Source organism: Lacticaseibacillus daqingensis (assembly GCF_003946115.1).
GTDB lineage: Bacteria > Bacillota > Bacilli > Lactobacillales > Lactobacillaceae > Lacticaseibacillus > Lacticaseibacillus daqingensis.
This window is the reverse complement of the sequence record NZ_RHOH01000006.1, coordinates 1-54286: the sequence shown is the minus strand read 5'-3', so window position 1 is coordinate 54286 and position 54286 is coordinate 1. Positions and strand designations below refer to the sequence as shown.

Annotated in this window: 62 protein-coding genes and 2 pseudogenes (1 of these 64 cut by a window edge); 23 read left to right on the top strand and 41 right to left on the bottom strand. The window is 59.6% G+C overall.

Annotated features, from left to right (window positions below):
- From EKM88_RS08550 to rplK, 5 genes are all read right to left on the bottom strand, one after another.
- Positions 1 to 687, bottom strand: partial view of an osmoprotectant ABC transporter substrate-binding protein gene (locus EKM88_RS08550; protein ID WP_125705199.1) — the 5' portion only. Its footprint begins 246 nt before the window's first position; the window shows 687 of its 933 coding nt (coding positions 1-687); it begins with the start codon at positions 685 to 687; its stop codon lies off the left edge, out of view.
- Entirely contained in the window at positions 684 to 1328 is a 645-nt protein-coding gene (locus tag EKM88_RS08545) for an ABC transporter permease (RefSeq protein WP_125705197.1), read from the bottom strand. The genes EKM88_RS08550 and EKM88_RS08545 overlap by 4 nt, the downstream gene beginning before the upstream one ends.
- Before the next feature lie 3 nt (positions 1329 to 1331).
- Positions 1332 to 2537, bottom strand: a complete 1206-nt coding sequence (locus EKM88_RS08540) for a betaine/proline/choline family ABC transporter ATP-binding protein (RefSeq protein WP_125705195.1) — start codon at positions 2535 to 2537, stop codon at positions 1332 to 1334.
- A gap of 814 nt (positions 2538 to 3351) precedes the next feature.
- A complete protein-coding gene (gene rplA, locus EKM88_RS08535) occupies positions 3352 to 4041 on the bottom strand; it encodes a 50S ribosomal protein L1 (protein ID WP_125705193.1) in 690 nt (229 codons plus the stop codon).
- 90 nt (positions 4042 to 4131) lie between these two features.
- Positions 4132 to 4557 carry a 50S ribosomal protein L11 gene (gene rplK, locus EKM88_RS08530; RefSeq protein ID WP_125705191.1) on the bottom strand — a complete coding sequence of 142 codons (426 nt, stop codon included), beginning with the start codon at positions 4555 to 4557 and terminating at the stop codon, positions 4132 to 4134.
- A 177-nt stretch (positions 4558 to 4734) separates the two neighbouring features.
- Here rplK and EKM88_RS08525 point away from each other — a divergent pair, with 177 nt between their 5' ends.
- Complete coding sequence (locus EKM88_RS08525; protein WP_125705188.1) at positions 4735 to 5985, top strand: MFS transporter; 1251 nt, start codon at positions 4735 to 4737, stop codon at positions 5983 to 5985.
- Positions 5986 to 6086: 101 nt separating this feature from the next.
- Here the strand turns inward: EKM88_RS08525 and nusG are convergent, their stop codons facing one another.
- The 7 genes from nusG to pplA form a co-directional block, all read right to left on the bottom strand.
- Positions 6087 to 6635, bottom strand: coding sequence for a transcription termination/antitermination protein NusG (gene nusG, locus EKM88_RS08520; RefSeq protein WP_125705180.1), 549 nt, complete (start codon positions 6633 to 6635; stop codon positions 6087 to 6089).
- Between the two features lie 106 nt (positions 6636 to 6741).
- Complete coding sequence (secE, locus tag EKM88_RS08515; RefSeq protein ID WP_125705177.1) at positions 6742 to 6912, bottom strand: preprotein translocase subunit SecE; 171 nt, start codon at positions 6910 to 6912, stop codon at positions 6742 to 6744.
- A 12-nt stretch (positions 6913 to 6924) separates the two neighbouring features.
- On the bottom strand, positions 6925 to 7074 hold the full coding sequence (gene rpmG, locus EKM88_RS08510; RefSeq protein WP_125705175.1) for a 50S ribosomal protein L33: 150 nt from the start codon (positions 7072 to 7074) through the stop codon (positions 6925 to 6927).
- Between the two features lie 41 nt (positions 7075 to 7115).
- Complete coding sequence (locus tag EKM88_RS08505; protein ID WP_125705173.1) at positions 7116 to 8087, bottom strand: UbiA family prenyltransferase; 972 nt, start codon at positions 8085 to 8087, stop codon at positions 7116 to 7118.
- Positions 8088 to 8098: 11 nt separating this feature from the next.
- Positions 8099 to 9043, bottom strand: a complete 945-nt coding sequence (gene menA / locus EKM88_RS08500) for a 1,4-dihydroxy-2-naphthoate polyprenyltransferase (RefSeq protein ID WP_125705171.1) — start codon at positions 9041 to 9043, stop codon at positions 8099 to 8101.
- A gap of 8 nt (positions 9044 to 9051) precedes the next feature.
- Positions 9052 to 10137 carry an FAD:protein FMN transferase gene (locus EKM88_RS08495; protein ID WP_125705169.1) on the bottom strand — a complete coding sequence of 362 codons (1086 nt, stop codon included), beginning with the start codon at positions 10135 to 10137 and terminating at the stop codon, positions 9052 to 9054.
- 205 nt (positions 10138 to 10342) lie between these two features.
- The gene (gene pplA, locus EKM88_RS08490) at positions 10343 to 11278 is read right to left on the bottom strand and encodes an extracellular electron transfer flavoprotein PplA (RefSeq protein ID WP_125705168.1); all 936 of its coding nucleotides are present in this window, start codon (positions 11276 to 11278) and stop codon (positions 10343 to 10345) included.
- A 299-nt stretch (positions 11279 to 11577) separates the two neighbouring features.
- Between pplA and EKM88_RS08485 the strand changes: the two genes are divergently transcribed.
- The 6 genes from EKM88_RS08485 (at position 11578) to EKM88_RS08460 (ending at position 16889) form a co-directional block, all read left to right on the top strand.
- Complete coding sequence (locus EKM88_RS08485) at positions 11578 to 13476, top strand: NAD(P)/FAD-dependent oxidoreductase (RefSeq protein ID WP_125705166.1); 1899 nt, start codon at positions 11578 to 11580, stop codon at positions 13474 to 13476.
- Positions 13477 to 14139: 663 nt separating this feature from the next.
- Entirely contained in the window at positions 14140 to 14559 is a 420-nt protein-coding gene (locus tag EKM88_RS08480) for a NusG domain II-containing protein (protein ID WP_125705164.1), read from the top strand.
- Positions 14556 to 15104 carry a Gx transporter family protein gene (locus EKM88_RS08475; protein WP_125705162.1) on the top strand — a complete coding sequence of 183 codons (549 nt, stop codon included), beginning with the start codon at positions 14556 to 14558 and terminating at the stop codon, positions 15102 to 15104. The genes EKM88_RS08480 and EKM88_RS08475 overlap by 4 nt, the downstream gene beginning before the upstream one ends.
- Before the next feature lie 23 nt (positions 15105 to 15127).
- Positions 15128 to 16105 (top strand): polyprenyl synthetase family protein, encoded by a 978-nt coding sequence (locus tag EKM88_RS08470; protein WP_125705160.1) that lies wholly within the window; start codon positions 15128 to 15130, stop codon positions 16103 to 16105.
- 126 nt (positions 16106 to 16231) lie between these two features.
- Positions 16232 to 16435, top strand: a complete 204-nt coding sequence (locus tag EKM88_RS08465; protein ID WP_125705158.1) for a helix-turn-helix transcriptional regulator — start codon at positions 16232 to 16234, stop codon at positions 16433 to 16435.
- Between the two features lie 4 nt (positions 16436 to 16439).
- Positions 16440 to 16889: a hypothetical protein gene (locus EKM88_RS08460; protein ID WP_125705156.1), complete on the top strand. Its 450-nt coding sequence runs from the start codon at positions 16440 to 16442 to the stop codon at positions 16887 to 16889.
- Positions 16890 to 16964: 75 nt separating this feature from the next.
- Here EKM88_RS08460 and EKM88_RS08455 read toward each other — a convergent pair whose 3' ends face one another.
- On the bottom strand, positions 16965 to 17510 hold the full coding sequence (locus EKM88_RS08455; RefSeq protein ID WP_125705154.1) for a sigma factor: 546 nt from the start codon (positions 17508 to 17510) through the stop codon (positions 16965 to 16967).
- 217 nt (positions 17511 to 17727) lie between these two features.
- Here EKM88_RS08455 and EKM88_RS08450 point away from each other — a divergent pair, with 217 nt between their 5' ends.
- The 5 genes from EKM88_RS08450 to EKM88_RS08430 are packed head-to-tail and all read left to right on the top strand — an operon-like array spanning position 17728 to position 22912.
- Positions 17728 to 18537, top strand: a complete 810-nt coding sequence (locus tag EKM88_RS08450) for an ABC transporter permease subunit (protein ID WP_125705152.1) — start codon at positions 17728 to 17730, stop codon at positions 18535 to 18537.
- Positions 18537 to 19244, top strand: coding sequence for an ABC transporter ATP-binding protein (locus tag EKM88_RS08445; protein WP_125705150.1), 708 nt, complete (start codon positions 18537 to 18539; stop codon positions 19242 to 19244). Before EKM88_RS08450 ends, EKM88_RS08445 begins: the two co-directional genes overlap by 1 nt.
- Positions 19245 to 19301: 57 nt before the next feature.
- Positions 19302 to 20465, top strand: a complete 1164-nt coding sequence (locus tag EKM88_RS08440; protein WP_404819970.1) for an acyltransferase family protein — start codon at positions 19302 to 19304, stop codon at positions 20463 to 20465.
- Positions 20422 to 21963 carry an AMP-binding protein gene (locus tag EKM88_RS08435; protein WP_125705146.1) on the top strand — a complete coding sequence of 514 codons (1542 nt, stop codon included), beginning with the start codon at positions 20422 to 20424 and terminating at the stop codon, positions 21961 to 21963. The genes EKM88_RS08440 and EKM88_RS08435 overlap by 44 nt, the downstream gene beginning before the upstream one ends.
- Entirely contained in the window at positions 21953 to 22912 is a 960-nt protein-coding gene (locus EKM88_RS08430) for an aliphatic sulfonate ABC transporter substrate-binding protein (RefSeq protein ID WP_125705144.1), read from the top strand. The genes EKM88_RS08435 and EKM88_RS08430 overlap by 11 nt, the downstream gene beginning before the upstream one ends.
- A 45-nt stretch (positions 22913 to 22957) precedes the next feature.
- Here EKM88_RS08430 and EKM88_RS08425 read toward each other — a convergent pair.
- From EKM88_RS08425 to gltX, 7 genes and pseudogenes are all read right to left on the bottom strand, one after another.
- Positions 22958 to 23496 (bottom strand): annotated as a pseudogene (locus EKM88_RS08425) (NYN domain-containing protein); the annotation flags it as partial.
- 1 nt (position 23497) lies between these two features.
- A complete protein-coding gene (gene rlmB, locus EKM88_RS08420; RefSeq protein ID WP_125705140.1) occupies positions 23498 to 24364 on the bottom strand; it encodes a 23S rRNA (guanosine(2251)-2'-O)-methyltransferase RlmB in 867 nt (288 codons plus the stop codon).
- The gene (locus EKM88_RS08415; protein WP_125705138.1) at positions 24351 to 24761 is read right to left on the bottom strand and encodes a Mini-ribonuclease 3; all 411 of its coding nucleotides are present in this window, start codon (positions 24759 to 24761) and stop codon (positions 24351 to 24353) included. Before EKM88_RS08415 ends, rlmB begins: the two co-directional genes overlap by 14 nt.
- Entirely contained in the window at positions 24754 to 26160 is a 1407-nt protein-coding gene (gene cysS / locus EKM88_RS08410) for a cysteine--tRNA ligase (RefSeq protein ID WP_125705136.1), read from the bottom strand. Before cysS ends, EKM88_RS08415 begins: the two co-directional genes overlap by 8 nt.
- Positions 26161 to 26408: 248 nt before the next feature.
- Positions 26409 to 28172, bottom strand: coding sequence for a DNA helicase RecQ (recQ, locus tag EKM88_RS08405; protein WP_125705134.1), 1764 nt, complete (start codon positions 28170 to 28172; stop codon positions 26409 to 26411).
- A 57-nt stretch (positions 28173 to 28229) separates the two neighbouring features.
- A complete protein-coding gene (locus EKM88_RS08400; protein ID WP_125705132.1) occupies positions 28230 to 29513 on the bottom strand; it encodes an APC family permease in 1284 nt (427 codons plus the stop codon).
- Between the two features lie 143 nt (positions 29514 to 29656).
- The gene (gene gltX / locus EKM88_RS08395) at positions 29657 to 31147 is read right to left on the bottom strand and encodes a glutamate--tRNA ligase (RefSeq protein WP_125705130.1); all 1491 of its coding nucleotides are present in this window, start codon (positions 31145 to 31147) and stop codon (positions 29657 to 29659) included.
- A gap of 378 nt (positions 31148 to 31525) precedes the next feature.
- On the opposite strand from gltX, the gene EKM88_RS13330 reads away from it, so the two are divergent.
- The gene (locus EKM88_RS13330; RefSeq protein ID WP_164512056.1) at positions 31526 to 31684 is read left to right on the top strand and encodes a hypothetical protein; all 159 of its coding nucleotides are present in this window, start codon (positions 31526 to 31528) and stop codon (positions 31682 to 31684) included.
- Positions 31685 to 31939: 255 nt separating this feature from the next.
- On the opposite strand, the gene EKM88_RS08390 is transcribed toward EKM88_RS13330, so the two are convergent.
- The 3 genes from EKM88_RS08390 to EKM88_RS08380 form a co-directional block, all read right to left on the bottom strand.
- Complete coding sequence (locus EKM88_RS08390) at positions 31940 to 33097, bottom strand: PIN/TRAM domain-containing protein (RefSeq protein ID WP_125705127.1); 1158 nt, start codon at positions 33095 to 33097, stop codon at positions 31940 to 31942.
- Between the two features lie 268 nt (positions 33098 to 33365).
- Entirely contained in the window at positions 33366 to 34733 is a 1368-nt protein-coding gene (gene radA / locus EKM88_RS08385; protein ID WP_125705125.1) for a DNA repair protein RadA, read from the bottom strand.
- 33 nt (positions 34734 to 34766) lie between these two features.
- The gene (locus EKM88_RS08380; protein ID WP_125705123.1) at positions 34767 to 35306 is read right to left on the bottom strand and encodes a dCTP deaminase/dUTPase family protein; all 540 of its coding nucleotides are present in this window, start codon (positions 35304 to 35306) and stop codon (positions 34767 to 34769) included.
- 146 nt (positions 35307 to 35452) lie between these two features.
- Between EKM88_RS08380 and EKM88_RS08375 the strand changes: the two genes are divergently transcribed.
- Positions 35453 to 35740: a GNAT family N-acetyltransferase gene (locus EKM88_RS08375; RefSeq protein ID WP_125705121.1), complete on the top strand. Its 288-nt coding sequence runs from the start codon at positions 35453 to 35455 to the stop codon at positions 35738 to 35740.
- Positions 35741 to 35842: 102 nt separating this feature from the next.
- Positions 35843 to 37183 (top strand): C1 family peptidase, encoded by a 1341-nt coding sequence (locus EKM88_RS08370; RefSeq protein ID WP_125705119.1) that lies wholly within the window; start codon positions 35843 to 35845, stop codon positions 37181 to 37183.
- A 43-nt stretch (positions 37184 to 37226) separates the two neighbouring features.
- Here the strand turns inward: EKM88_RS08370 and EKM88_RS08365 are convergent, their stop codons facing one another.
- Positions 37227 to 37907 (bottom strand): 2,3-bisphosphoglycerate-dependent phosphoglycerate mutase, encoded by a 681-nt coding sequence (locus EKM88_RS08365; protein WP_125705117.1) that lies wholly within the window; start codon positions 37905 to 37907, stop codon positions 37227 to 37229.
- Positions 37908 to 38031: 124 nt separating this feature from the next.
- Between EKM88_RS08365 and EKM88_RS08360 the strand changes: the two genes are divergently transcribed.
- Complete coding sequence (locus EKM88_RS08360; RefSeq protein ID WP_125705115.1) at positions 38032 to 38817, top strand: homoserine kinase; 786 nt, start codon at positions 38032 to 38034, stop codon at positions 38815 to 38817.
- 43 nt (positions 38818 to 38860) lie between these two features.
- On the opposite strand, the gene EKM88_RS08355 is transcribed toward EKM88_RS08360, so the two are convergent.
- The 13 genes from EKM88_RS08355 to EKM88_RS13580 all read right to left on the bottom strand — a co-directional run bounded on the left by EKM88_RS08355 (position 38861) and on the right by EKM88_RS13580 (position 47202).
- Complete coding sequence (locus tag EKM88_RS08355) at positions 38861 to 39097, bottom strand: CsbD family protein (protein ID WP_125705113.1); 237 nt, start codon at positions 39095 to 39097, stop codon at positions 38861 to 38863.
- Positions 39098 to 39187: 90 nt separating this feature from the next.
- A complete protein-coding gene (locus EKM88_RS08350) occupies positions 39188 to 39430 on the bottom strand; it encodes a hypothetical protein (protein WP_125705111.1) in 243 nt (80 codons plus the stop codon).
- 77 nt (positions 39431 to 39507) lie between these two features.
- Positions 39508 to 39750: a hypothetical protein gene (locus EKM88_RS08345; protein WP_125705109.1), complete on the bottom strand. Its 243-nt coding sequence runs from the start codon at positions 39748 to 39750 to the stop codon at positions 39508 to 39510.
- 214 nt (positions 39751 to 39964) lie between these two features.
- On the bottom strand, positions 39965 to 41206 hold the full coding sequence (locus tag EKM88_RS08340; protein ID WP_125705107.1) for a glutamate-5-semialdehyde dehydrogenase: 1242 nt from the start codon (positions 41204 to 41206) through the stop codon (positions 39965 to 39967).
- The gene (gene proB / locus EKM88_RS08335) at positions 41203 to 42021 is read right to left on the bottom strand and encodes a glutamate 5-kinase (protein WP_125705105.1); all 819 of its coding nucleotides are present in this window, start codon (positions 42019 to 42021) and stop codon (positions 41203 to 41205) included. Before proB ends, EKM88_RS08340 begins: the two co-directional genes overlap by 4 nt.
- A 245-nt stretch (positions 42022 to 42266) precedes the next feature.
- Positions 42267 to 43214 (bottom strand): serine hydrolase, encoded by a 948-nt coding sequence (locus tag EKM88_RS08330; protein WP_225418461.1) that lies wholly within the window; start codon positions 43212 to 43214, stop codon positions 42267 to 42269.
- Positions 43215 to 43355: 141 nt separating this feature from the next.
- Entirely contained in the window at positions 43356 to 44552 is a 1197-nt protein-coding gene (locus EKM88_RS08325; RefSeq protein ID WP_164512055.1) for a hypothetical protein, read from the bottom strand.
- Positions 44553 to 44708: 156 nt separating this feature from the next.
- On the bottom strand, positions 44709 to 45239 hold the full coding sequence (locus EKM88_RS08320; protein WP_225418460.1) for an Asp23/Gls24 family envelope stress response protein: 531 nt from the start codon (positions 45237 to 45239) through the stop codon (positions 44709 to 44711).
- 30 nt (positions 45240 to 45269) lie between these two features.
- The gene (locus tag EKM88_RS08315; protein WP_125705101.1) at positions 45270 to 45668 is read right to left on the bottom strand and encodes an Asp23/Gls24 family envelope stress response protein; all 399 of its coding nucleotides are present in this window, start codon (positions 45666 to 45668) and stop codon (positions 45270 to 45272) included.
- A 26-nt stretch (positions 45669 to 45694) separates the two neighbouring features.
- Positions 45695 to 45892 carry a hypothetical protein gene (locus EKM88_RS08310; RefSeq protein WP_125705099.1) on the bottom strand — a complete coding sequence of 66 codons (198 nt, stop codon included), beginning with the start codon at positions 45890 to 45892 and terminating at the stop codon, positions 45695 to 45697.
- Between the two features lie 16 nt (positions 45893 to 45908).
- Positions 45909 to 46451, bottom strand: a complete 543-nt coding sequence (amaP, locus tag EKM88_RS08305) for an alkaline shock response membrane anchor protein AmaP (protein WP_164512054.1) — start codon at positions 46449 to 46451, stop codon at positions 45909 to 45911.
- Positions 46452 to 46468: 17 nt separating this feature from the next.
- Positions 46469 to 46735 (bottom strand): GlsB/YeaQ/YmgE family stress response membrane protein, encoded by a 267-nt coding sequence (locus tag EKM88_RS08300; RefSeq protein WP_125705094.1) that lies wholly within the window; start codon positions 46733 to 46735, stop codon positions 46469 to 46471.
- A gap of 335 nt (positions 46736 to 47070) precedes the next feature.
- Positions 47071 to 47202: a hypothetical protein gene (locus tag EKM88_RS13580; protein WP_263853032.1), complete on the bottom strand. Its 132-nt coding sequence runs from the start codon at positions 47200 to 47202 to the stop codon at positions 47071 to 47073.
- Positions 47203 to 47334: 132 nt separating this feature from the next.
- Between EKM88_RS13580 and EKM88_RS08295 the strand changes: the two genes are divergently transcribed.
- The 4 genes from EKM88_RS08295 (at position 47335) to EKM88_RS08280 (ending at position 49099) form a co-directional block, all read left to right on the top strand.
- Complete coding sequence (locus tag EKM88_RS08295) at positions 47335 to 47619, top strand: hypothetical protein (protein WP_125705092.1); 285 nt, start codon at positions 47335 to 47337, stop codon at positions 47617 to 47619.
- A 58-nt stretch (positions 47620 to 47677) separates the two neighbouring features.
- Positions 47678 to 48136 carry a DUF2188 domain-containing protein gene (locus tag EKM88_RS08290; RefSeq protein ID WP_125705090.1) on the top strand — a complete coding sequence of 153 codons (459 nt, stop codon included), beginning with the start codon at positions 47678 to 47680 and terminating at the stop codon, positions 48134 to 48136.
- A 145-nt stretch (positions 48137 to 48281) separates the two neighbouring features.
- Positions 48282 to 48755, top strand: a complete 474-nt coding sequence (locus tag EKM88_RS08285) for a DUF2975 domain-containing protein (RefSeq protein WP_125705088.1) — start codon at positions 48282 to 48284, stop codon at positions 48753 to 48755.
- Positions 48752 to 49099 carry an iron chaperone gene (locus EKM88_RS08280; protein ID WP_125705086.1) on the top strand — a complete coding sequence of 116 codons (348 nt, stop codon included), beginning with the start codon at positions 48752 to 48754 and terminating at the stop codon, positions 49097 to 49099. The genes EKM88_RS08285 and EKM88_RS08280 overlap by 4 nt, the downstream gene beginning before the upstream one ends.
- On the opposite strand, the gene EKM88_RS08275 is transcribed toward EKM88_RS08280, so the two are convergent.
- Positions 49088 to 49786 (bottom strand): ArsR/SmtB family transcription factor, encoded by a 699-nt coding sequence (locus EKM88_RS08275; protein WP_125705084.1) that lies wholly within the window; start codon positions 49784 to 49786, stop codon positions 49088 to 49090. The two genes, EKM88_RS08280 and EKM88_RS08275, sit on opposite strands and share 12 nt — an antisense overlap.
- Positions 49787 to 49869: 83 nt before the next feature.
- On the opposite strand from EKM88_RS08275, the gene EKM88_RS08270 reads away from it, so the two are divergent.
- Complete coding sequence (locus tag EKM88_RS08270) at positions 49870 to 50415, top strand: flavin reductase family protein (protein ID WP_164512053.1); 546 nt, start codon at positions 49870 to 49872, stop codon at positions 50413 to 50415.
- 53 nt (positions 50416 to 50468) lie between these two features.
- On the opposite strand, the gene EKM88_RS08265 is transcribed toward EKM88_RS08270, so the two are convergent.
- The 3 genes from EKM88_RS08265 to EKM88_RS08255 all read right to left on the bottom strand — a co-directional run bounded on the left by EKM88_RS08265 (position 50469) and on the right by EKM88_RS08255 (position 52723).
- Positions 50469 to 51431 carry a S66 family peptidase gene (locus tag EKM88_RS08265; RefSeq protein WP_125705425.1) on the bottom strand — a complete coding sequence of 321 codons (963 nt, stop codon included), beginning with the start codon at positions 51429 to 51431 and terminating at the stop codon, positions 50469 to 50471.
- 15 nt (positions 51432 to 51446) lie between these two features.
- On the bottom strand, positions 51447 to 51983 hold the full coding sequence (locus EKM88_RS08260; protein WP_164512052.1) for a DUF805 domain-containing protein: 537 nt from the start codon (positions 51981 to 51983) through the stop codon (positions 51447 to 51449).
- Between the two features lie 149 nt (positions 51984 to 52132).
- Entirely contained in the window at positions 52133 to 52723 is a 591-nt protein-coding gene (locus EKM88_RS08255) for a helix-turn-helix transcriptional regulator (protein ID WP_125705078.1), read from the bottom strand.
- A gap of 296 nt (positions 52724 to 53019) precedes the next feature.
- Between EKM88_RS08255 and EKM88_RS08250 the strand changes: the two genes are divergently transcribed.
- Together EKM88_RS08250 and EKM88_RS08240 are read left to right on the top strand one after the other, a co-directional pair.
- Positions 53020 to 53601 carry a helix-turn-helix transcriptional regulator gene (locus tag EKM88_RS08250; protein ID WP_164512051.1) on the top strand — a complete coding sequence of 194 codons (582 nt, stop codon included), beginning with the start codon at positions 53020 to 53022 and terminating at the stop codon, positions 53599 to 53601.
- Between the two features lie 389 nt (positions 53602 to 53990).
- A pseudogene (locus tag EKM88_RS08240) lies at positions 53991 to 54286 on the top strand (hypothetical protein); the annotation flags it as partial.

Here is a 54286-nt window from a genome sequence, read left to right as displayed (position 1 = left end):
CAGGTCGTAGCTGCGGATGCGGCCATCTGTAGAATAGCCCAGCACGGTTTGCATTTTACCCGCTTCCACGGCGTCGTATACCAGCCCGATCTGCATCGGGTACACGCGCTTGAAATCAAACCCATAGGCGGCGACAAAATCCGCGTAGCCATCCCCCTTGCGGCTCATCCAAGAGCTATCGACCCCGGCGTTCATCGTCGCAGCCACCTGTTTGAGGTCACTGATGGTCGTGACATTGTGCGCCTTGGCGAATGGCTTGGTCACCATGAAGGCGTAGGTGTCCGCGAACCCGTAAGTGGGAAACCAGGTCTGCTGGTACCGCTGCTTGAACGCCTGCTTGACGATGCGGCCCGCCTTGGTCGGGTCTTTTTCCACCGGCAGCCCCAGTGTCCCAGTCAAGTCGGTGCCGGTGTAGCGCGTCGCGGCGATGTCCGCATCGCCACGCAACAGCGCCTGATGCACCACGGTGGTTGAGCCGAGGTTGGCGACCAGCTCGGTCTTGATCCCCAGCTCGTGTTCGATCAGCGCTGCTACCATGTTGGCCATGATGCTCGATTCGGTCGAACTCTGCGCGGCGATGCGAATGCTGCCGCCGCCGGTGCCGGCCAACCCTGGCAAACCGCAGCCCGTCAAGGCAAGCAGCGGCAGTAGCACGATCACGAGTAACGTCCATGCCCGCTGTTTCATGCCGCTCGCCTCCCTTCACGTTCAGTCACCGGCGTCAGCCGCTTTTCCAGCCGGCCCAGCAGCCAGTCGGTCACCAGTGCCAGCAGCGTCACCGGAATCGTGCCGCCGATGATCAGATCCGGCTGAAACAGGTTGAGCCCGTTGAAGATCAGATCCCCCAGCCCACCGGCGCCGATATACGACGCCAGCGTCGCCCAGGCGATGACGTACACGGCGCTCAGGCGGATCCCCGCCATGATCACCGGCATCGCCATCGGCAGCTCAACGCGCAGAATGGATTGAAGCGGGGTCATCCCCATGCCCTTGGCTGCATCGGTCAGCACCGGGTCGACGCCCTGCATACCGATGTAAGTATTGCGCAGGATCGGGAGCAGCGAGTAGATGAACAGTGCGATGATCGCCGGGAGTTTGCCGATCCCGAACAGCGGGATCATCAGCGCCAACAGCGCCAGGCTCGGCACCGTTTGCAGCATGCTGGCCAGCCCGATCACCACCTTGGCCGTGCGCGGGAACCGCGTCAGCGCAATGCCCAGCGGCACCGCGACCAGCGTCCCCAGGCCCATCGCCACCGCCGAGATGTACAGTTGCTCCCAGGTTTTGACCAGCAGTTCCGGGCCGTGTTGCGTCCAGAAATCACCCATCGCCTACACCCCCTTAGTGGGGTCCGCCGGAGTCGCGTTAACTGTTGCGGCGTCATCCGCTGGCGGCTTGTCGGTTTCGCCCCAAATGGTGTCGTAGATCAGGTCCACCAGCGCCGCACGCGTGACAATGCCACGTAGCCTGTTGGCCGAGTCAACCACCGGCACATACTTGAGCCCGCGCTTAAGGATCCTATCGACGGTGTCGCGCAGAAGCGCCGACTCGTGCACGTAGAAAATCTTGGGGTTCAAGATATCCGAGACAGAGGTGCTGCGCCGGTAATTGTTGTCCAGCGACTCGATGTCGATGAAGCCCTTGAGGTGCCCGTCATCGTCCGTGACCAAAAGTGTATCAACGCGCCGCTTACGCATCAGCGCGATGGCGTCCTGCAGCGAGCGGCCCGGCGTGATCGACACGGGGTCGCGCAACATGATCGCGCCGACCGTGGTGATGTCGGCCTGCGCCTGAACCAACCGCTCCTCCCCGATCAGGTCGCGGACGAACTGGGTCGCGGGGTGACGCAAAAGCTCGGCCGGGCTAGCCGTCTGGATGATGTGCCCGCCGTCCATCACCACGATCTTGGTTGCCAGCTTCAGTGCCTCGTCCATGTCGTGGGTCACGAAGACAACCGTTTTGCCCAGTTTCTCCTGCAGTGACTTGACCAGCTCCTGCAGCGCCTCGCGGGTGATCGGGTCCAGCGCGCCGAACGGTTCGTCCATCAAAATCAGGTCCTGATTGGCCGCCAGCGCACGCACGACGCCAATGCGCTGCTGCTGCCCACCGGACAGCTCGGCCGGATAACGATCCAAAAACGCCGCTGGCAACTCCACCAGCTTGATCAGCTCCTGCGCCTTTTCTCGGCGTTTCTCTTCCGGCCACTTCAGGAGTTTCGGTACCAGTGTGATGTTTTCATAAATCGTCATGTGGGGCATCAGCCCGATGTTTTGAATCACGTAGCCGATCTTGCGCCGCAGCTGCACCGCGTCGTAGCTGTGAATGTCCTTGCCGTCAAACCGTAGCGTGCCGCCAGTCGGCTCCAGCATGCGGTTGATCATGCGCATCGTGGTGGTTTTACCCGAGCCACTGGTGCCGATCAAGCACACGAAGTCGCCGCGGTCAATGGTGAGTGTCACGTGTTCCACCGCAACGTTGCCCCCACGGTAGACCTTACTGATGTCGTCAAATTCGACCATCGGTTCTGTCGTTGTCATAAGCATCCTCCTCAGTTGGCGTGATTGCGTTGGGTGTATTATAACACAACAGAATGATGCACTCGGTAAATCCCGGCAAAACGGTTGCTATCAGGCGAATAATATCCGGTTTTCGGTGTAATTGGTTCGGGCGATCACGCCTGTTATGGTCACCCCACCATAAATCCCGTAATATTCGATCGGGATGGCGCGATTTCACGGGGCTCAAGCCGTGCGCTGTTTCTTTGGTGGATAGTACAGCTAGCCAAAGTCCGCGTATTCACCACCTGCCGGCCAAGTCGTTTCTGACCCGAACGTTCGCGGCCAGCCGACCAATTGCCTGCCAAATTTTTTCAGTCGGCGGTATTTGAGATGGGGTGGTCGCGCCCCGTGGCGCAACGCGGAAGCAACTTGCGCCGCTCACTAGGAGCCGGGTACGCCTCAAACGCCTGCCACGGGCTTTGAACCGTGTGTTCTCGGCCACTGACGCTTCGCCTCGCGCCTAAGTGCGGATCCAAGCGGTCCCCCAGGTCTTCTAATTGTGTCTTATTGGCGACAGACTTTCTGCCTTGCTTCCGTTCGGCTTCGCCTCGCTCCGCAGCAGGCCATGCTTCCGTTCGGCCTTGCCGAACTCCGCAGCAGGGCGTGCTTACTGCTTTCCGGTCTTCGTCGAGCGCCGTGGCGCAACGCGGAAGCGGCTAGCTACGCCTAAGCACTCGGGCCAAGGAAAGGCCCAAGCGCTTGTGCTAGGCTACCCGTTCCGCTAAGCCCGCGCCACTTCGCTCTGGGGTTAAAAAAAAGCAACCCCGAAAGGTTGCTTTCTTGCGTATCTGATTTAGAATGCCGTTGCATCCGTCTTGACGCCAGGCCCGAAGGTCGAGGTCACGGTCAGGCTCTTGATGTACTGACCCTTAGCAGATGCTGGGCGTGCCTTCAAGATCACTTCGTTGAGGGTCTTGAAGTTTTCGATCAGCTTGGCATCGTCGAAGGATACCTTACCGATCGGAGCGTGCACGATCCCGGCCTTGTCGGCACGGTAAGCGACCTGCCCAGCCTTGATGTCGTTGACCGCCTTGGTCACATCCATCGTCACGGTACCGGTCTTCGGGTTAGGCATCAAGCCTTTTGGCCCGAGGACACGGCCCAAACGACCAACCTTGGCCATCATTGGTGGCGTTGCGACCGCAACGTCAAAGTCCAACCAGCCGTCCTGGATCTTTTGAACCAGGTCGTCGCCGCCAACAACGTCGGCGCCGGCTTCTTCTGCCTGCTTGGCCTGTGGGCCTTCAGCGAAGACAATGACCCGGCTCGTCTTACCAGTCCCGTTAGGCAGCACAACGGCGCCACGGATCTGCTGATCAGCCTGCTTCACGTCAATGTTCAGGTTGTAAGCCACTTCAACGGTTGCATCGAACTTCGCGAAGTCGATCTGCTTAACCAGCGCAACCGCTTCTTCAGGGGTGTACGTCTTGGTTGCATCAACTTGCTTTGCTGCTTCGAGATACTTCTTTGCTTTCTTAGCCATTCTGGAATTTTCCTCCTTGCAAATGTGGTCAGCGGGCCGCAGCCCTTCCACTTGATTCATTCAGCTTTCGCTGATGATCCGGACTGGCACTTAGCCTTCGACGGTAAAGCCCATCGAACGTGCAGTCCCTTCAACCATGCGCATAGCAGCTTCAACGTCTGCCGCGTTAAGGTCTTGCATCTTCGTCTCAGCGATCTGACGAACTTGATCCTTGGTCACAGTTGCAACCTTCTTCGTGTTCGGTTCGCCTGAGCCGTGTTCAACGCCAGCGGCCTTCTTCAGCAAAACGGCAGCCGGTGGGGTCTTGGTCACGAAGTCGAATGAACGATCTTCGTACACAGTGATCACAACAGGGATGATCATGCCGGCCTGGTCTGCAGTCCGTGCATTGAAGTCCTTGGTGAAGCCCATGATGTTGATCCCGGCCTGCCCAAGAGCAGGACCTACCGGAGGAGCTGGAGTTGCCTTCCCCGCAGGGATCTGGAGTTTAACGATGTTTGCTACTTTTTTAGCCACGAAACATAACCTCCTTAAGTCCGTGATGTGGTGATGATGGCCAAGCGAATTTTGGCCTCCCACTGTATGTGTAAACATACTGGTCTAAATTAGCATGAATCCTGGGGAAAAGCAAGCGCGAATCGCCTGGGGTATGCTATTCTGAAAGCCCAATCTATAGAAATCCGAGGTTCGCCTATGCCGACTCTGTTGCCATCTCACTGGCGCCGCAACTTCAATTTGTTCCTCGCCGGTCAATTCCTGTCCGGCATCACCAGCCTGGTCGTGCAGTACGCCATCATCTGGTATCTGACCAAGCAGACGGGCAGCGCGACCATTCTCAGCGCGGCCACCCTTTTGGGCATGCTGCCCACGGTGCTGCTGTCACCCTTTGTGGGGCCGATCATCGACCGCGTCAACAAAAAAGCGCTGCTGATCATCACCGACGCGATCGTGGCCGCTTTTGCGCTGCTACTTTCGATCGCGGGCACCTTGGCCGCCACCTTTCCGCTGTGGTTGGTGTTCATCTCACTGTTCATGCGGGCGCTGGCGCAGACCTTTCAGCAGCCGACGATTCAATCGCTGGTGCCGACCATGGTGCCGGAAGCCGAGCTGACCCGCGTCAACGGGCAACTCGGTATGGTGCAGTCCGCCAACTTCATCGTCGCCCCGGCGCTTGGTGCCTTCCTGTTCAGCATCGTGCCGATGAATGCGCTGATCCTGCTTGATGTGCTCGGTGCCATTTTGGGCACCGCCATGCTGTTGATGGTCACGATTCCCAAAACGGCAGCCATCGGGGAGGCCGTGCACTTCCTCGCCGACGCACGTTTCGGGCTTCAGCTGTTGCGCGGCCGCCGTGGGCTTTGGCGCATCACGCTGATCGGCGCGCTGTTCACCCTGCTTTTCATGCCCGCCGCTAGCCTTTACCCGCTGATGACCATCGATTACTTCCACGGTACCGTGGGGCAGGCTGGGCTCATCGAGGTCATCTACTCCGTTGGCATGTTGGGCGGTGGGGTGATCATCGGGACCTTGGGCAAATGGCGGGATCGCATGCGGCCAGTGTTGCTCGCCTACCTCGTGATCGGCGTCACCATCGGAATCAGTGGGCTGCTGCCGGGAGATCAAACCGGCTTCTGGTGGTTTGTCGGCCTCAACGCCTTGGCCGGGCTCGCCACTCCGTTCTTCAACACGCTGTTGATGGCGATGATCCAGCAGAGTTTTGCCCCCGCCCACCTCGGGCGTGTGCTCGGCATCACGAATGCGCTGATGAGCATCACCGGTCCGGTCGGGCTGATTTTTGCCGGTCCACTCGCCGATGCCATCGGAGTGGCCAACCTCTTCGTGATCGCCGGCGTGGGGACGCTACTGTGCGGCCTGCTTAACTGGCTGATCCCCAGCGCACGCCAGTATGACCAGACCCTGCAGGCCGAGACCCCCGATGCGTAACTGACGCTGACCGTCTGACCCGCGGTGACGCGGCGATCGCCCAACCGCAAAACAGCGCCTCGCAAAAAAATGCGAGGCGCTGTTTCAGTTGGGCCGTGTGCTTACAGCTGCTTGTCCACCTGGTCGAAGTCGAGCTCGGCGTTCACTTCACGCTCGAACATCATCATGGAAACCTTCAGCTTGGACTTCTCCTTGTCGACCGCGGTGACTTTCCCTTCCTGACCGGCAAAGGCGCCGTCCACGATGGTGACCGGTTCGCCTACCGCGAAATCGAGGTTGGTCTGACGCGTGCTCATGCCAAGGCTGTGCAGAATGTTGGCTACTTCCCCTGGCAGCAGTGGGCTTGGCTTGCTCCCGGCCCCGTGGCTGCCGACAAAGCCGGTCACCCCAGGCGTGTTCCGGACAACGAACCAGGATTCATCGGTCATCACCATTTCGACAAGCACGTAGCCAGGGAATGTTTTCTCCATCTTCGTCTTGGCCTTGCCGTTTTTGACTTCCTGTTCCTCTTCTTCTGGGACGATCACCCGGAAGATGTAGTCATCCATGCCCATGGACGTGGCACGGGACTCGAGGTTTGTCTTGACTTTGTTTTCGTACCCCGAGTAGGTGTGCAACACGTACCAAAGTTTTTCTGCTGATTCGACCATCATTAAGCTCCTTTTTTTGAGTAAATAAAAAACCCAGCCACACGGCGTGGCGGGTTTTCTTTCTTTGTCTGACCCCAGTATACGCAACCCGGGCCCAAATTTCAAATTAAAAGATGAACGCTTTAAGCAACATCACAATGACCCAGTCGGCCAAGGCGAAGTACGCCGCGAACAAGATGGAGGTGATGATCACCGTTGAGGTGTCGCGCCGCGTCTCCGCTGCGGTCGGCCAGGTGACCAGTTTCATCTCTTGAATGACGCTCTTGATGAACTTCATAGTGGACCCTCCTTACTTGGTTTCGCGGTGCTCAGTCACGCGCTTGCAGTATTTACAGAATTTATTTAAGGTCAGCCGCTCAGTTCGGCGCGGATTCTCGGGTACGAAGTAATTCCGGCGGCCACACACGGAGCAGGCCAACGCTACTTTTTTGACAGACATGATCGGCCTCCAGTCATCTTATAAGATTACCAAAAGTCCCGTCAAATCGCAAGCAATCCCAGCACGATCAGCACCACGACTTCGGCGCCGAACGTCTTGAGCATCGTGTCGATCGCAGTGCCGAACGTCTCGCGCTTGCTCTGCTTGGCCAAAAAGCGTTTGGTGTTGCGCCAAGCCAGCGGCCACAGCGCCAGCACCACCAGCATCGGCCATGGCAGGTACCGCAGCAGCACCGCCAGCACGATGGCGCCGTAAGCAGCAGCCGGCAACCACGGGTAAACCTTGAGTGCCCGTGGCTTGCCGAGATAGTAAGGCAGCGTGAAGCGCTGGTTGCGCAAGTCTTGGTCGAGGTCGCAGATGTTATCCGCAAACATCGTCGCCGCATCGAAGCAGACGATTGGCAGCGCCACAATGAACAGCTGCCAGACCAGTGCGACATCCACACTGAACGTGAACTGGCGACCGATCAGCGCCAGCGTGACCGGGTGTGGCACCACGTTGACGAACACCGCGATGAAGATCGTGCCAAAGCCCTCGCACAACCCGGCGAGGACCTCCCCGCTAGGCACGCGCGACAGCGGCACCGGCCCATAGGTGTAGAAAATCGCCACGAAGATGGCTGCGCCACCGATCAACAGCAGACTGAGATCCGTGCGCCACACCAAAATCACGCCGCTCAGGCACGCGATCAGCAGAAACGTCAGCATCAGTGCCAAAATGCGGCGTGGGTCGAGGTGCTCGCGGCCGATAATGTTTTGGGTCGCACGGTAATGGTCGTCTTTGGCCTTATAGAAGTCCTGCACGTTATTGAACCCGGTGACGAACAGCGCGATGCTCATCTGGCCTACGAAGTACACCAGCGTGTTGCCCCAGTTCAACTGATGAAACGTCAGCCACGCGTAGGCACACCCGAACAAGAACGGGAGCAGGCTCGCCAGCTTGGCCGGCAGGCGGATCAATTCAATGAACAGCGGCCAGGTCAACGGCTTGGTGGTGCGATTCGCTTCTGTCATCATGCGCCTCCTTACCGCTTCACGAGCAGGCTCAGCGCCAGCCCGATAATGAGCCCACCATTTTCAAGCATCAGGTTGCGCAGCGCCATCGGAAACGTGCGCGCCTTGTCCTGCCGGTGGGCGAACCGATTGGCGTTGCGCGCCACCAGTGGCAGTGCCAGCAGGGTCACCAGCACTGGCCAGGTCAAAGCGCCCAGCAGCACCGCCCCCACCACGGCCACGTAGCCGCTGTACGTCAACGTTTGCCACAGCCGCACGCCGCCGCCCTGACCCAGGTACATCGGCAAGGTCATCCGGTGGTTGGCGGTGTCCTGCGCGATGTCTGACAGGTTGTTAGCCAGCATCACGTTGGCGATCGTCGCCATCGGGGTCACGCACACCAAGAACAGCGCGATCAGGCTCACAAAGTCCCCGTGCAGCGCCACCACCGGCCACGTCACGGTCAGCCCCAGCAAGTCGTTGGGCGCCACATTGATGAACACCGCGATGAACGGAATGCCCAGCCCCATGGTGACCCCGGAGAACACCTCCCCCAGCGGCAGGCGAGACAGCGGCAACGGCCCGAAGGTGTAAAAGATGCCGATGACAAAGCACGCAGCACCGATCAACAGCAGCAGCCAGTCCGTGCGCCACACCAGCACTAGCCCCAGCACCGTTGCCGCCCCCAGCATTCCCAGGATCAGTGCCGTCACCTGCCCCACCGCCAGGTGACGGCGGCCGATCACGTTGGTTTCGCGCTGGTAAGTCGCGTCCTTGGCCTTTTGGTAATCCATCAGGTTGTTGATGGCGGTCGTGGTCATGTCGAACAGCAGCATCGCCACGAAGAACAGTGCCGTGTTCACCCCATCCAACCGGCCGAAGTACGCGAACGCAAACAGCACCCCGACCAAAAAGGGCAGGATGCTGGCAAGCTTAGTGCGCGCCTCCACTAACTCCATAAAAGCTGAGACAGACATGTTTCCTCCTATTGTTGTGGCAGCGTCGCCAGCGTGTAGCCGGACTTTTTCAGTAGCTTGAACTGCCCCTTCAGGCCGCTGGACAGGTACACCTGCTTATCCTTCGTGATGAAAATCGCCTCGGTGTCCGGCTGCTTTTCAATGAAGGCCATGCCGGCTTCCAGTCCCTTGTCAAACGTGGCCGTGGACAGCGCATCCCCGTTCACGCTTTGCTTGGTGATGATCGACACCCCCATCAGATTGTTCTCGAACGGGTAGCCGGTCTTCGGGTTCATCAGGTGCATGTACAGCTTACCATCCACCTCGAGGTAACGCTCGTAGATGCCACTGGTGACGATGGTCTTGTTGCTGGCCGGCAGCGTCCCGATCGACGTGCCCCGCGCCTTCTTCGGGTCCTGAATGCCGACCGTCCAGTCCTTGTCGCCGCCCTTGGGACTGTGCCCCAGCACGTAGATGTTGCCGCCCAGATCCAGGATCGCAGTGGTCACACCGTTGGCCTTCATCACCTGTGTCGCCTTATCCGTGATGTAGCCCTTGGCGATTCCGCCGAGGTCGATGGCCATCCCCTTTTTCTTCAAAAAGACGGTACGCTTGGCGGCGTTGAGCACCACGTCCTTATAGTTGACCAGTGGCAGCGCGGCGTCGATTTCAGCCTGCGACGGCTTGCGTGCATCGTCAAAGCCGATGTGCCACATGCTCGTGATCGGGCCAATGGCCAGGTCAAACGCCCCGTCAGACCGTTGGCTCCAGGACTTCGCGTACTGAATCAAGTCGAACACATCCTGGTCGACCTTGACCGCCTTGACCCCGGCCTGCTGGTTGACCGCATCCACCTGCGAGCCCTTCTGGTTCACCGTGATAGCGTCAGCCAGCTCACTGATACGGTCGAACGCCTTGGCCATCACCGCCTTTTTGCCCTGATCATAGATTCGTAGCGTCACCACCGTGCCCATCAGAAACTTCGTATCCTGATAAGGCGTGGCCAACAGTGTGGGCGTCTTCTCCTGCTTGGCAGGTTGGGCCTGATTCGCGCACCCGCCCAGCGGTACCGTCAGTGCGACCGCGGTGATGAGTCCGATCAACCATTTCTTCATGCGTTCTCTCTCCTACGCCCCGCCACCGGCAGGGCTTTGCTTGATAGTTTGGGCCGAGCGCGCAGGTTTTTGCGCCCCAGCCAAGGCGACAGTCGCTGCCGCACAATCGTTTTTAGTATAACGAGTTGCGCAAGCCGCGCCAAGTCGAGGGGAAAAAAAGAAGCCGAGCGCATCGGCTCAGCCTCTTTCGTGCACCCAGCTCTAATTATTCACCGTAGACCAGGTTGTCGACTTCGATCTTGGTTTGGTTGCCCGCTTGTGCTGCATTGATCAGCTGTTCCGCGTACAGGACGAACGCGTTGGAAGAACTCGTGGCACCGGAAACCGCGTCAACCTTTTCAACTTCTTGGTTCTTGACCAGGGAGTCGTTCAGGGCCTTCGTGTATTCCTTCGGGCCAACCTTGTTGACATCCTTCATCTTCTTTTCGTAGTCTTCATCCTGGGTCTTGGACTTGCCGTCGGCGTTCACGTTGTCGTAATTGCTTTCGGTGATCTTGCCCCCTGCAACGGTGATGGAGAAGACGGTGTGGTAGCCGTGGGAGTCGTTCTTTTCAGCCAGACTGTAGGTACCGTCCTGCAGCTTTGCCGTGTTGGCGATCTTGATGGTGTCGGTCTTGCCCGCCTGAGCGGCCTGAACCAGCTGCTGCAGATAGTTCTTGAAGGTCAGACTGGAGCCAGTCGCACCGGAAACCACATCAATAGCGCCGACGTTGCTGCCGTTCTTCTTCAGGGCGTCACGCAGTGCTGGGATGTATTCCTTCGGCCCAATGCCACTGACCTTCTTCATGCTCTTTTCGTAGGCGGCGTCTTCCGTCTTGCTCTTGCCGTCCGCGTTGATGTAATCATAGGTCGAGTCCGCGATCTTGCCGTCCTTGACGGTGATGGACATCTTCACCTTGTAACCGTTGCTGTAGTCCAGCTCTTCGAGGTTGTAAGTGCCGTCTTGCAGCGCGCCACCGGCAGTCTGCTTCGCCGCAGTTTCTGTCGTCTTGGTGCTTGAAGAAGACTTCTTCACCACTTTGGAGCTACTTGCCTTGCTGCTGGAGTCTTTGCTACTGTTGTCGGCGTTACCGCACGCAGCCAAAGTCAAAGCAGAAAGGGCGATCAGTGAGACGCTTGTCAGTGTCTTTGCCAGTTTCATATCCGAATACCCCTTTTTGATTAAATATTTTTGATTCTTTGTGTTACATTTCACACAAATCAAGTGTAATCAGACCATGTGCAAAAATCAACAAGTAAACTGAAATTATGAGCGCTTTCTCATTTTTTTGGCAGCGCTTACGGGTATCGGTTCAGCCCTATCACGGCGCTGTTAACGCTATCCTCAGAAAAACGCTACCAGAATTCGTGAAGAGATGGACAATTCCTGTGCATTAAATGTATAATCGGTGTTGCAATTAGCCAATCCGCTGGCATTATTCACACTAAGGAGTGTTATTCATGGCGCAAAAAAATATCGTTATCGTCGGCGCCGGTTTCGCAGGCGTTTACGCAACGAAACGGTTAGCCAAGCATTTTAAACGCGACAAGGACGTCACTATCACCTTGATCGATCGCCATTCTTACTTCACCTACATGACCGAACTGCATGAAGTTGCGGCCGACCGTGTGCCTGAAGACGCTATCCAGTACGACTTGCAACGGCTCTTCTGCCGGCGCAAGAACGTCAAGCTCGTGACCGACACCGTCACGACAATCGATCGGGCCAACAAGCTGGTCAAGACGAAGCACGGCGCTTACCCATACGACTACGTGATGCTGGGCATCGGATCCGAGCCTAACGACTTCGGCACCCCAGGCGTCAAGGAGCACGGCTTCACGCTTGGCTCTTGGGAGCACGCCGTTCAGCTGAAGGAACACATCAAGGATGTCGTTCGGCGCGGTGCCATTGAGCACGACCCGGCCAAGCGCAAGGCACTTTTGTCCATCGTCGTGGTCGGCTCCGGCTTCACCGGCACCGAAACCATCGGTGAGTTGCGCGACTGGCGCGACACCTTAGCGAAGGAAAGCAAGTTGGACCCAGAGGAAATCAGCTTTGCGCTGATGGAAATGGCGCCAACTATCATGAACATGCTGGACCGCAGCGATGCAGACAAGGCGGAGCGTTACCTGCTCAAGCGCGGCGTGAAGGTCATGAAGAACACCGGCGTGGTCGGCGTACACGATGACCACGTTGACCTGAAAGACGGCTCGACCTACCCAACGGCGACCCTGATTTGGACCGCTGGAGTCAAGGCCACGGACCAGGCCAAGAACTTCGGGCTGACGCAGGCGCATGCCGGCCGCATCGTCGTTGATGAAACGATGGCGTCCAAGGATGACAAGAACATCTACGTTGTCGGGGACGTTTCCTTCTTTGACGGCCACAGCGACCGTGGCGAACCGCAAATCGTGCAAGGGGCCGAAGCGAGCGCCCACACCGCCCTGGTCAACATCGAAAACGCGATGGCGGGCAAGCCCGCCGATGTCGCCTACAAAGCCTCCTACTCCGGCTTCATGGTCAGCCTGGGCTCCAAGTACGGCGTTGCGAACATCATGGGCTGGTTGCACCTGTCCGGTTTCTTCGCCATGTTGATGAAGCACTTGGTCAACATGCTTTACTTCCTGCAAAACTACTCCGGCTACTACTTCTTCCAGTACATGATGCACGAGTTCTTCCGCACCCGAAACGACCGTAACATCATGCGCGGACACATTTCCCGCCAAGGCAACGTCCTGTGGACCCTGCCGGCTCGCCTCTACCTCGGGGCCATGTGGCTGGTCGATGTCTCTCACAAGATTTCCGGGGACGCGTCCTGGTTCCTGCCAAAGCTGCGGTTGCCGTTCGACTGGTTGATGCCAGCCGCCACGAGTGGTGCCAGTGCCGCCGGGGCCGACGCGACAAGTGCGGCATCCGGTGCCGCGGAAACCACCACGACAGCCGCCAAGGCCGTCTTCTCCCTGTCGTATGAATATGGCAAAGAGCCGATGATGGTTTTTGACAAAATGCCATCTTGGATGTACAGCATCACCAAGGCCATGATCCCGAACCAAGACGTTGCCTTCTTCATGCAACGGACGATGACGGTCGTTGAACTGCTGATCGGCCTCGCGCTGGTCGCCGGTCTGTTCACCTTCGTCTGCGGCGGGGTCTCCGCAATGTTCACGATGATCTTCTGCTTGAGCGGGATGTTCTACTGGACCAACATGTGGATGATTCCCGTTGCGATCGCCGTAATGAACGGCTCCGGTCGGGCATTCGGCCTCGACAAGTGGGTCGTGCCTTACTTGCAAAAGACCTTCGGCAAGTGGTGGTACGGCACACCAAAGGCCTTGTACGACAGCGACGTGGTCAAATAAAGCGCGTTGTCTGGCTTAGGGTTCTGGGGTAGACTGGCCCCAGGACCTTTTTGTTTTCCGCAGTGAAACACCCGCGAAAAACTGTATGATTTTGCGCTGAACCGCCGAAGCGGCTAGCGATGCTCAAGCACTCGCGCCTAAGTGCGGGCGCAAGCGGTCTGTGGGGACTACTCACGAAGGATGCGGTGCTTCGGGGGTTTCTGCCTTGCTTACTGCTTTCCGGTCTTCGTCGAGCGGCGCAAAGCAACGCAGGTGCATCTAGCTACGCGATACCACTCGCGCCTAAGTACGGGCGCAAGCGGTCTGTGGGGACTACTCACGAAGGATGCGGTGCTTCGGGGGGGTCTGCCTTGCTTACTGCTTTCCGGTCTTCGTCGAGCGGCGCAAAGCAACGCAGGTGCATCTAGCTACGCGATGTCACTCGCGCCTAAGTACGGGCGCAAGCGGGCAGTGTGGACTTCTCACTAAGGATGCGTTGCTTCGAAGGGTTCTGCCTTGCTTACTGCTTTGCGGGCTTCGTCGAGCGGCGTGGCGCATGAGGGTGCGGTCTAAGCCATCCTGCCACTCGCGCCTAAGTACGGGCGCAAGCGTCAGGCTGTCTTACCCCAACCCTCATAACCGCGCCACGCCGCTCTGGTTTAAAACACGAAAGGAAGTGACAGGATGTCGCGCTATCTCAAAATGATTCGCCCGTTTGATGTGATTATTGTCGTGGCGCTGATGATCCTGTCTTTTCTGCCGTATGTGCTGTTCGCCCGGGCCGAGGCGCGCGCCAACGCCACTGCGGAGACGCGGGTGCTCACCGCAGTGGTCACGCATGACGGCCAGGAGGTCTACCGCATCAAACTGACCGGGCACCACGGCACGACCACGTTTCGCTATAACGACGGGCACGATGAGAATATGATCGTGACAACCGGCAGCAAGATCGCCATCACGGAAGCCAACTGCGGAGATCAGGTGTGTGTGCGCAAGGGTCAGATCGACAAGCCCGGCGACACCATCGTCTGCCTGCCCCACAAGCTCCTGATCGAGATCAAGTCCTCCAAGGGCGACACCACAGGCGGGATGGTGGCAGAATGACCAAACCCTACCGGCCCGAGCGCACCCGTCAGATCATTTTCATCGCGCTGCTGTGCGCGCAAGGAGTCATCATCGGCCTCTTAGAGCGCATGATCCCGTTTCCCTTCGCCTTTGCCCCTGGTGCCAAGCTGGGGCTGGCGAACCTGATCACCATCGTGTCGCTATTCACCATGTCCGCCTCCGACAGCTTCCTGCTGATGCTGCTGCGGCTACTGCTGACCACACTGCTGGGCGGTACCTTGTCCACCTTTCTGTACAGCGGCGCGGGCGCGATCCTCAGCTGGGCCGGGATGCTGGTCATCAAGCAGCTCGGTGAAAAGCGCGTCAGCATGATCGGGATCAGTGCCGCCGGCGGCATTTTGCACAACGTCGGCCAGCTGCTGGTCGCAAGCTGGATCGCCCAAAGCTGGACGGTCATGCTGTACCTGCCCATCCTGTCCTCCATGGGGATCTTGGCCGGCATCGCCGTGGGCATTGCGGCCAACTTCCTTTTCACCCACATCGACACCCTGCGCCGACTGCGCTTTGACCGTCGGCACCCCTGACGCATTCAAAAAGGAGTCTCACTATGCAGATCCATCCCATGTGGACCGACTATCCCGCCCTTGCCCCAGAGCTTGACGAGACGCTCGCGCTCATCGCGACCAACATTCATCCGAATAACCAGCCTGTCGCAGACGCCTTGCTCGCCATGATCAACGCCGGGGGAAAGCTGTTACGCCCCGCGTACTGCCTGCTGTTTTCGCAGTTCAAACCGGTGGACCGCAAGAAAATGATCGCCTTAGCGGCGGCGGTCGAGTCCCTGCACACCGCCACGCTGGTGCACGATGATATTATCGACAAATCCGCCACCCGGCGCGGTTTGCCGACCATCAGCGCGCAGTTCGGCCAAGACGTCGCGGTGTACGCCGGGGACTACCTGTTCGTCGTCTGCTTCAAGCTGATCGCGCATTGGGCGTCCGACTTGCGCTCGGTGCAACAGGACAGTGCCAGCATGGAACGCATTTTGAACGGCGAGCTGGCACAGATGGGCCGCCGCTACAACGTCAAGATGACCATTGACGATTACCTCAACCAGGTGTCGGGCAAAACCGGCCAGCTCTTCGCCCTCGCCTGCTTCCTCGGCGCGTACGAAAGTGGCAACACCGGTCGGTTCGCTAAGGCGGCTGAACACACCGGCATGGCGGTCGGGATCGCCTTTCAGTTGCTGGATGATATTCTGGATTACACGGGGACGCTCGATTCCATCGGCAAACCAGTGCACGAAGACATCCGCCAAGGCGTCTACTCCGCCCCACTGATCCTCGCGATGATCGACCACCGCGCCGCGTTTGCCCCGTACCTCCAAAAACAAGCGGCGATGACGGATGCGGACATTGCCGCCGTCCTGCAGCTGGTCGCCGACTACAACGGCGTCGGCCAAGCTCGCCAGCTCGCGGCCCGCTACACCGACAAAGCGCTCGCCGGGATGGCAAAGCTGCCGGCCGGAACACCCAAGGACACCCTGATTCGCCTGACCCAACAACTGCTGACGCGCGAAAGCTGAGGCATGCAGACCTGTCCCCACTGCAGGGACAGGTCTTTTTTACGTTCAGGTGTAAATAGTTCTTTACATTGCCGTTCAACCTGCTATACTGCAAGTGTAAAGAGTGCTTAACACAGGAGGCGACTTATGGGACTCGTCACGAATCACCTGCGGGAAATTCGGCAGGCTAAGGGCATCACCCAAGTTCAGATGGCGGCAGACCTGAACATCACGCGGCAAACCATCATCGCCGTCGAGAAGGGGAAGTACAACCCCAGCCTCGAACTCGCCCTCAAACTGATTGCCTATCTAAACGTGGATATCCACGCCCTATTCGAATTGGAGGATTGAGCAGATGACCCCTAAACGCAACCCCTTGACCCCGCAACAACTGAAACAACTCATCCGAATCGGTGCGATCGTCTGGCTTGTGGCCGGTCTCCTGCTCGCCTGCCTTGCCTTGCCGCTATGGGCCGATCAGCCGACCAGCCTCGCAGGCTTCCTCGAGCTCTTCGGCGGCTGGCTTGCAGGCGGCGCCGGCGCCGGTGTCATCGTGCTCGGCTGGCGCTGGCTGCTGCGCCGCAAGAACGGCACCCTGCCCAGCATCGATGAGCGAAGCGTTCACCTGCTCGGCAACTTCCTGCTCATCGCCCTGACGACCTTGTTCGTCGCCTGCTGCGCGGCGGTGTTAGTCCTGCTGGCCATGGGCATCCAAGCCGTCGCCACCACCACGCTGTTGATGGTCCTGTTTGGGGTCATCATCCTGCTGGGGCTGAGCCTGGCCGGGTTCTTTCTCAGCCTCTAAGCCATTACGCCAAGTCAAAGAGCCACCGCCACCCCTGATCGATCATCAGGGGTGGCGGTGGCTCTTTTGGTCGTCTCAATCTGCGCTCAGCTGGTCGAGGTAGGCCAGGTATTTATGCTGCACGCGCGCCATCGCCCGCTGCTGCACCGCTGACTGATGGTCGATCAGGCCCGTGAGGTGAGCCTGGAGGGTGGCCAGCTCCAGCGGCGATAGCGTGCTAAAGAACCGGTCGGCCTCCATGACAAAAATCATTTCTCGCTCTCGCTCGGCGTGCGACAGGCTGTACGCCAAACTATCCACGCGCGGGTCGGCCACCAGCATCGCGGTGGTGTCGATGCGCCGCTTCTGGGCCATCTGGCGACGCACCAACGAGCGGTAATGGGATGTCAGCACGAGCCGGTAGTACGGGCCGAACTTGGAGCCACGGCTTCCATCGAAACGTCCCACCGTTTTGAGCATGGCGATGCGTGCCTCCTGAAGCCAGTCATCGCGCTCGAAGCCCACGAGGTAAAACTGCTTGATGACGCTTCCGACTAGGGGCAGGTACTGGTGAAACAACTGCTCAAACGCCCCCGACTCAGCCATTGCCGCGCGGATCAGCGCGAGCTCCGCCTCGTTCATGCCCCCCACCCCCGTGCGTGCGCCCCAAGAAAGTGGCCTCATCGTATCAGCCGCGGTCAGGGGGCCGGCAACGAACAGGTGTTACCGTGCCCCCGGCCAACAATGAAATCGGTTTCCTGTTGCGGTTATTTTTTAATCAGTCTTTAGTCTGATTTTGTTCACATTTTAATCAAAAATAGCGTGCATAATTAGCCCATTACAGATTGGAGATGACAACATGGACCACGCGACCACTTTAACCACGCCGCCAGTGACCCGGCCAAAGTTCAGTTGGCGGCGCGCACTGCCTTGGCTGATCCCCGGGTTCCTGATTGTGTTGTGGCAAGTCGCGGCAAGCGCGGGCTGGGTCGACACGCAGTTGATTCCGTCGCCCTTGGCGGTGTTGCAGGACGGGGTGACCCTCTGGCAAAGCGGCGAGTTGCCCAAGAACATCAGTATTTCCCTATTTCGCGCCACCACCGGCTTTGTGCTTGGGGGCAGCGTGGGGTTCGTTTTGGGAATGCTGAACGGGTTGTCCAAGACGGCCCGCGCACTGCTTGACACCTCGATTCAGATGCTCCGCAACATCCCGCACTTATCCTTGATCCCGCTGGTGATCATTCTGCTGGGGATCGGCGAAACCGCCAAGATCTCCCTGGTCACCATTGGGGTGATGTTCCCCATTTACATCAACACCTACCACGGCATCACGAGCATCGACCCCGAACTGTTGGAAATGGGCCGGGCGTACGGCCTTTCCAAGCGCGCCCTGCTGACGAAGATCATTTTCCCCGGCGCGCTGCCGACCATTCTCGTCGGGGTCCGCTACGCCCTCGGGGTGATGTGGACCACGCTGATCGTCGCCGAAACGATTTCCTCCAATTCCGGCATCGGCTACATGGCCACCAACGCCCAGGAGTTCATGAACATGGACACGGTGCTGTTATGTATCGTCATCTACGCGCTACTGGGCAAGCTGTCCGACCTGATCGCCAAGGCGCTTGAGAACCTATGCCTCGCCTGGCAGCAAGAAAGGAGCGCGAGCTAATGCCTTCCCCACTCGTTGAATTCTCTCGCATCGGCAAGGTCTACGGTCCCACCGTGGCCTTGCACGACGTCAACTTCAGTCTCTACCCCGGTGAGTTCATCGCCTTGGTCGGCATGAGCGGCGGCGGCAAAAGCACGATCCTGCGCTTGATGGCGCAGCTGGAGCAGCCGACCAGCGGCGCCATCACCTACGCGCAACCTGGCCTGGTCACCCGCGTGATGTTTCAAAACGACCGGCTGCTGCCGTGGATGACAACGCTGCAAAACGTCTCCTTCAACAGCCATGATAAGGCGCAGCAGGCCAAGGCCGAACAGGCACTGGCCGCGGTCGGCCTGCGGGATTTTGCCAACACGTTTCCGAACCAGCTTTCCGGTGGGCAAAAGCAGCGCCTGGCGCTTGCCCGCGCGATGATGGCGGAACCGCAGCTGCTGTTGTTGGACGAGCCGCTCGGGGCGCTGGACGCCCTGACGCGCCGCAACATGCAGCAGTTCATCAGCGACTTTTGCGCCAAGGCCCACCTGACCACGTTGCTCATCACCCATGACGTGGACGAGGCGGCGCGCATGGCCGACCGCGTGCTGGTCGTGAAGTCCGGCACCAACGTCTACGAGGCGGCCGGTGCAAAGGGCCAAAACGCGGAAGCCGTGGCGCGCGTCGCCGCCGAAGTGCTGGACGTGATCCTAGCGCCCACCACGGCAGTGTCATAGGAGGACAGACCGATCACAACTCAAGCGAAAAAACCGTACCTGCACGAGGTCGACCTGATGCGGGTCTTCTTCATTTTCGGGGTGCTGCTCAACCACACCACCACCGCCTTTTCCCAGACTATGACCGGTGCAACCGCCTGGCCGCACATGACGCTGTTAGCCACGCACCTTTTGATCCACTTCACCCGCATGGGCTTCATGTTCATGACCGGGCTGGTGTTGACGCTGAACTACTATGACCGCAACGACTGGCCGACCTTTTTCAAGAAGCGCTTCGCGGGGTCCGGCTGGCCTTACGTGCTGTGGAACTTCATCCTCTTGACCATAGCCTGCATCATCAGCGCCCCGGGCTTCTCCTGGGCAACGTTTGGGCCCACCTACCTGAAGTCGCTACTGCACGGGGATCAATTTTACATGTACTACATTCTGGTCACGCTCCAGCTGTACGTGCTGTTTCCGCTGTTGGTGCGGCTGTTCAAAACGGCTAAGCGGCATCTGCTGGTGCTAGGCGTCAGCTTCGCGATTCAGCTGGCGATCGTCGCCTTCATCAAGTACGCGCTGCCCGGCATCGACCGCAGCAACTGGCTGTGGTGGTTCCGCGCTTACGGTGTGAACGTCTTCACCTACCAGTTCTACTTCATCTTCGGCAGCTTCACCGCGCTGCACTACCAAGCCGTCATCGCCTTTTTGAACCGCCACGTCCGCGCTTTGGCGAGCTGGACCGCGGCCATGAGCATCGGCACCGTGTTCTTTTACTTCTGGAACCGCAACGCGCTGGGGCTCACGCACACCGCCGCGGTGTCACCGCACCAGCCTTACATGGCCGTGTATGACACGCTGATGATCTGCTTCATCTTCTGGATCGGCCTGCAGTATTCGGCCTGGCGTGACCACGGTATTCCCACCAAGATGGAATGGTTCATCCGCAACGGCGCCAAGGTGTCCTTTGGGATCTACCTCGACCAGACCATTGGCCTGACGCTACTGCGCTACGGCCTGAGCTTTACCCACCTGCCGGACTGGGCGCTGTTGGTCCTGATCCCGGTCGGCTACGCCTCCGTCGTTGCCGTTTCGTTTGCCATCGCGTGGTTCTGCTACAAGGTCGCCCCGTTTGGCCTGCTGATCGGCCGGCCGCAATGGCACCTCTTGAAGAAAAATCGGAAAGGAGCGCGCCCACATGACCGCACTCAATCAGCACCTCTTGCAACAACTGACAAATAACCCGACCCGCCAGTGGGTCAAGGACATCACGCTGGGCCGCTGGTTCACCGGTGCGACTCTTTTGGCCGACATCGCGACCCTGCAGGCGACCTGGACCGCGGGCAAGGTCGGACGCCACGACACGCTTTTAGTCTGCATCCCCAACGGTGCGGCCCATGTGCCGATCGACCAGGCGGCCTGGGCCGCGGGCATCGCGGTGCACCCGCTGTCCCCCACCACACCAGCCAGCGAGCTGCTGCGCGACCACGCTGAGCACCACTACACGGCCATGATCACCCTGCCGGCGCTGGCCGCAGAACTGGCCAGTCCGGCGCTGCGCGTGGTTCCGATGACGCTCGCGACCGCCGGCGAGCTTGCGGTCGTGTTCGATGAGACGCAGCTGGCCACACGTACAGCGGCCGATCTCAGCGCGCCTGAGGAAGACGACATTGCCCTGATCATGCACACCAGCGGGACAACCGGCAAACCCAAGCGCGTCGGGCTTTCGCAGCGGATCATTTTTAACGCGGCCAAGCACGACGCGGCCAGCAACCAGATGTTCGAAGACACGGTGGCACTGATCACCATGCCGATGTTTCACATCAATGCGCAGGTCATGGTCACCCTGGCGATGCGCGTGGCCGGCGGGCAGCTCGTGATCGCACCGAAGTTCTCCGCCAGCCAGTTCTGGCAGCAAGTGCACGACAACCGCATCACTTGGACCTCTGTGGTGCCGACAATGATCATGATCCTGCTGCTCAACGACGCCGCGAACGCGACCTACGCGCGGCTGGCTGCGGCCATTCACCTCAACTTCGTGCGCTACTCCTCGTTCTCGTTGCCCGAAGACAAGCTGACCGCCTTTCAGGACCGCTACCACACCCATGTCATCGAGGGCTACGGCATGACCGAATCCGCCAGCCAGTGCACGATCAACCCGCTGGATGCACCGAAAATCGGGAGCGCCGGCAAACCATTCGGCACCGATGTCGCGATCCACACCGGCGATGGCCAGTTCACGACTGCCCCCAACGTCACCGGTGAGATCGTCATCCGCGGCGACCACGTCATCGCGAGCTACATGGACCCCCACCCCGACTCGTTTGTCAACGGCTGGTTTTTGACCGGCGACCTCGGGCGCTTCGACGCCGATGGGTACCTCTACATCAAGGGCCGCACCAAGGACATCATCAGCCGCGGCGGTGAAAAAGTGTCCCCGGCCGCCGTTGAAAACGTGCTCAGCGAGCTGCCCTTCATCGCCGAGCTGGCTGTCATCGGCCTGCCCGATCCACTGTACGGTGAAGCGGTCACCGCGGTGATCGTCAGCCGCACCCCGGGCGTCAATGAGGTGGCCGAGCGTGACGCCGTGCTCGCATACGGCCGCGCGCACCTCGCCAAGTTTGAGGCGCCCACGCAGGTCGTGTTCACCCAGTCCTTTCCGCGCAACGCGACCGGCAAAGTGCTCCGGCCCCAGCTGCGCGACCAAGTGCTGGCAGTAGGTGCGAGCCATGGCGCATAAAACTAAGCTTACCCTCCTGCTCACCGCCTTGGTGGCCTGGCTAGCGGTGGCCGCGTACGGCTACACCCAAACCGACGCCGCCGAGTCCACCCTCACCCGCGTGGTCATCGGCTACCAAAAAGCCGATCCCGCCGACATTTCCCGCCAGCGCGGCGAGCTGGTCAAGAAGATGAAGGCTAAGGGCTACAAGGTCGTTTTCAAAGAGTTCCAAGACGGCGCCGCCTTGATGACCGCCCTGAAGTCCGGCAATATCGACTACGCGCGCCTTGGCGACACGCCGCCGGTCGTCAACCAGGCCGCCGGACTTGACCTCGTGTACGTCGCCGCGGGGGCCGACAAGGTCAACGGCACCGAAGTTCTCGTCAAGCAGAATAGCGGCATCAACAAGCTGGCCGACCTGAAAGGCAAGCGCATCGCCTACGCCAAGGGGACCGCTGCCCAGTTCATGATCGTGCAGGCCCTGGCCAAGGCCAACCTGACCGTCAACGACGTCACCTTGGTCAACATGGACCAAAGCGCGGCCAGCGTCGCGTTTGCCAAGGGTAAGGTGGACGCGTGGGTCTCGTGGGACCCCTACACCGCCACCGCTGAGGTGCAGCAAAACGCCAAAGTGCTGACCAATGCGGTCGGCCTCGCCAAGAATCGCGACTTCGTGGTGTCAACGCGCAAGTACGCCACGGCCCACACCGCCGTTTCCACGCTGTTGATCGATTATCTGGCCGATGACATGAGCTGGGCCAACAAGAACCACGCCAAGCTGATCACCATGCTGGCCGACACGCTGCACCTGTCCAAGGCGATCGTGACCAAAACGGTTGAACGCCGCAGCTTCTCGATGAGTCCGGTGACAACCGCCATCGTCGCCGAGCAGCAAAAAATCGCCGACGTCTTCTACGAACAGGGTCTGATCCAAAAGAAGATCCAAGTCAAGGATGCGCTGCTGCAGTAACGCTTCCCAGACGCAAAGAACCGCCCCTACCATCATCAGGGGCGGTTCTTTGTGTCTGGGTCGTGACGTTCAATGTGGCGGCGCATCTTCTCCAGCTGCAACAGCTGATCGGTGCGCCACGGCACGTTGCGGCGGTTCTCCCGCATGATGAACGGGTCGGTGGACTGGGTGAACTCCGAGCGAGAACGCTGGACCTCCCGGAGAAAGTCACGCGAGGAGATCCGCAGGGCCCCACGGGAAAAAACCGTCCACTGCTCGGCCTGATCGGAGGTCACCACGGTCAGCTGCATCAGCGGGCCGTTGAGGTCATTGGCAAGCTTTTCGATGTAGCTGTCAGCCGTCTGGTCCTCTTGGGTGAACACCACCTGCAGGTCCCACTTGTCGTAGCGCTGCCCGATGCCAGGCACGTACATCGCGTCAAACACCACGATGATGTTGGCGTTCTCGTGGCTGCGGTACTCGGCCAGCTCATCCAGCAGGCGGTCGCGCGCCGCATCGAAGTGATCATCAGCTTTGAGCTTGGCCAGCTCGGGCCAGTTCCCGATCACGTTGTAGCCGTCCACGATCAACAGGTGCCGGCGCATCTTAGTGGCCTCCGCGAGCGGTGAAAGCCTGATACATCAGGATACCAGCCGCCACGCTGGCGTTCAGGCTCTGCACATGGCCGACCATCGGGATCGTCAGCGTGGCATCCATCAGCTTGGCGATGCCGGGGCTGATGCCCTTGCCTTCGTTACCGATGACCAGCGCCACGGCGCCCGTGGCATCCCACTGGCGGAAGTCCTGGCCGTCCATCGCGGTGCCGTACACCCACATGCCGCGGTCTTTGAGCTGCTTGATGGTGGCCGCGAGGTTCGTCACGCGGGCCACGGGCACGTGTTCGATGGCGCCGGTGGAGATTTTGGCCACGGTGCTGGTCAGCCCCACGGCGCGGTGCTTGGGGATGATGATGCCGTCAACGCCGACCGCATCCGCGGTGCGCATGATGGAGCCCAGGTTGTGTGGGTCCTCCAGGTTGTCGAGCACCAGGAAAAACGGAGCGTGCCCGGCTGCTTCGGCGCGGGCGAACAGGTCATCCAGCGTCTGGTAGGCGTACGGGGTCATCGCGACCAGCACGCCCTGGTGGTTGCCACCATCGGACAAGAGGTCCAGCTTCGTCTTAGGTACCGTGCTGACCAAGATCTTCGCCTTTTGCGCCTTTTGCACGAGCTCATGGATCGGGTCGGAGTTCAGGCCGGTCTGGACGAACAACTTGTTGATGGTTTGGTTGCTGCCGGCTTTGAGCGCCTCAGCCACGGCATGGCGGCCGAAAACGAACTCGTCTTCGTGGGCCGCATCGGCGGGCCGATCGCGGTACTTATCCGGCGTCGTCTGGGCTTTGGCGCGCGGCTTGCCGCTGCGCGCGGCGCCCTTGGTTGAGTAGGACTTGTGCGGTGCGTTAGGCTTGGCCATGGCCGGTGCCCCCTTTCTCGACATACGCGATACACCACGCAGCCAGTTCATCGATGCGCGCGGTTGCCCCTTGCAGCTTCAAGGCACCGAACAGCGCCTCAAAGCCGGTCGAGGTGCGGTAAGTCACGACGTCGGTGTTCTTGGCGTGCGTGTAGGACTTGGCGTTGCGGCCCCGCTTGAAGGTCGCCCACTCGTCTTCGCTCAGCAGGTCTTCGGCTTCCATGCCGGCGATCAAGGCCGCCTGGGCCTTGGCCGACACGAAGGACTTGGCGGCCTTTTGGAGCATGTTGGGGCGCACCATCCCGCGGTTGAGTAGGTGTTCGCGCACGTACACCTCGTACACGGCATCCCCAAGGTAGGCCAGGGTGACCCCGTTCAGTTGTTTTGCATCAGTCATTTTTTCTCCATCTTGTGCCTTGCGGGGTGTCCTCTAGGACGATCCCGGCTTCTGCCAGCTGATCGCGAATCGCGTCGCTGGTGGCAAAGTCGCGGGCGGCGCGGGCGGCGTTGCGCTTGGCGATCAGCGCCTCAATGTCCGCATCCACCAGCGCTGCCTTGAATTCAATGCCAAAAATCGCGAGCCACGTGGCCTGCCGTTCGAGCAGCGCGGCCACTGTGGCGGCCGCAACGGTCGCCTGGGCCGCGTAAGTATTCATCACCTTGGCCAGCTCGTACAGCACCGCCAGCCCGTTTTGGACGTTAAAATCGTCGTCCATCGCGGTGTCAAAATCGCGCGTCAACGCCGCCACCGTGGCGGCTACCGCCGCGTCACTGCCGGGCTCGGCGTCCGCTTGGCGGTAGCGCAGGTTGTCAAAGGCATGGCGCAACTTCTCCAGGTTGTGCGCCGCGTCATCCAGCGCGCTTGGGGCGTAGCGTAGCGGCTTACGGTACTGCGTGGCCGCCAGCAAAAAGCGCACGGTTTGTGGATCGACCGACTTGACGATGTCGTGCACCGTCACGAAGTTGCCGAGGCTCTTGCTCATTTTCTCATCGTCTTCGCCGATCGTGACGAAGCCGTTGTGCATCCAGTAGTCCACAAAGGTCTGGCCGGTCGCCGCTTCGCTTTGCGCGATCTCGTTTTCGTGGTGCGGGAACTCCAGGTCCTGGCCGCCGCCGTGGATGTCGATCGTGGCGCCCAAAAGCGTCGTCGCCATCACCGAGCACTCGATGTGCCAGCCCGGCCGCCCGGCGCCCCACGGGGAGTCCCATGCGATCTCGCCGGGCTTAGCGCCCTTCCACAGCGCAAAGTCGATCGGGTCTTCCTTACGCGCGGTTTCGGCGTCCGCCGTGTGTTGCGAGGCGCCTTGCTCCAGCTCGTCCAGGTTCTTGTGGGCGAGCTCACCATAGTGGGCAAACCGGCGCGCCCGGTAATAAACGTCACCGTCCGCCGCATAGGCATAGCCGTTGTCGATCAGTGTTTGGATAAAGGCGATGATCTCTGGGATCATTTCGCTGGCGCGCGGGTTCGTCGTGGCCGGCAGAATGTTCAGCGCCGCGGTGTCTTGCATATAGGCATCGATGAAGCGCTGAGCTAAGGCCAGTGGCGCCTCACCGGTGGCGTGGGCGGCGTTGATGATCTTATCGTCTACGTCCGTAAAGTTCGACACGTAGTTCACCTTGTAGCCGCGGTAAAGCAGGTAGCGGCGAATGGTGTCAAACGCCACCGCCGAGCGCGCGTTGCCGATATGAATGTAGTTGTAAACCGTGGGACCACAGACATACATGTGGACCTCACCCGGCGTCAGCGGGTGAAACGCCTCTTTCGTGCGCGTCAGGGTGTTATAGATTTCTAGCATTCGCAAGTGTCCTTTCGCAAAGTCTCATCCGTATCATACCCGAAAAGCCCGGCCGGTGAAAGACGCGCGGCCCCAGGGTGTTCTTTAAATTCCCGGACTCCGGTCCAGCCAGTGCCACTTCCAGCTCCAGCGACACTGGCCGAACCTCCGTCCTCAAATTAGAAACATCTCAGATATCCGAAAAATGGTCGTGTTCGCGAACCAGGAACGACCAAAATATGTGCTACGCTGACAGTTTAAAACGCACCCTAATCCGCCGCTTGCGCCAGCGCATCTAAGAAGACGGCGCCGTACTTGTCGAACTTCGCCTGCCCGATGCCCTTGACGGTCAGCATCTCGGCCTCGGTGGTCGGCATCATTGCGCACAGGTCGCGCAGCGTCTGGTCGGAGAAAATCACGTAAGGCGGCACGCCCTGTTTCTCCGCCAGCTCCCGCCGCAGCGCGCGCAACGCTTGGAACAGGTCTGAGTCGACCGGCTGCGTGCGGGTGGCCGCGGCTGCCTGCTTGCGCGCCACCGTTTCCTGGCCGCGTAGCACCGCCGCCCCCAGCGCCGTCACATGCAGCGTGGGATACTGCCCCCCGATCGCCTCGAGGTAGCCGCCCGCCGTCAAAAAGTCGATGAAGCCGGTGATCGTTTTCTTCGTCATCTGCCGCAGCAGGCCGTACGTGGACAGCTCATCAAAGTGTAGCTCAAGCACCCGCTTGGTCTTGGCGCCGGCCAACACATCGGCGATCAGACTCTTGCCGAAGCGCTCATGCATGCGGTAAACGCACGACAGCACTTTCTGCGCGTCCGTTGTCACATCCACGCTCGCCCGCTCGTCCAAGCAGTTGGAGCAGCGGCCACAGGGATCGCTGACCTGGCCAAAGTAGCGCAGGATGAACTGCTGGAGACAATCGCCAGTGTTCGCGTACTGGTTCATCACCTGAAGCTTCTGGTACTCGCCGGCGCGGTAGTCGTCATCGCCCTCGCTTTGGTCGATGAAGAAGCGCCGGATCTGCAAGTCGGCCGGCGCAAACAGCAGGATCGCCTCGGACGGCAACCCGTCGCGCCCCGCGCGCCCGGCCTCCTGGTAGTAAGACTCCAAGTCCCCTGGCACCTGTGCGTGAATGACAAAGCGCACGTTCGACTTATCGATGCCCATCCCAAACGCGTTAGTTGCCACCATCACCGGCGTACGGTCGTACAGGAAGTCCTCCTGATTGGCCGTGCGCGCCTGCTCGGCCATCCCCGCGTGGTACTTCGTCACTGCGATGTCGCGACGGCTCAGCAGCATCGCCAGCCGGTCCACTTCCTTGCGCGTGGCGCAGTAGATGATCCCGCTGGCGTCCGCGTTCAGCTTCAGGTAGTCGAGCAGGTAGGCGTCTTTGTCTTGGTCTTTGACCACCTTGAAGCTCAGGTTGGGCCGGGCAAAACCGGTGTTGATGCGGCCCGCTTCGGGGATCGCCAAGCGCGCGGAAATGTCTTCCGCCACTCGCGTCGTCGCCGTGGCCGTCAGCGCCACCACCGTCGGATGCGAGGGCAGGTCGGCCGCGACCTGTGTCAGGGCCAGATAGCTCGGACGAAAATCATGCCCCCACTGCGAGATACAGTGCGCCTCGTCCACCGCTAGCACGCTGACGTCCAGCCGCCCCAACGCGGCCTGGAACTCCGGCATCGCCAGCCGTTCCGGCGCCACATACAGCAGCTTCACCGCACCGGCCGCCGCATCCGCCAGCCGCGCATCCGCCTCCGGGTAGCTCAGCGTCGAGTTGATGAACGTCGCCGGAATGCCGTTTTCGTTCAGCGCATCGACCTGGTCCTTCATCAGCGCGATCAGCGGCGAGACCACCACGGTCAACCCCGGCATCAGCATCGCCGGGATCTGGTAGCACAGCGACTTGCCGCCCCCGGTGGGCATGATCACCAGCGTGTTGGCGCCCGCCAGCACCCGTGCAATGGCCTGGTCCTGTCCCGGACGAAACGCATCGTAGCCGAATTTTTCCTTCAATAATGCCAGTGCCGTGTCCATTGGTCTGCTCCCCCATTCGTATCTATCTATTCTACGCGTCCGCCCCCTGTCTGTAAATTACGGCGTCGCGCGCCGGTCCAGCCAAAACACCAGGCCGCCGACCGCCGCGGTGCCCAGGCCGATCGCCCATGTCAGCCAGGCAAAACTCGTCATCAGATACGCGATCAGCCCCAGCGCCACCAGCGCGATGCCCCAACTCGCGGGCAGGTGCATTCCTGCTGGCAGAGCCGGCGCGCGGCGCAGCTTGAGCATCGCCAGGATCGTCGCGATATACTGCACAAACGAGCTCAGCACGATCAGTTTGACCAAAAACAGGTAGCTCCCACTGAGCACCAGCCCCGCCGCCAACGCCATCGTGGTCAGAATCGCCACAGCCGGCGCCCCGAAGCGATTCGTGCGGCCGAACACCGCCGGCAGCAGGTGCTTCTCCGTGGCCAAAGCCGCCATCCCCACCGGTGTGTCAAACGACACCGCAATCGCGACCCCGAGGATGGACACCAGCATCCCCACCAGGATCGCCACGCGCCCGGCGTTGCCCAGCACCTTGGCCAGGGCCGCTGCCACCGGCAGCGCCGCCCCGGCCAGCGCGCCGCCCAAGAGTGCCATTGTCACCAGCTGCACAACGGCGTACACGGCCGTGACCGCCACCATCACGATGAGCAACGCGCGCGGCAGCGTCTTTTCCGGATCACGCATGGCCTTGGCCGCCACCGGCAAAAACGAGAAGCCGGTGAACATATAAAACGCCGTGGCGAATGCGCCGGTGAAGGTACCGTCTGCCCCAGATGGCGTCGGCCACGCAACCGCGCCGCGGGTCAGCACCGCCCAGCCGCCGAGGCCGATGAACGCGGCCAGCAACACCACCTTGGCCGCACTGGCCCCATTATCAAGCCATTCCGTCGCGCCGGGGCCGAACCAGTTGACCGCCGTCAAGGCGCCGATGATGCTCAGCGCAATGACGGCGTACACCCACCGCGTGTGCACCGCCGGCCAGAGCCCGCCGAGCGCGGTCAAAAACGCGGCCAGCTCCGCGGCGATCGTGATGACGCCGAGAAACCACCCGAACCAGCCGGTCATGAATCCTGCCAGCGGCCCAAACGCGCGGTCGGCGTAGGCCCACGCCCCACCGTCATCATCGATCCGCGAGGCCATCACTGCGTAGCACAGCGCGATCAGGGTGGTCGCTGCACCGGCGCCAACGATCGCCCACACGCTGGCGCGCCCCGCCTCCTTGAACAGCGTTCCCGGCAACAGGAAGATCCCCGAGCCGATGATGCCGTTGATACCCAGCAGCAACACGCTGCCGAAGCTCATCTCTTTTACCGCCTTCACCTTTCGCATCGCGCTCAACCCCAGTCCTTTTCTCCAGCATACCAAACTTTGGCGCCGGGGCTGGCAGGGAACGCTTGCAAGGCAGCCCGCGCGCCTGCACGCAAAAAAACCGCCGCACACCCAAACGGTGGCGGCGGTCAGCCGATGATGGCTTACTTAGTCATCTCGGCCAGCGTCTTGTCGATGTTGGCCAAGACCTTGGTGCGGCCCATCAGCTCGATGGTTTCAGCCAGCTGTGGCCCATGCATGTGACGGGTCGTGGCGATGCGGATCGGCATGTAGAGCTTGCGGCCCTTCACGCCAGATTCCAGCCGTACTTCGTTGAGCAGCTGGTTGACGAAGTAAGCGGAGAAGGTGTCCAAGGCGTGGAGTTTTTCGCTGATGGCCTGGATCACTGGCAGCGCGTTGTCGTCAGCCAGTTCCTTCAGCTCGTCTTCGGTCAGACTGTCGCGGTCATCGAAAAAGATGCTGGACATGTCGGTGATCTGCGCCGTGTAGCTCATCTGTGGGATGTACAGGCTGATCATCTGACGCGTCCATTCGATGGTCAGCGGATCTGGATCCTTGGCGATGCGGCCGGCTTCGATCAGGTTTTCCAGGGCCAAGGCGGCCAGCTCGGAGCTGTCGGTCTTCTTGACGTACTGGTTGTTGACCCATTCGAGCTTCTTCTGGTCGAAGCGCGCCGGCGACTTGCTCAGACGGTGTTCGTCAAACAGCTTGATGAACTCCTTTTTGGTGAAGATCTCGTCTTCACCCTTTGGCGACCAGCCGAGCAACGTGATGAAGTTGAACATCGCGTTAGGCAGGTAGCCGAGTTCACGGTACTGCTCGATGAACTGCAGGACGGACTCATCGCGCTTGGACAGCTTCTTGCCGGTAGCGCCGTTGATGATCAGCGTCATGTGGCCAAACACGGGGGCTTCCCAGCCCAGCGCATCGTAAATCGCCATCTGCTTCGGGGTGTTGGCGATGTGGTCATCACCGCGCAGCACGTGGCTGATCTGCATCAGGTGGTCGTCAACGACCACGGCGAAGTTGTAGGTCGGCATGCCGTCGCGCTTCATAATGACAAAGTCGCCGCCGATGGTGTTGCCATCGATGGAGATGTCCCCTTTGACGATGTCGTCCCATTCGTAGGTCTGGTCTTCCGGAATGTGGAAGCGAATGACTGGCGTCAGCCCCTGAGCCTTGGCCGCATCGATCTTCGCCTGCTTTTCTTCATCGCTGAGTCCGGCGTACTCGTAGACATAGTGCGGCATCTCATGGTTGGCCTGTTGGGCTTCACGGTCGGCCTGCAGCTCTTCTTCGGTCTTGTAAGACTCGTAAGCCTTGCCTTCCTTGACGAGCTGGTCGATGTACTTCAAGTAGATGTCTTTGCGTTCGGACTGCCGGTACGGGCCAAAGTCGCCGCCCTTGTCCGGGCCTTCGTCCCAGTCGATCCCCAGCCAGTGCAGGTTTTCGATCTGGCTCTTTTCACCATCCGCGATATTACGCTTGGTGTCCGTGTCTTCGATGCGAAGCACGAGGGTCCCGTTGTTGTGCCGGGCAAACAGGTAGTTGAATAGTGCCGTCCGCGCATTCCCGATGTGAAGATGCCCGGTTGGACTTGGTGCATAGCGCACCCGAATTGGTCGATCTGCCAATGCATTACGCCTCCATTTTAAGTTAAACAATGCAATAGTAGTGTACCACACCCCGGGCCGTTCCGCGCGCCGATTCCCAATTCGATGCAAGTCCATGCGGCGACTGCCTGGCGCAAAGAATTTCTGGGCAGAAAAAGGGGTGCTTGGTATATTCAGGCAAGCAGGAAGTGCTATGAGCGGTGGTGCCAACCAATCGGAAGAAGGTGAGGCCAATGAACGCAAGGTTCATGACCCCAAACTCGTCGAGCTTCATGGCGCATGAGGGTGCGGTCTAAGTCATCCTGCCACTCGCGCCTAAGTACGGGCGCAAGCGTCAGGTTGTCTTAGCCCAACCCTCATAACCGCGCCATTACGCTCTGGCCACAAGGAGGTACACGTTTGTTCGCAGTTACGCTGTCCGCAGCGCAACTTTTACCGGGGATCAGTTTACTGATCGCGGCGATCGTGGGTCTAACGGCGCTGATCAAAGCGATCACCGCGTTGCTTGAAGCAATGCGGCAACTGATGCGCGAACTCGGTCGATACCGAGAAAAATGAGCAAACTAAAACCGCGCTGCCTTCGCATAGTAGTCGCGGTCTAGTTTGCGATTAAAATTGCCACCGTTCTTAAAACGGTACTGCGAGAACTGAAAAGTTCCGAGAAGGCGTCGTGGTAGCACACGGCGTCTTTTTTGTCACCAACAGTTTAACATAGCCCGAAATTGTTGACAAAGGACCTAATCGCTAACCAAAAAGTAACCCGATCACTAACCAAAAAGTGCCTGCACGCGGCAGACACTGAATCGCTTATGGTTACTTCTTGGTTGGCTTCTTCGTGGTCGGAGCTTTGGGCTTATCCTCGTCCCCTTTTTCCCGCAACGACTTTTGCTGGTGCGCCGGCTTGGCGAAGATCATCCGGCCCGCCGCGGTTTGGATCGCGCTGGTGACCACGATGTCCAGCGGCTTGTTGATGAAGTACTGGCCGTCTTCGACCACCACCATCGTGCCGTCCTCCAGGTACGCGACCCCTTGCTGGCGCTCCGTACCGGACTTGATAACGGTGACCGTCAGCCCCTCGCCGGGGATCAGGTCGGGCTTCAGGGCGTTGGCCAGCGCGTTGATGTTGAGCACCGGCACGTTTTGGAACTGCGCGACCTTGTTCAGGTTGTAGTCGTTGGTGATGACCACCCCGTCGAGCATCTTCGCGAGCTTCAAGAGCTTGCTGTCGACCTCGGTCATGTCCTCAAAATCGCCGTCGTACATTTCGACGTTGATGTCGGCATCGGCCTTCATCTGATTGATGATGTCCAGCCCGCGCCGGCCACGCCCACGCTTCAGCGCGTCCGCGGAGTCGGAGATCAGCTGCAGCTCGTGCACCACAAACGTCGGCACGAGCAGCGTGCCTTCGATGAAGCCGATCTTGGCGATGGCCTGCACCCGCCCATCGATGATGACGCTCGTGTCCAGCAGCTTGTACTGGCGGTAATTCTCCCCCGCCTTGCGCGCCAAAATGTCTGGGCTATCCTGGTCCGGCTTTTTGCTTCGCGTGTTGAACAGCTTGCGCCACTCATCACGCCGCGTGGTCCCGACCCGGAACCCCAAGTACCCGAACAAAATCATCAAGATGATCGGAATGACCGTTCCCCATGGCCCGGGAAAATTGTAGACAGGAATCGAAATAATGGCAGCTAACACCAGGCCAATGATGGTCCCCAGACTACCGAACAGCAGAAAGCTGGCAGACTGTTTGCTCAGATACGTTTCCACTTGCTTGAGTTCGCGAATCAACCAACCGGCCGATAGCTCCGCAAGCATCAAAAACAACAGCACGCCGATCAGGGCGTTCACGATTGGATTGTTCAGCCAGGACAAGTCTTCCAGCGTGAAAAGTGCCCACACATTGGGCAGTACGCCGAGCCCAAGGCCAAGGCCGACAAACGCAAAGATCAACGAAATAACACGTTTTTTCATCTTGTTCCTCCTTTCAGAGAGCAGAACAACGCGGGCTTAGCAGGTCGCATCACCTTGCTAAGGCGCTTGGGGCGCTTTTGGCCCCAAGTGACTTCGCATTGTGAGGCGCGCCTGCGTTGCGTTGTGTCGCTCGTTTAACAGAGAGCAGAACAACGCGGGTTTAGCAGGTCGCATCACCTTGCTAAGGCGCTTGGGGCGCTTTTGGCCCCGAGTGACTTAGCATTGTGAGGCGCGCCTGCGTTGCGTTGTGTCGCTCATTTCCGCTGCGTCAGTTGAACACCTTCCGCAGCGCCTCGGCGACACTCGTGACGCCGATCACTTCAATTTTATCACGAGCTGTAAACCCTTGCAGGTTATTCTTTGGCACAAAGATGCGTTTGAACCCGAGCTTGGCTGCCTCCTTGATGCGGTCCTCAATGCGGTTGACTCGGCGGATCTCCCCGGTCAGCCCAAGCTCACCGACAAAACAGTCGGTGGGCGCGATTTCCGCGTCGCGGTAGGAGCTCGCGATGGCCATTGCCATGGCGAGGTCGATCGCCGGCTCATCGAGGCGCACCCCGCCGGTCGCCTTGAGGTAGGCGTCCTGGTTTTGAAGCATCAGGTTTGCCCGCTTTTCGAGCACCGCGATGATCAGGCTGACGCGGTTGTGATCCAGCCCGGAGCTGGTGCGCTTGGCGTTGCCGTACATCGTTGGCGTCATCAGGGCCTGGATCTCAACCAGGATCGGCCGTGTCCCTTCCATCGAAACGACCACCGCGGAGCCCGTGGCACCTTCCAGCCGTTCATCCAAGAAGATCTCGCTGGGATTCGCCACTTCTTCCAAGCCACGCTCGTGCATTTCAAAAATGCCGATCTCATTGGTGGAGCCGAAGCGGTTCTTGACCGACCGCAGCATCCGGTAGGTGTGATGCATGTCGCCTTCGAAGTACAGCACGGTGTCCACCATGTGCTCAAGGATCTTTGGCCCGGCGATGGCCCCTTCCTTGGTCACGTGGCCGACGATGAAGATTGTGATCTGATTGGTCTTGGCGATTTTCATCAGCTCAGCCGTGACCTCGCGGATCTGGGCCACGGAGCCGACCGCGGAATTCATCTCCGGCACGTTCATCGTCTGCACAGAGTCGATGATCACGTAGTCCGGCGCCATGTCGGTGATCGCCTGCTCGATGCTGGGCATGTCGGTTTCCGGGTACAGGTACATCCCCGAATCACCGACGCCCAAGCGCGTGGCCCGCATCTTGATCTGGCTGGCGCTTTCCTCCCCGGAGACGTACAAGACCTTGCCGCCGGTTTGGGCGAGGTAGCCAGACACCTGAAGTAGCAGGGTCGACTTCCCGATACCGGGGTCCCCGCCGATCAGGATGAGCGAGCCCGGCACGACGCCGCCGCCCAGCACCCGGTTGAGCTCACCGAGTTCGGTTTTGACCCGGGTCTCCTTGGTGAAATTGACCTGGTCGAGCCGCTGGGGCGCGATCTTTGTCCCGCTGGTGGTTTGGCGGGGTGCTGGCTTTGGTCCCGCGGCAATGGTCTCTTCGACCAGCGAATTCCAAGTCCCGCAGTTCGGGCAGCGGCCGAGGTATCCGGCCGAGATGTAGCCGCAGTTTTGGCAGACGTATTGGGTTTTCGGTTTGGCCATCAGCGGCCTCCTTTCAAAACATAGACGAGCCGACTAAAACTGGGTGGACCCGAAGCCGCCGGTCCGCGCCTGCTGGTTGCCGGCATCGCCATCAGCCAGCAGGTACGGCATGAAGATGCCTTGCCCGATGCGCTCGCCCTTGGTGATGACAACATCGCGTGGGCTCCAGTTCACCATCTGAATAAAGATTTCGCCTTCGTTGGCGTCATTATTGTAGTAATCCGCATCGATCACGCCGATGCCATTGGGGATCACCAGGCCGCGCTTGAGCGGGTTGCTCGACCGGTTGGCCAGGATCAGCACCTCATTGGGCTGCATGTAGGCCTTGACGCCGGTCGGCACCAAGAGCGGCTTGAGGATCTTGCTGGCACGGGTAAAATCCTTTTCGGTCAGCGGGTGCTCGTTTTTGATCAGGCGAAACAGGCGAATAAAGTCGTAGCGCCAGATGCTTTTGAGCACAAAGTCTTCACGCGCGCAAAAGTCATAGCCGGCGGCGTTTTGCGTCTGCCGCTGCGGCAGCGTCACGCCTTGGTCACGGTACTGAGAGACGATCTCGAATCCTCGGGTTGGCATAGTTGTCCTCCACTGTCAGTTTGCCTTCAATCATACCACGCAACGCCTGAGGTAAGCGGTTTCTTGCACGAACTAAAGTGAATTGTTACTATTAAGTTAACCAAATTCGGCGGTCACTTGGCCGCCACTTCCAAGGAGGATGCATTATGGCGTTTGAACATGAACCGGGGCGCTACTTCATGCAAGACGACACCGGTAAGCTGATCGCCGAGGTCACCTACCAACCGATCGACGAGGGGCAGGCCGTGGTCATCGACCACACCTTCGTGGACCCCGTGCTGCGCGGACAGGGCATTGCGGGTAAGCTGGTCCGTGCAGTGGTGGACGAGGCACGCGAAAAAGGCCTGCTGATCGAGCCACTGTGCAGTTTTGCCCGTCACGAATTCGAGACCAAACCCGAGTATCACGACGTCCTGCGCCCGACCAAGGCGTGACCCGAAGACCGCCATGCGCGGTCTTTTTTGTCGCGCCTAAGTATGCTAAAATGTGGAAGTCTGAAAAGATATCATCGTTTTTTAATCAAAGGAGTGAACTGAATGTCTAACGCAATTTCCGCAGCAGATCTGAGCCAGTTCCAGGCGGATCTCGCCAACACGCCGGCTAGCGGCGTCATCCAAAAAGCCGTCATGAACAACGGCGTTCTGGCCGCAAGCGAAAACACCGATAGCAAGGTCGCCATGGACCAAACCTTCTCCATCGACTTGGAAACCGGGGCTGTGGCCAACCAGAAGCAGTCCGGTCGTTGCTGGATGTTCGCCGCGCTGAACACGATGCGCCACGAGATCCAACACCAATTCAAGCTCAAGGACTTCGAGCTCTCCCAGAACTACACCTTCTTCTGGGACAAGTTCGAGAAGTCCAACTACTTCTACGAAAACGTCTTGAAGACAGCCACGGAAGCCATCGACTCCCGCAAGGTGGCCTGGCTGATGGCCAACCCGCAGGGCGATGGCGGTCAGTGGGACATGCTGACGGCCTTGATCGACAAGTACGGCATTGTGCCGAAGTCCGTGATGCCGGAAACCTACAGCTCCAGCAAGTCTAACGAGATGAACACCGTCTTGAACCTGAAGTTGCGCAAAGACGCCGTGGCCCTGCGCAAGCTCGTGGCCGACGGGGCTTCTGAGGAAGCCATTCAGGCCGCCAAGGCCCAGTTCCTGTCCGAAGACTACCGCATCCTCGCGTACACGCTGGGCAACCCACCGACCCAGTTTGACTTCGAGTACCGCGACAGCGACAAGAACTACCACATCGACCGCGACCTCACCCCGAAGACGTTCTACGACAAGTACATCGGCTGGGACCTGAGCGCCACGCAGTCCATCATCAACGCGCCAACCGCGGACAAGCCCTACAACCACCTGTACACTGTCGAGATGCTCGGCAACGTGGTCGGCGGCCGCGAAGTGCGCCACCTGAACTTGGACATCGACACCTTCAAGCAGCTGGCCATCAAGCAGCTGGCCGCCGGTGAAACCGTCTGGTTCGGCTCCGATGTTGGCCAGTCCTCCGACCGTCAGATCGGGATCATGGACACCAAGATCTACGACAAGAACGCGCTGTTCAACGCCAGCTTCGACATGACCAAGGCGGACCGCCTGGACTACGGCGAATCCCTGATGACCCACGCGATGGTGCTGACCGGCGTCGATCTCGTGGACGGCAAGCCAACCAAGTGGAAAGTTGAAAACTCTTGGGGCGACAAGGTCGGCGAGAAGGGCTACTTCGTCGCTTCCGACGACTGGTTCGACAACTTCGTCTACCAGGTCGTCATCAACAAGAAGTACCTGCCACAAGACCTGCAGGACACGATCAAGGCCGAATACGACCAGCCGACCGTGCTCAAGCCTTGGGACCCAATGGGCGCCTTAGCTTAAGCGCCAATAAAAACACGCGATGCCAATCGGCACCGCGTGTTTTTTATTGGCCGGACAAGCGCTGCTTGTCGCGGATGTGCAACTGATTGTCCAGCGTGTAGACGAGCGGCTGGGCGTTCGCGACTTCGACCCCGTCAATGGCCGCGTCTGGAATGGCCTCCAGTGCCTTGATCAGTGCCCGCAGTGTTGAACCGTGCGCGACCACAAGCTGGTTTTCACCCTTGCGCAGCCGGGGCGCCAGCTCGTCTGCCCAGTATGGCATCAGCCGGGCACTGGCGTCGGCTAGGCTTTCGCCGCGCGGCACGATACTAGCTGGAAACGCGTGGTAGCGCCGCGAGCGGCTGGGTGTGCCTAACAGCGGTGGATGCGCGGTGTAGCTGCGCCGCCACAGCGCGACCTGGGCTTGACCGAACAGCGCCCGCGTCGTGTCCTTGTTGAGGCCCCGCAACGCGCCATAGTGGCGCTCGTTGAGGCGCCACGACTTGGTGATGGGCAGCCAGTTTTGACCCACCTCGTCCTGCACGACGTAGGCCGTCATGATGGCCCGCTGCAACAGGCTGGTGTGCACGTGGCCGAACGCAATGCCGGTCGCAGCCAGCATGCGCCCGGCAGCGTGGGCCTGGGCAAGTCCTTCGGGAGTCAGTGGGACATCCGACCAGCCGGTGTACGTATTCGAAAAGTTGGCCGCGCTTTGGCCATGCCTGAGTAATACTAATTTGACCATCATTGCCTCCGTGAATCAGTCTCCGCCTAGTATACCATTCCCAGGAAATTCGGGAAAAGGCTAGAAAATGAGAGTACGGTTAGATATACTTAATTATATCTCATCTCAACGAGGAGGCCGAGCGATGAAGATTTGGGTCCCGGGTGTCATCACCTCAAAACTTGCACCAACCCTAGCCGTACCCATCGACTGGGGCCTTGAGCTTGCCATCGAACGCGAAAGCCTCGACTGGCACATCGACTGCGCCGATCCCGCCTTAGCGACGGATCAAAGCAACCTCATTATCACAATTGCCCAATCGCTTGCCCCCGACCTCGTGCCGCACCAGCTGCGGCTGACGCAGACCCTGCCGATCGGCCAGGGCCTAGGGAGCTCGCTGGCCGCCACGGTCGCTGGGGTCACGCTGGTTGAGGCGCTCACCCACACCCGCATGGGTCAGGCTACCAAGGCCGCTGAGATCGCGGTTTACGAGCCGGCACCGGCGGCGATCGCCGCGGTGTTGACCGGCACCAGCGCGGCCGGCGCGGCGATGGCCGATGCTGGCCTGCAGGCGGTCCTGTACTTGCCAACTCAGCCACCAGCTGCGGCCGTACCGGCTCAGCCCAGCGCACCGGTGGCGGCCAAAGCCCTGCTGGCCGCGCTCACGCGGCGCGATCGCACCTGGCTCCAGCGTCACTTTCCGCTCAGCGCCCAGGTCAGCCCCACCTACTTTCCGCACGCCGAGATGGTTTCCCGCGCCGTTTTGGCGGCCGGAGGGCTCACCTGCTTGGTTTCCGGTAACGGGCCGGCCCTTTTGTGCCTGGCCCCGGCTGACCACCTGAGCTTTGTCACCGAACTGAGCGCCACGCTACAGGCGGGCCGCCTCGTGCCGGTGGGGGCTGCGCCCAGCGGCACGCGCATTTACGCCTAAGCACAAACAACGCCTCCGCAATTGCGGAGGCGTTGTTTCGTCCTTACGACTGATCGCGATGGTGATCAACGGCGTCATTAAACTTCTTGGCGGCATCATCCGCCACATCGTCTACTTTGTCTTTGACCTTATCCGTCACCTCATCCGCCTTTTGCGCCGCCTCGTCTTTCAGTTGCTCGGCCTTGCCTTTGGCTTCCAGTTGCTCGTTGTTCGTCAGCTTGCCGGCGGTTTCCTTAACCTTACCGACAACCTTGTCCTTCAATGAATCAAAGTCTGTCATTGTCTCACCCCTTTCCGGTCTACACTTAGTATCTCAGATCCACGGGCGTACTTGCCAGTTTGACGCTCGCAAAAAAATAGACCCGCGGGCCTATTTTGCGTCATCCGGCTTCGGCGGTTCAACCGCCTTACCGTTTTGCTTCATGTTCTTGTAGTTGATGACGGTCTTATGCTTCAGGTCTTCAACGATTTCCGCGTCCGCGGCGTCGAAACTGTCGATCGAAAGCAGCGCAGCATTCGCGTACAGCTTCTCGATCGTCCCTGTGAACGACAGTGGCACATTGGCGCTCTTCTTCACGTCCACCTGACTGCCGATATTAACTTCTTGGGCCAAAAAGGTTCCCCCTTCTCCCATCTTAACGATGGCTGACGACGACTAACCGATCAGCCCATTATACCATAGTTTTGCGGTTAGCCTGCATCTGCGACCGCGGGGGCAAGTTCCTCCCCTGGGGTCAGGATCATCATGGCGCTTCGGCTGATGATCACACGATACAGCAACTCCCGCGCATTCATCCGGTCGCGCGGGTCGAACTCATCGATCATCACCAGCACGGCATTCTCGTAGCACTTAGTCACGGTGCCGATGAATTCGTATTCCATATTGCCGTTTGGTTGACACTTAACCACGGCGTCTTTCGTCACTTCCGTCATGTGAAAGCCCTCCCATACGTTTTAGTGTCTCCAGTATAGCAGAGCTAATATTATCGTGTACATAATTATTTATGAATAGTTAAAAACACACGAGTTATTTTCTGTGCCACGCAAAGAGGCCGCAACGGCTGTCGCGGACCCTTTGTGTTCGTTCGCGTGACCCGCAGCACAAGGCGTCAGGCGATGGCTGCACCGTATTCGTTGCGGGGGGCCACTATGCTCGGATCTGCCCGTCGCCGCGAATCGTGTACTTGATGGTGGTCAGTTGCGCGAGCCCCATTGGCCCACGGGCATGAAGCTTCTGGGTGCTGATGCCGATCTCGGCGCCAAACCCGAACTCGAAGCCATCCGTGAAGCGCGTTGAGGCGTTCACATAGACACAGGCCGCATCCACCTGCTGCAGGAACTGCTCGCTGGTTGCGTAATCTTCGGTCACGATCGCCTCGGAGTGCTTGGTGTTGTGCGCATTGATATGCGCGATCGCGGCATCCGTATCGGCCACCACCTTGACGGCCATGATCAGGTCATTGTACTCGGTGTCCCAATCTGCTTCGGTGGCGGGGTGCAGACTTGGCACAATCGCCCGCGCCGCCGCATCACCGCGCAGTTCGACCCCGTGGGCCGCCAGCGCATCGGTCAGCTTCGGCAACGCCGACTCGGCGATATCGGCGTGCACCAACAGCTTCTCCGCCGCGTTGCAGACGCTCGGCCGCGAGACCTTGGCGTTGACCACAATGGCCGTGGCCATCGCCAGGTCGGCGGTCTTGTCCACGTAGATGTGACAGTTACCGGCACCGGTTTCGATGACCGGCACCGTGGCGGTTTGCACCACGGCCTGGATCAAAGCGGCCCCGCCGCGCGGGATCAGCACGTCAATGTAGCCGGTCAGGTGCATCATGGCCGTCGCCAGCGCGCGGCTCGGGTCATCGATCAGCTGCACCGCATCCGCTGGCAGGCCAACGCCGACCAGCGCCTGGCGCACGACCTGGGTCAGCGCTCGATTGCTCTGCAGGGCCTCCTTGCCGCCGCGCAGAATCACCGCGTTGCCACTTTTGAGCGTCAAGGCAGCGGCGTCCACGGTCACGTTCGGCCGGGCCTCGTAAATCATCCCGACCACGCCCAGCGGCACCCGCACCGGCGTGATCCACAGACCAGCATGGTTGCGCCAGCCGGCCTCGCTTTGGGCCGTTGGATCGGCGAGCTGCGCCACTGCACGCACGCCGGCGGCCATATCGGCAATGCGCGCCGGGGTCAGGCGCAGCCGGTCCTGAAACTTGGCGGGACTTTTCGTCGCCGCCCCTAAGTCCTGAACGTTCGCGGCCAAAATCGTCGCCGTATTGGCCTCAAGTGCCGTGGCGATGGCCTCAAGCGCCGCGTTCTTCGCGGTAGTTGTCAACAATGCCAACTGCTTGGCCGCGGCCTGCGCCGCCTGGCCCATTTGTTCCAGATCGATCATTGGATGACCTCCTTTGCCGTCGGTTTGAACCACGTGCCCACGGGTTCACCGGCCAAAACCTTCAGAATCACGCGCGGATCTGCGCCGCTACACAGCACCATCTGGCGCCCCGCGCGCATCATCGTGGAAGCCGCCTTGAGCTTGGTCACCATGCCGCCGGTGCCGAAGCGGCTGCCCGCCCCACTCGCCCCGGCCAGCACCGTGTCCGACAGATGCGTCAAGGCTTCAATTTTGCGCGCCGTTGGGTCAGTCCGCGGGTCGGCCGAGTACAGGCCGTCGATGTCCGACAACACGATCAGCAGATCGGCACCGATCTGCGTCGCCACCAGCGCCGACAGCTGGTCGTTATCGCCAAACGTGGTACGGTGATCCAGCTCATCAGTCGCCACCGAGTCGTTTTCGTTGATCACCGGGATCGCCTTGGCGGCCAGGAGCGCATCGATGGTGTCCAACACGTGTTGGCGGCTGGCCGGATACTCGAAGACGTCGTGGGTCAACAACAGCTGCGCCGCCTGCGCTTCATAGTCGGCAAAGCGCTGGGTGTACAGCCGCATCAGCTCGCTTTGGCCGATCGCCGCCAGCGCCTGCTGCTCGGCGATCGCCTGAGGCCGGGCCGTCAGGTGCAGGCGCGCCAGCCCCACCCCGATGGCACCACTGGTCACCAGCATCACCTCCTGGCCCTGGTTGGTCAGTGCGGCCAGCACGTAGGCCAAACGGTCGATGGTTTGTAGTTTCACTTTGCCGTTCGCGTGGATCAGGCTACTGGTGCCGATTTTGACCACAATGCGGTGACAGGCGTTCAGATTCCGTTGCATGGCTTTCTCCTTTGTAAACAAAAAGGCTGCCTCAACCGAGACACCCATGACAGGCGGTACCATTCTCGTTTGAAGCAGCACTTCACGCTTTTAGACTCATCTATTCAGTTCGTCGACCCCCGCTTGGATTCGCGCACGCTGTGGCAATCTCAGCAAACTTGCCACTCTCTTGAAGGCGCTACTATGACGGGGTGAAATTAAATGCAGTATAGCGGCTGGTTCGTCTGTTGTCAAGCGGCCGGGCCTTAGTCGCCGTACACCAGCTGCTGCACCTTCTTGGCGATCGTCTGCACCATGCTGAAGTCCTGGTACCCGGCACCGTTGGTCATGATGGCCAGGAGGTACCGCTGGCCGTTCGGCAAGGTGACGATACCGGCGTCATTATTCGTCGTGCCATACCAGCCGACCTTATCTTGCACGACCGCGCCGGGTGTCAACGCATCGACCGCCGCCGGGATCCCGTCACGGTAGACCTGCTTGGCCATGTTGGCCAAAAGCATTTGGCGATACGTCGGTGAATCAAACGGCGCCTGTGCATTCGCCAGCCGTTTCAACAGCCCCACCAGGTCGTTAGCGGTGGTTTGCGCCGCCCCGTGCCCGAACACATCCCCGAAGCCCAGGCTTTGGTAGTAGGCATTCAGCGTGACCGGGCCATACTTCGCGAGCTGCGCCTCGGCGTACTCATTTTCGCTGTTCACGATCATCCCGTCAAAGCTGGCCTGATCCGCGCTGGTCCAGGTTTTGGTGCCGGTTTCAACCGCGTGAAACAAGTACGCGCTGATGAACAGCTTATAGGTGCTGGCAGACATGCGCGCGGTGTTGCCGTTGACGTTGGTCGCCAGCGCACCGTTGGCAAACACCGCCGCATCGCTAGCTTTCGCTGCGGCGCTACCAGCCGCCGGGGTGAGGTTGTAAAAGCTGACCGCCACATCACTGGACGCCGCCAGGTCTTTCAGGTAAGCATTGAGCCGGTTCTTGCGGGTCGCCTGCTGCTTGGCCACCGCGGCAACGCTCAGCGCCGGCCCCTTTTTAGCTGCTGGCTGATGATGGGTCACCTGGTTCACCGACTGGTGATCGGACGTTGCGCTTGCCGCGTCCGCCGCGGTATCGGACTGCGCCGGATCGCGCGCAAACAAGCTCGTCACGCCCCACACCGCGCCGGTCACCATCAAAACCAGGATCATTACGGCCATTATGACGCGATCCCATCGCACACGTCTCTTCATAAGCATACTCCCCACAGGTTATAAGTGATTACATTATAACAAAAAAACTCTGAGCGAAATATGTCGGAATGATGAATTTTATTAGTTCCATCCTCATCATTCGACCGACTAAAACGGCAACGGCAGTTTGCGTTGCTGTGTCCACACTTGATACGCCAGACTGGCAGTGCTCGCTTGAAGCGCGCGCTGCGCCTGGTGAACACTCTGGCGCATCACTGTTGGCACCTGCTGCGCCTCAGCAAACGCCGCAACTTGCGCCAGGAGCGCCAGCCCGCGCGCCTGGCTGACCGAAGGCGCCCGCACATCCTCCAGGGCCACCGTCTCATTGAGTTGCCGCGTCTCCGCCATTTGCGCGTCAAAGGCGGCCGGACTGAGCGCCGGCTGGGTCGCGAAGTAGGCCGCCAGCAGCTGGATCAGGCGCAACTGCGCCGGGGTCACCCCGCTGGTCGTCAACGGATTCAGGTCAAAAGCGCGTAGCTCGATGTGCGACACCCCGGCCGTCAGCAAGTGTCGTGGCGCTTTGCCGGCGCTGCTTTTCAGCCGCACAGACTCATAATACTGACTGGCGCGCACCAGCTCACCCTGCGCTAAGGCCGCCTCGATGCGTTGCACGTAATGCGCGACGCTGCGGTAATCGCCGTGAATACTCGTGGGAAATCCCAGTGAGCTGCTGCGAATACTGCGAACAGGATGCGCCAGCGCCGGGCTTTGGCGATACCCGGCAAACGATTGCGGGGTCGCGCCAAACAGGGCTGTCAATAGCCACTGGTGCACCATAAACTGCTGCGCCACCTGCAGGTACAGCGCATCGGTGTCAGCATAGTCGCCTGCCGCCACCAGGAGCTGCGCCAAGGCCGGCGCAAAGCTCAAGTTGACATGCACCCCCGTGTTCATCAGACTGCGCAGGTCATACCGCTGACTCAGCGCCTGCCGGTAGGGGTATGTGGCGGCCGGCTGGCGCGAAATCAGCGCATCGCTGGGCGGCACCGACAAAGGCGGCGGACAGCTGTATGGCCACAGGCGCTCTGCCGGTGCAAGCTGGTTTGCCACCGCCGCGATCACCGCGTCCGCAAAGGCCACGTTGGCCTCAGGGTCTGCCTGAGGCGGCAGCGCAAATTCGATCTGCGCCTCAAAGTACTCCCGTTCCACGTACGCCCGTACCGGTGCGCTTAGGTGCCGCGGAAAAGCTTTAGGGCTCAGTCGGCTGGCCGCATCAAGACGGAGTTTTTCAACCTCCAGGCCGATCCGCGTTTGGGTGGCAATGCGGGGGCCGATCGGTTCGTTGAATCGGTTCGTTTGGGTCACTTCGCACACCTCGATTTTTTTGCGTGCCCGATCAGCGCACGCGCCGTGCGTCACCGGGCCAAAAAGGCGCCTCGGCTCGTCGGTTAACGAGGCCAAGACGCCTGCGCGCCCCACGCCAGTCGCACTGTGCGCCGGGGGAAGGGTTGTGTCCTGCGATCAGGCCGGCTGCGGCGTCTTGGCGGTCGCTTCCGCCTCATCCTGTTGCGCAGCGTCCCGTTGTGCCTGCAGCTCTTCATCTGTCAGCATGTCCTTCACGGTGAGGGTCACCTCAACGACGTCCATGCCGGTCATCTCTTTCACCGCGGCACAAATTTCCTCGGTCACCTTGTCGAACACCGCAGGCGCTTTTGTGCCGTACGCCATTACGGCCTCCAGCGCCACCGAGACGCGCTGATTATCCTCGACATCAACCGAGACGCCCTTCTTGAGGTTGTCGGTTTTGCGGAACCGGTCTGTCATGTCAGCAAAAATGTTCCCGTGTAGATCCAAAATCCCGTCCACCTCAGCGGCGGTTTTACCAACGATCTTTTGGATCACGCCCTCGTCAAATCGCAGTTTCGTCGTGACCGCTTCATCCCCCGAGGGCTGACCCGAGGCGGCCTTTGGTTGCGCGGCTGCCATTGCAGGCGCTGGCTCATCGCGTAGCGCCTTAACGTCTTTTTCATCCGGTTGGTGCGTGTCCTTCATCTTTAGTGCTCCCTTCTGAGGCTGTGCGCGTCACGCACGCGTTGTTTTTTGCCAGTCACGGCGGGTCATCACGTCACTGACATGCAGATTGAGTTCAACGACTTGCAGGCCGGTCATTCGCTCGACCGCCTGAGCCACTTTAGCGCGCAACGCGTCAAAGATGCGCTGGGCATCGACATCGTACTCAATGACGGCGGTCATATCGATGGCGACTTGTTTCTCGCCCACCTCAACCTTGATGCCTTTGGTGATGCGCTCATCACGGCCGAGCGTCTCGGACACCTTGTCCACCATGTTGCCGTCCATTTCTAAAAGCCCCTCAATGTGCTGTGCACAGATCCCGGCAATTTTTTGGATCACGTAGTCATCGAATGTCAATCGACTGTTCGCCTTCAGCGCGGCTAGATCAGTGTCAGTTATGGATTGCATTGATTCACCTCCAGTACCAGATTCGATCAGGGCTTGTGCTTCAGTTGCGCCTTGCCGGACCGCAGCCAAGTCATGAGGCCTGCCTGATTCGGAAGCAGCCAGCGTTCAACCAGGAAGCCGACAAGCGCCAGCCCCCCAATTAAAAGCACCCCACCGCCACCCCATTGCAGGAACGCTACGGCAATGAGTGCGCCGATCAGTGCGCCTTTGAGTCCTACCTGCATGTTGCTGCCTCCTTTCCTAAAGCACGCGGGCGCGCCGCTTACCGGCCTGATTCGCCGGGTGCATGCTCACACGCACCCGCTTCACCGGTACGCCCAGTGTCTCCGCGGCTTTATGCTTGGCCGTGGCCTCGATGCGCTGACCTTCGGCGGCTAAATCGGTATGGCTCAGGCTATCCGCGACAACGTCAACCGTTGCCGCCTGCTGACGGGCATGCAGCTTCACTGTCACGGCCACCCCCTTCACGGGATGCGCGTCGATGATGGCCTTGGCCACCGCGTTTTCCAATGCCTGCCGCGACAGTGAAAGCGTGCCGCGGTCATCGGTCAACACCAGCTGATTCGTTGTCGACTGGCGAAACAGCGCGACCAATAGCATGACGACGAAGACGAGGGCGACTCCTGCGGTCAGCCCGAGCGCCAGCCAGCGCATGGCCGGACCGCCAGTCCGGTACGCGGTCACCACCGGTGTGATTGGCCACAGCAGTGCCGCAATGAGTAGGGCTTGACCGATGCCAATGAGGGCAACAAGGCTTAGCCCTGCTTTAGTGATTGGCCGCATCATGTGACCTCCTCACGTTATGACTTGCGCCGATTGCGGCCCATTGTCCCGATGACAAGCGACACGATGAAGACCAAGATCACCGCCCCAATGATGGCTGGGAAAATCGCCATTCCACCAACAACAGGGCCCCAGCTGCCGAATAACGAGCCCCCGATCCACGCGCCGACTAGCCCAGCAACAATATTGCCGATCCAGCCACCCGGCATGTCCCGACCGACGATCATCTGACCAATGACGCCGACAACGGCGCCGACAATGAGTACCCAAATGAAATGTAGCATGTTGTGCACCTCCTTTCCTTTCATCTCCCTCGCTGAACCGAGGGGGTAAAAAGGGGCCCCAGACTAAAAAGATCAACGCGGTGGGCGCGCAACTGCACGCCGCAACGGCTCCCTGTTAAGTGTCTACTGGTTCCCCACATACAAGGTTACCGAAGTCCTCGGCCCAGATGCAATTATAATGATTATTAAATCCATTTTATAAGATGCGTTATTAATGCACCGCACCCCCGCATCCCTGTACACTGGTCGTATCGAATCACGATTGCCCGCGCACCACCAAAAAACGACTGAACCGAAACGGCTTCAGTCGTTGCACCACCTCAACACACTGGCAACTAATCGCGTTTGACCGTTGCCAAGCGCATCAGCACACCGAAAACAATTAGACCGCCGAGGATCTGCCACGTGCGCACGGGCACCTGGCTGATGGTGGCCTTAAAATCCGCCTTGTTCGGCATCATCTGCATCGCTCCCTTCTCCCTTTAGGATAGCGAAATGCGCCGCGCCGCCGCAACTGAGGCGCGTTGCCAGGCCACTGCCCGCAACCGTGACGGTCATGTCGTTGTTCCGATCACCCCAATTCATCAGGAGGTTTCATCATGCCAAGAATTAAAGGCGCGCTTCTCAATGCGCTTCGCGTCATGCAGGCGCACCAGCTCACGATGCTTTGCTTTGCTGATTATCGGACCTTTTGGGTCGGTCGGCCTGTGACCCCTGGTGACTGGTACGACATTCGGGCCCAAGCCAAGTTCTGTGCGGCCATTCACTTCGAGTATCACCGACGAGGTTCCTGCGCCGTTCAGTACCTCGTTGTGGATCCGGCGCTTCTCGACCAGTTCACGACGCGAACCGATGCCGAAGTTGAGGCCCTTGTCATCAACTGACCGGCGCATTCTAGTTGTTTCACACCACGCATATCATATAAGTAAGGAGGCTTTCCCCATGTCCTGGGACCTGACCGATTACCCCGTTTCAATGAAGCACCTCCCTGCGCTGACCCGCAAAAAAGCCATCGATATCGCCAACGCCCTTTTGGCCGCCGGCTATCCAGACGAACGGGCGATCCCGATTGCCACGAGTCAAGCCGAGAAATGGGTCCAAGCGGCTACCGCCAGCGAAAAACGGGCGCTGCGCCGAGCCCCCGCCCCGACCAAGCATGACGCCCACGCGCAGGCGACCCGCCGTGAGCGTCAGCTTCACGATGCCGTCACCGAGGTGCGCCCACACGCGGCCGGCTGGGCGGTCGTTGCACGCGGGGCGAAGCGAAACACGGAAACCTTTGCCCGCAAAACCGATGCGATCACCCGCGCGAAGGCCATCGCCCGCCATAAAGACGCCGCCGTGGCCATTTACCGCAAAGATGAGACTCTCCAGCGCACAGTGAAACCGCGCCCCGTCTAATCCGTTCATTCAGCCCAGCTGGCGCGGCGGTCAGCTGGGCTGATCGCTGCAATCGTCACGAAAAGTTAAACACTTTCGCCCCACCAGCAATTGTCTTTGGCGGCGGCCTTCGCTACGATGAAGGCACGAATAGGAGGCGTTTTGGATGAAATTCATCGCTGCTTTAATCAAATGCTACCTCGCCGCAATGATCGTGATCGCCGGCCTCGTGGCAACGTTCATGTTGTGGCACATTCCCCCGCACGCCATGGCCGCCGGTGCCAATGCGCCGGCCGCCGGCGTGCTCACAGTTGGCGCCTATGTCACGATGATTGGCTTAGTCTTGGCCGCGCTCATCATCTGGCGGCTTTTGACGCTGGCAGGCCACGGCCAGCTGTTTTCATCCACAGGCGTGTGCCATCTGGCCGGGCTCAAATGGGCCTTCGTCACCACGCAGCTCGGCATTGCCCTGGCCCTACCGGCCATCTACCAGATCGCAGACGAAGGGGATGCCCCCGGGTTAATTGTGATGGTTCTCATGTTCCTGGCCATTCCCTTCGTGATCAGCCTCGGCTTGGCCATTCTGCAGCGCCTCTGGCCCACCACGCCGGTGGCATCCCTTAAGGTGGCCCACTCATGACCGTGATCGATGACTACATTCAAGCGGCGGCGCCGGCCAAGCAAGCGCGGCTGCAGGCCATCCACGCAGCCATCAAGGCAGAGTTGCCCGATGCGACGGCCAAAATCAGCTGGAACATGCCGACTTTTTGGCAGGGGCAAAACTTGATTCACTTCGCCGCCTTCACGCACCACATCGGCATCTACCCGACCCCGGCAGCGTTGGACGCATTTCCCGAAGCCGTGGCCGCATTCCCCCGCACGAAAGGGGCCCTGCGGATTCCCGATGACGCCGAGCTCCCCCTGGCGCTGATCCGCGACTTGTCCCGCTTTCGGCTCGAGCAAGTCCAGCACTCAGCGCACTAGCGCGCTGGCGGCAACCCCCAAGCCTTCAAGCACTGATCGCCCCGCGGCAGTCACCGCAACACTGCGCGAGGCCGTCCGCACCACCGCCTCGCGCGTCAGCAGCGCGGCAAAAATGGCGTGCCCCACCGCGCCGCCCAGGTGGTAACGGCGCTGGCTCCAATCCAGGCAGCGCACCGTGAGCTGACGCTTCTGGCGCGCCAGCACCGTCCAGTCCAGGTCAAGCCGCTGGGCGAGCGCCTGCCGGCCGGCCTCGGTGACGGCAAACCGGTGCTGTGCCACCACCAGCCAGCCCTGCCGCTGCAAACTCTCGCACAGCGCGACGCCGACCGTGCCCGCCAAGTGATCGTAGCAGGTACGGCAGTACGCCATGTCGGCGGCCGGGCCTTTTTGGCTGAGTCGCTGCACCGGCTTCTGTGGGGCAAGGCCGCTCAACGCCTCAAAGGCGGCCGCCACCTGCGGCGATTGGAGCGCAAAGTAGTGGTGCCGACCGCTTTGGGTCTGCACCACAATGTCTTGGGCCATCAGGCGTTGCAAATGGTACGTGCCGGTTTGCGGCGTGACCCCTGCGGCGCGGGTCAGCTCCAGCAGCGTATGGGCGCGCCCGTCGAGCAGCTGGTCGATCAACTGGGCACGCGTCGGGTCCGCTAAAATTTTGGCTAACGCGGTCACATCAGGTAATCCGTTCATCCTAATCTCCAATCAATTCCATATTTCGAGACCCACTGAATCAGTTTTAGGCTATGCTGACGTCACACGAAAGAAGGTCGCTTATGCTGATTCCTTATCAAACTACCAAGCTGTACGTCGCCTATCCCATCTTCATCATCGGTTACGAAGACGTGCAGTTCGGCGCCAACCTCACCACCTGCAGTTCGAGCTATAGTCTCGGCACCACGTTTGGCTTTGGGCTGGGGCAAACCGGCCACGCCGCCGCACAGATCCAGCGCACCAAGCGTTGCACGATCAACTTCCTGAGCCCATACCACCTCGATTGGATCGAGTACGCCGGCTTCCACCACGCCACCGAAAAGCTGACCTCAAGCCACATCCCCTATCGGCTCGAAGCCGGTTGCCCCGTGCTCACCGACGCGTTTGCGGTGCTCACCCTGACCATCACGTCCTGGCAACCGTTGGGTGGCGCCATTCACTTCCTTGCCACGATTCAAAAGCGTCAGGTCCAAGCCGACCAAATTCTGGACGGGCGGCTCGATGTCACCGCGCTGACACCGCCGCTGTTTGCCGGCGACGGCCACCAGCGCGTCTACCGCACCCTGGCGCCGCAGGTCTCTCAGCTGGGCGACCATCTGGCAAAATAGCAACTGGCCCCAAGCGTCACGCGTGATGCCTGGGGCCAGTTTTCGCTTGTGACTCACGCTTGTGGGCCCGCCGTAAACCTGACCGTCGCGTTGGCCGCGTCAAACATCGCGTACGCGCCGATCGGGGTCGTCATCATCGGCACCGTGTGGCAGCTATCGTAGTCGTAAATGATCGGCAGCGGCTGACCTGCCAGCACCTCAAGCAACACATCGACCGGCCGCCGCCCCGTACCGGCGTCCTCAAACAGCGCGTGCTTGCCCAGCACCACGCCGGCGACGCGGTCGAACACCCCCGCCAGTTTCAGCATCGCAAAACTGCGCTCCACGGTGGCGATGTCTTTTTCCGCGTCCTCAATGAACAGGAGATCGTCTGCAGTGAACGTTGGAAAATACTTGGTGCCCAGGAACCCTGACATCGTGTTGAGGTTGCCGCCCACGATCCGCCCTGCTAAACGTGAGGTGCGCGTCCAGCCCCAGCGGTTGGCCCGCAACTGCTTGGGGTGGTCGAACGTCTCCCAATTCGCCCGCTCGTCCGTCCACTGCGCCGGCGCCTGAAACGTCTCGGCGTCTGCCAGCACCCGCTGAAAGTTCGTCCACGTCTCATCAACTAGCGGCGCAAACTCGCCCAGCCCGGCGACCAAGGTGGGCCCATAAAGCACCCGATAAGCCGGTGCCTGCATGTAAACCGCCAAGAGGATCGCGGTCACATCCGAGTACCCCACGATGGTTTTGGGGTGCGCCTGCATGGTGGCATAGTCGAGGTACGGCAGCAAGGCGTTGCTGTTCATCCCACCGATCGCCGCCATGATGACGTCGATCGCCGGGTCACGGGCCAGGGCGTTGAGCTCGGCCGCCCGGGCCTGAATACTGCCGCTGCGGTAGCCATCGCTTTGCCCTGTCAGCGCCCCGGTCACTAAGCGAACGCCATGCGCGTCAAGGAACGCCTGCGCCCGCTTGAAGCGCAGCGGGCTCACCGCCGTGATCGGCGTCGATGGCGAAAAAAGCCCGATCGTCAATGTTGGTTGGGTCAATTACACCGCCTCCTCAACCGGCGGGTTCTTGCTCGGCATCACTTCGATCACTAGCATCACGATGGCGACCGGGACCGCGACAATGGCCGTCATCCGATTGTCATTGAAGAACACAACGCTCCACACCACGTTCACCAGGGCCAGCGCCACGAAGAAGCCCCAGTGCACCCCGGCATCCCGAAACCGGCGCACACTTTGGGCAAGGGATGGCAGCAGTAGCACTAAGTAGACGAGGAGCCAGAAAATGATGAGGCCCAGCATTGATCCCACGATCGACCAGAAGTTCCCGGAATCCATGCCCGTTTTGAACTGCTCAATGTGGCTGAACACCTGATGAACCATGTAAATCGAGGACCCCAGCCCGGCGATCAGACCAAATAGCGTGGCAAACAGGGCGACCCACCAATACTCGCGGCGCGTGGTCCGGCCCGTGAAGTTCACGTAGTTGGCAAAAAAGGCTTTGACAGCGGTGAACCCGCCCACCCCGTAATACTTATTGTGCGTCTGTGCGGCAATACTTTCGCTTGCTCGTTTCAAGGCGTCTCCTCCATCGGTATCACGCAACTCGCGCCCAACCGTCAAATTATGAGATTATTATTAATTATTTACTCATTAATATACGCCCTATCCAACTGCAACGCAATTCTGCCCCGCGATGACTGCCTTGTGATGCCAGGCCCGCATCATTACAGTAGCCGAAACAGGGCAACGCTGATGTAAAACGCCAGCCCGACGTACCCGCCATACAGGCTTAACACCAGCCACCGACTGCCCGGCGACTGACGGTTCCACCATCGCTGAAGCTGACGCTGGATCGACGGGCTTCCTTCGGCCTTATCCTGCAAAAACGCCAGCACCTGTGCGTACGTTTCAATGTGCAGCGTGCGTTCGAGCCGCTTCAGCCGCCACATCGCAAACACCCCCGTCACCATCAGGCCCGCATACACCAAGTAGATCCAGACCGTATCAATGAAGTGCGGGACGGCCCCGAGCACAAACGGCCACAACAACATCACGCTCGCCTCAGTCGTGTAATACCCCTGTAAGTGCGCCCGACTCACGGCTTGTTTCATTGTCGAAACATCTCCTTTGACTAATTCATCGAGAGAAACGTCAAAGATGGCACTCAGCAACAGCAAGTTCTCAAGGTCGGGATAGCTTTTGCCCGTCTCCCAGTTCGAGACAGTTTGTCTCGAGACGTACAACTTGGCGGCCAGCGCCTCTTGGGTGTCGCCGTGCTGTTTCCGCAACTTGATGATCTGCTGATTGAGAATCACTTGCCGTTCCTCCTGATGAATTGTCACTGAAGTCGGTTTCATCATACCACCAAGGCCACTTCACATTGCCTGCTTTTCGCTGTCAAAGTCACTTGACGGCCAGTCATGTGGCGGTGATTTGCCGCGTATTGCCCGGGAAATAATTCAACTGACCTGTCGTCTGCCTGTGCTGAGAGGGGACACGCCTTCGCCTCGCGTGGTGAATCGCCGATGTCAAACAGTTTTAGCCTGCTAAGTGACACCGTTTGATGGTAATATTAGCGTGTCCTGAGATAATTCAAGTGAGAGGTCACCGAATGGAAATTGGCAAACAGATTCAAACCCACCGCCAGCGTCTCGGGCTGACGCAAGACATGCTCGCCGACAAGTTGCTGGTGTCGCGGCAAACCATTTCGAACTGGGAAAACGATCGACACTACCCGGACATCGAGAATCTGCTCCTGCTCAGCCAACTATTCGGTACCTCCCTAGATGAATTAGTCAAAGGAGATGTCCCAATGATGAAACACAAGGTCTTCATCGATACCACCAATCGCGACGTTAAGTGGATGCTCGGGCTGACCACAGCCGGCGCCCTTGCCCTCGGACCGGCCCTTTTTTTGCCATGGCCCTGGGTGCTCGTCCCACCCTTGACCTTCTTCGCGCTCGCAATGATTCCCGCCATCCATATCGATATCCTCAAACACAATGCGGATGTGCACACCTACAAAGAAATCATGGCGTACATGAACGGCCGCGACATGCGCATCGTCAAACAGAACCGAAACTGGCTGCGCGACACCTGGTCGCAGATCAAGATCATGACTGTTTTCACCCTTATTTTCTTACTTCTCGCCTTGCTTGCCTCGCTTCCATTCATGCTACTGGGTCATTCCTGATCGCCAAAACTGCCGCCACGCAAAAAGAGGGGCTCGCAATGAGCCCCTCTTTTTGTTGCAAGGCATGCGCCTCTTCGCGAATAATCGATGGATTAACGCTTGGAGAACTGACTTGCCTTACGGGCCTTCTTCAGACCTGGCTTTACGTTCCTCGGTTTTATACGGTTTCACCGAGTTTCAAAGTCCCTTTATATCAACGTTTCTATTCACTCACTTTTATAGAATTTCAACGAGGTTTGAGCGTGACGCCCTAATTTGGTACAAAATGGGCATTTCGTAAAGCTACGATTAACGCAAAGCAAACGCACAAATGAACGTAAAGCAGGTTGTACCTAGACCTGCTTTTTTTGTTCTCAAAATTCGTTTTAGTCAATAACAAATCACTAAATATGGAGGAAATCACATTGATGAAAGCAGCTCGGCGAACCTCAATTTTCGCCGTATTAATTATGCTATTCGTCCAACTCTTTGTCCCTGCCTCAATCGCCCTCGCCGCCAGTATGACCAACACCAAAGTCGCTGACTGGCGCAACACTTGGCACTTACACTTGTTCAATGGCCTACATTGGACGGACACAGGTATGTGGATGAAAAAGGTGGACGGCAAAGTTGCCTTCTGTGTGGAGCACGGCGTCGATCTCGATATGAGCGGCTCTGGCTACAACCCCAGCACCTACTCCGACGC

Coding starts and splice junctions, on each gene's coding strand:
- EKM88_RS08295 (WP_125705092.1), top strand. CDS start 47,335: ATGCCAAGAATTAAAGGCGCGCTTCTCAATGCGCTTCGCGTCATGCAG.
- EKM88_RS08315 (WP_125705101.1), bottom strand. CDS start 45,668: ATGCAATCCATAACTGACACTGATCTAGCCGCGCTGAAGGCGAACAGT.
- EKM88_RS08460 (WP_125705156.1), top strand. CDS start 16,440: ATGACCCCTAAACGCAACCCCTTGACCCCGCAACAACTGAAACAACTC.
- EKM88_RS08445 (WP_125705150.1), top strand. CDS start 18,537: ATGCCTTCCCCACTCGTTGAATTCTCTCGCATCGGCAAGGTCTACGGT.
- EKM88_RS08300 (WP_125705094.1), bottom strand. CDS start 46,735: ATGCTACATTTCATTTGGGTACTCATTGTCGGCGCCGTTGTCGGCGTC.
- EKM88_RS08540 (WP_125705195.1), bottom strand. CDS start 2,537: ATGACAACGACAGAACCGATGGTCGAATTTGACGACATCAGTAAGGTC.
- EKM88_RS08310 (WP_125705099.1), bottom strand. CDS start 45,892: ATGCAGGTAGGACTCAAAGGCGCACTGATCGGCGCACTCATTGCCGTA.
- EKM88_RS08505 (WP_125705173.1), bottom strand. CDS start 8,087: ATGACAGAAGCGAATCGCACCACCAAGCCGTTGACCTGGCCGCTGTTC.
- menA (WP_125705171.1), bottom strand. CDS start 9,043: ATGTCTGTCTCAGCTTTTATGGAGTTAGTGGAGGCGCGCACTAAGCTT.
- EKM88_RS08415 (WP_125705138.1), bottom strand. CDS start 24,761: ATGACTGATGCAAAACAACTGAACGGGGTCACCCTGGCCTACCTTGGG.
- EKM88_RS08525 (WP_125705188.1), top strand. CDS start 4,735: ATGCCGACTCTGTTGCCATCTCACTGGCGCCGCAACTTCAATTTGTTC.
- EKM88_RS08355 (WP_125705113.1), bottom strand. CDS start 39,097: ATGACAGACTTTGATTCATTGAAGGACAAGGTTGTCGGTAAGGTTAAG.
- EKM88_RS08455 (WP_125705154.1), bottom strand. CDS start 17,510: ATGAACGAGGCGGAGCTCGCGCTGATCCGCGCGGCAATGGCTGAGTCG.
- EKM88_RS08465 (WP_125705158.1), top strand. CDS start 16,232: ATGGGACTCGTCACGAATCACCTGCGGGAAATTCGGCAGGCTAAGGGC.
- EKM88_RS08400 (WP_125705132.1), bottom strand. CDS start 29,513: ATGCGAAAGGTGAAGGCGGTAAAAGAGATGAGCTTCGGCAGCGTGTTG.
- EKM88_RS08345 (WP_125705109.1), bottom strand. CDS start 39,750: ATGACGGAAGTGACGAAAGACGCCGTGGTTAAGTGTCAACCAAACGGC.
- EKM88_RS08480 (WP_125705164.1), top strand. CDS start 14,140: ATGTCGCGCTATCTCAAAATGATTCGCCCGTTTGATGTGATTATTGTC.
- EKM88_RS08280 (WP_125705086.1), top strand. CDS start 48,752: ATGACCGTGATCGATGACTACATTCAAGCGGCGGCGCCGGCCAAGCAA.
- EKM88_RS08360 (WP_125705115.1), top strand. CDS start 38,032: ATGAAGATTTGGGTCCCGGGTGTCATCACCTCAAAACTTGCACCAACC.
- nusG (WP_125705180.1), bottom strand. CDS start 6,635: ATGGTCGAATCAGCAGAAAAACTTTGGTACGTGTTGCACACCTACTCG.
- EKM88_RS08390 (WP_125705127.1), bottom strand. CDS start 33,097: ATGAAAAAACGTGTTATTTCGTTGATCTTTGCGTTTGTCGGCCTTGGC.
- EKM88_RS08370 (WP_125705119.1), top strand. CDS start 35,843: ATGTCTAACGCAATTTCCGCAGCAGATCTGAGCCAGTTCCAGGCGGAT.
- EKM88_RS08380 (WP_125705123.1), bottom strand. CDS start 35,306: ATGCCAACCCGAGGATTCGAGATCGTCTCTCAGTACCGTGACCAAGGC.
- proB (WP_125705105.1), bottom strand. CDS start 42,021: ATGCAACGGAATCTGAACGCCTGTCACCGCATTGTGGTCAAAATCGGC.
- cysS (WP_125705136.1), bottom strand. CDS start 26,160: ATGCTAGAAATCTATAACACCCTGACGCGCACGAAAGAGGCGTTTCAC.
- recQ (WP_125705134.1), bottom strand. CDS start 28,172: ATGGACACGGCACTGGCATTATTGAAGGAAAAATTCGGCTACGATGCG.
- secE (WP_125705177.1), bottom strand. CDS start 6,912: ATGAAGTTCATCAAGAGCGTCATTCAAGAGATGAAACTGGTCACCTGG.
- EKM88_RS08485 (WP_125705166.1), top strand. CDS start 11,578: ATGGCGCAAAAAAATATCGTTATCGTCGGCGCCGGTTTCGCAGGCGTT.
- rplA (WP_125705193.1), bottom strand. CDS start 4,041: ATGGCTAAGAAAGCAAAGAAGTATCTCGAAGCAGCAAAGCAAGTTGAT.
- EKM88_RS08250 (WP_164512051.1), top strand. CDS start 53,020: ATGGAAATTGGCAAACAGATTCAAACCCACCGCCAGCGTCTCGGGCTG.
- amaP (WP_164512054.1), bottom strand. CDS start 46,451: ATGCGGCCAATCACTAAAGCAGGGCTAAGCCTTGTTGCCCTCATTGGC.
- EKM88_RS08320 (WP_225418460.1), bottom strand. CDS start 45,239: ATGAAGGACACGCACCAACCGGATGAAAAAGACGTTAAGGCGCTACGC.
- EKM88_RS08375 (WP_125705121.1), top strand. CDS start 35,453: ATGGCGTTTGAACATGAACCGGGGCGCTACTTCATGCAAGACGACACC.
- rlmB (WP_125705140.1), bottom strand. CDS start 24,364: ATGGCCAAGCCTAACGCACCGCACAAGTCCTACTCAACCAAGGGCGCC.
- radA (WP_125705125.1), bottom strand. CDS start 34,733: ATGGCCAAACCGAAAACCCAATACGTCTGCCAAAACTGCGGCTACATC.
- EKM88_RS08545 (WP_125705197.1), bottom strand. CDS start 1,328: ATGGGTGATTTCTGGACGCAACACGGCCCGGAACTGCTGGTCAAAACC.
- rpmG (WP_125705175.1), bottom strand. CDS start 7,074: ATGTCTGTCAAAAAAGTAGCGTTGGCCTGCTCCGTGTGTGGCCGCCGG.
- EKM88_RS08340 (WP_125705107.1), bottom strand. CDS start 41,206: ATGATCGATCTGGAACAAATGGGCCAGGCGGCGCAGGCCGCGGCCAAG.
- EKM88_RS08270 (WP_164512053.1), top strand. CDS start 49,870: ATGCTGATTCCTTATCAAACTACCAAGCTGTACGTCGCCTATCCCATC.
- EKM88_RS08275 (WP_125705084.1), bottom strand. CDS start 49,786: ATGAACGGATTACCTGATGTGACCGCGTTAGCCAAAATTTTAGCGGAC.
- EKM88_RS08450 (WP_125705152.1), top strand. CDS start 17,728: ATGGACCACGCGACCACTTTAACCACGCCGCCAGTGACCCGGCCAAAG.
- EKM88_RS08440 (WP_404819970.1), top strand. CDS start 19,302: ATGCGGGTCTTCTTCATTTTCGGGGTGCTGCTCAACCACACCACCACC.
- EKM88_RS08475 (WP_125705162.1), top strand. CDS start 14,556: ATGACCAAACCCTACCGGCCCGAGCGCACCCGTCAGATCATTTTCATC.
- EKM88_RS08430 (WP_125705144.1), top strand. CDS start 21,953: ATGGCGCATAAAACTAAGCTTACCCTCCTGCTCACCGCCTTGGTGGCC.
- EKM88_RS13580 (WP_263853032.1), bottom strand. CDS start 47,202: ATGCAGATGATGCCGAACAAGGCGGATTTTAAGGCCACCATCAGCCAG.
- EKM88_RS08330 (WP_225418461.1), bottom strand. CDS start 43,214: ATGGCCGTAATGATCCTGGTTTTGATGGTGACCGGCGCGGTGTGGGGC.
- EKM88_RS08365 (WP_125705117.1), bottom strand. CDS start 37,907: ATGGTCAAATTAGTATTACTCAGGCATGGCCAAAGCGCGGCCAACTTT.
- EKM88_RS08435 (WP_125705146.1), top strand. CDS start 20,422: ATGACCGCACTCAATCAGCACCTCTTGCAACAACTGACAAATAACCCG.
- EKM88_RS08495 (WP_125705169.1), bottom strand. CDS start 10,137: ATGAAGAAATGGTTGATCGGACTCATCACCGCGGTCGCACTGACGGTA.
- EKM88_RS08290 (WP_125705090.1), top strand. CDS start 47,678: ATGTCCTGGGACCTGACCGATTACCCCGTTTCAATGAAGCACCTCCCT.
- EKM88_RS08470 (WP_125705160.1), top strand. CDS start 15,128: ATGCAGATCCATCCCATGTGGACCGACTATCCCGCCCTTGCCCCAGAG.
- EKM88_RS08285 (WP_125705088.1), top strand. CDS start 48,282: ATGAAATTCATCGCTGCTTTAATCAAATGCTACCTCGCCGCAATGATC.
- pplA (WP_125705168.1), bottom strand. CDS start 11,278: ATGAAACTGGCAAAGACACTGACAAGCGTCTCACTGATCGCCCTTTCT.